Source organism: Streptomyces luteolifulvus, assembly GCF_008806595.1.
Lineage (GTDB): Bacteria > Actinomycetota > Actinomycetes > Streptomycetales > Streptomycetaceae > Streptomyces > Streptomyces luteolifulvus.
The window spans coordinates 1-54492 of record NZ_VZRB01000023.1; the positions used below are offsets into that span (position 1 = coordinate 1).

Below are 54492 nucleotides of genomic sequence, written 5' to 3' on the forward strand. Positions count from 1 at the left end.
CTGCCATTCGGCTCACCCGAAGAAGCCCTCGACTGTGCCTGCGGCCTCTACCTCAACGACCCCACCGCCTGGACCACACCACCCTCCACGAACTAACGCGGAGCAGCACTAGGGCCTGTCGTTTGGATCAGGCCGGCCGTGAGGTACGGAGCCGTTCGGCCGACCCGAGCGGGGTCTGGTGCGTGCAGCTGCAAGGCGGAGGAGGGCGTCGACGCGGAGCGTCGGCAACCGACGACAACGCGGCAGATGTGCGTGCCAGACCCCGCGACGCCGGGCTGATCCAAACGACAGGCCCTAGACGACGGGCTTCCCGGAGAGCTCCACGCCCGCCTCCCGCAGCTCCTCCATCGCCCGGTCCGTGGTGTCCTCGGCCACCCCGGCCGTGAGGTCGAGGAGGACCGTCGTGCGGAAGCCCTCGCGGACGGCGTCCAGTGCGGTGGCGCGTACGCAGTGGTCGGTCGCTATGCCCACGATGTCCACCTCGTCGATCCCGCGGGCCCGCAGCCAGTCGCCCAGTGGGACCCCGTTCTCCTCCTGGCCCTCGAATCCGCTGTACGCCGCCGCGTACGCCCCTTTGTCGAAGACGGCGTCGATCGCGCCGGAGGCGACGGCCGGGGTGAAGTTCGGGTGGAAGCCCACGCCCTCCGTGCCGGCCACGCAGTGCGCGGGCCAGGAGTGCACATAGTCGGGGTTGTCGGCGAAGTGTCCGCCCGGGGCGATGTGGTGGTCGCGGGTCGCCACCACATGCCGGTATCCGGCGGGCGCCTGCCCGATCAGCTCGGTGATGGCGGCGGCCACATCGGCACCCCCGGCCACCGCGAGGCTGCCTCCCTCGCAGAAGTCGTTCTGCACGTCTACGACGATCAAGGCGCGGCGCATGGTCGGTGTCCTTCGACTATGGGTTCGGGAGAGAGGAAGGGGTGCGGGCCCAGGCGGTGACAGTCGGTGAACTTCCGAGCCTATTGACTTCGGGCACGGTGCGGGAAGGGGTGTTTCGGAGCGCGTTTCCTGGCGCTTTTCCGTGCTGTATGCGGATGGGCACCTGCTTTAGCTACCCGAGCGTGACGGGACGTACTCCGTCGGAATGACCGGTTCCCCGCGCGACAGCTGGGTCGCCGACAACGGCAGGCCGGCGCGGGCGGCCGCGTGCCGCTCGCGGGGCACGTCGAGCGGTTCGCGGGCGACCACCTCGCCGCCCTTGACCAGCTCGATCAGGAGCTCCTGGCCGGCGAGCGCGGACGGAACGGGCCCGGTGCCGACGACCTCCGCCTCCGCCACCCCGTACTCGTCCAGCCGCCGCGCGGCCCACTTGCGGCCGCCGATGGACGTCTTGCCGCCGGTGGACTTCTTCGCCACGGGCAGCAGCGGTGCCCTCCGGTCGGCGGACTCGGCGCGCGCGACCAGCTTGTAGACCATCGAGCAGGTCGGGTGGCCGGAACCGGTCACCAGCTGGGTGCCGACGCCGTACGCGTCCACGGGCGCCGCGGCCAGTGAGGCGATCGCGTACTCGTCCAGGTCCGAAGTCACGACGATCTTCGTGTCGGCCGCGCCCAGCTCGTCCAGCTGCTGCCGCACCCGGTGCGCCACCAGCAGCAGGTCGCCGGAGTCGATCCGTACGGCACCCAGCTCGGGCCCGGCGATCTCGACGGCCGTGCGGACGGCCTCGGCGACGTCGTACGTGTCGACGAGCAGGGTCGTGCCCCGGCCCAGCGAGTCGACCTGGGCCCGGAAGGCGTCGCGCTCGCGGTCGTGCAGCAGGGTGAAGGCGTGCGCGCTCGTCCCGACCGTCGGGATGCCGTAGCGGAAGCCCGCCGCCAGATCGGAGGTGGTGGTGAAGCCGCCGATGTACGCGGCGCGCGCGGCGGCCACAGCGGCCAGCTCGTGGGTGCGCCGGGCGCCCATCTCGATCAGCGAGCGGTCGCCCGCGGCGGAGGCCATCCGGGAGGCCGCCGCGGCGATCGCCGAGTCGTGGTTGAGGACGGACAGGATCACGGTCTCCAGCAGCACGCACTCGGCGAAGGTGCCCTCCACACGCATGATCGGGGAGCCCGGGAAGTAGACCTCGCCCTCGGGGTAGCCCCAGATGTCACCGCCGAAGCGGTACGACGCCAGCCACTCCAGGGTGTCCTCGTCGACGATCTTCCGCTCGTGCAGGAAGCCGAGGACGTCCGCGTCGAAGCGGAAGTTCTCGACGGCGTCCAGCACCCGCCCGGTGCCCGCCACCACGCCGTAGCGGCGCCCGTCGGGCAGCCGGCGGGTGAAGACCTCGAAGACGCTGCGCCGCTCGGCGGTGCCCGCTTTCAGCGCGGCTTGCAGCATCGTGAGCTCGTACTGGTCGGTGAAGAGCGCCGTCGAGGGGACGTCCACCGGCAGCCCCAGGTCCGCTGTGTTCATGACGCGGATACTACCCCCATTTCGTCACTCTGACGATTTCAGGTCGAGTGCCTGTCTGCGGTGCCGGTTTGTGCGTCCACCCCCCTCGGGTGGCAGCATGGCACTGTGACGTCACCCGCTCCCCTTGAGATCGAACGCACCGAGTCGGCGGAGGAGGTCTTCGCCGTACCCGAGCCGGACGTCCCCTGGGTCACGATCGTGCACAACGACCCGGTCAATCTGATGAGCTATGTGACGTACGTCTTCCAGACGTACTTCGGCTACACCAAGGACAAGGCCACCAAGCTCATGCTCGACGTCCACCACAAGGGCCGGGCGGTCGTCTCCAGCGGTACCCGCGAGGAGATGGAACGCGACGTGCAGGCCATGCACGGCTACGGCTTGTGGGCCACCCTCCAGCAGGACCGGAAATGACCCGACCCAGCGCGCAGGACCGGAAGTAGCGAACTTTCTTCATGCCCGGACAATTCGAACCACTCCCCGGCGGCGGCGCGGCCGTCGCGCTCGACGACGTCGAGATCTCCATCATCCGGTCGCTGGCCGTCCAGCTTCTGCAGCTCATCGGTCCCGGTCCCGCCGAGGACGCGCCGGACGACCCGCTCGCCGAGCTGTTCGCCGAGGGCCCGAGCGAACCGCCCGCCGACCCGGTGCTGCGCCGGCTCTTCCCCGACGCCTACGGCGGTCCGGAGGAGGCCCCGGGACCCCAGGAGGCCGAGGAGTGGCGGGCCTACTCCGCCGAGTTCCGCCGCTACACCGAGAACGACCTGCGAGCGGGCAAGCGTGAGAACGCGCTCGCGGTGATCCGGTCCCTGGACGCGCTGTCGTCTGCGGGGGACACGGGGGCGGTGCTCAAGCTGTCGGCGCAGGAGTCGATGCAGTGGCTGAGCGCCCTCAACGACCTGCGTCTGGCCATCGGCTCCCGGCTGGAGATCACCGACGAGGACGACACCGAACTCCTCTACCGGCTCCCGGAGGAGGACCCGCGCAAGCCGATGGTGATGGCGTATCTGTGGCTGGGCGGGCTTCAGGAGACCCTCGTCGCCACGCTTATGCAATGACTTGCGCCGACTTGTGACGGTGTTGTGTTCGCTCAGCGGACGCTCAAATCCGGATAACGATCATGTCACCGCGACGGCCGGGAGTGCCCCGGTTCTGTCCGCTTCACCCCCTTCTTCTTGTGGCATGCGCCACTTCTCTCCCCGTCGATCAATGATGCGGCCGTGATAAATCTTCACGACCGCCCGGCGAACACCACCCATGTGCCAGCCGGGTGCGCCACCGAGCCGGCGATCGCCGGCCAGGCAGTGAGCGGGCTCCCGGAGCCCGCTCAACTCCATCAATCCGGGGGGATCGAGGCCCGATCCGAGGCCGACGAGAGGCCCGGATCGGCATGGAGAAAGGGCGCACCACCATATGACCTCCGCTCAGGTCGACACGGAGAAGACCTCCGAAGAGGGGTACGAGCGCGGACTCGGCAGCCGCCAGGTCCAGATGATCGCGATAGGCGGCGCCATCGGCGTCGGTCTCTTCCTGGGAGCCGGGGCGAACATCGCCAAGGCCGGCCCCAGCCTCATCCTGATGTACGCCCTCGCGGGCGCCATCGTCTTCTTCATCATGCGGGCGCTCGGCGAGCTCCTGCTCTACCGCCCGGTCTCGGGCTCCTTCGCGGAGTACTCCCGCGAGTTCCTCGGCCCGTTCTTCGGCTACTTCACGGGCTGGACGTACTGGCTGATGTGGGTCGTCACGGGCATGGCCGAGCTGACGGCCGCCGCGATCTACGTCAACTACTGGTTCCCGGCCGTCCCGCAGTGGGTGACCGCGCTGGTCTTCCTGGTCGTCCTCTTCGTGGCCAACCTGATCTCGGTGAAGCTCTTCGGCGAGATCGAGTTCTGGTTCTCGATGGTCAAGGTCACCGCACTGATCGGCATGATCGTCATCGGCCTGGGCGTGCTGACCTTCGGCTTCAGCTCCGCCGGTGACACCGCCGCCGTCTCCAACCTGTGGGCCTTCGACGGCTTCTTCCCCAAGGGCATCGGCTCGTCCCTGATGACCCTCCAGGGCGTCATGTTCGCCTACCTCGCCGTCGAGCTCGTCGGCGTCACCGCCGGTGAGTCCGAGGACCCGGAGAAGACCCTCCCCAAGGCGATCAACACCCTGCCCTGGCGCATCGCCCTGTTCTACGTCGGTGCCCTCACCGTCATCCTCTGCGTGGTGAAGTGGACCGAGTTCGCGGAGGGCGTCAGCCCCTTCGTGAAGGCCTTCGCGATGATCGGCATCCCCGCCGGCGCCGGCATCGTCAACTTCGTCGTCCTCACCGCGGCCCTGTCCTCGTGCAACTCCGGCATGTACTCGACGGGCCGCATGCTGCGCACCCTGGCCGACAGCGGTGAGGCCCCCGCGGTCTTCAAGAAGCTGTCCGCCACCAAGACGCCCGCGTTCGGCATCATGGTCTCGGTCCTCTTCATGGGCATCGGCGTGGTGCTGAACTACATCGTCCCGGAGAAGGCCTTCGGCTACGTCACCTCCGTGGCCACCGCGGCCGGCATCTGGACCTGGCTGATGATCCTGGTCAGCCATGTCCTCTACCGCCGAGCGGTCGTCGCGGGCCGCCTGCCCGCCTCGTCCTTCCCGGCGCCGGGCGGCGCGGTGTGCTCGTACATCGCCATCGCGTTCCTGCTCTTCGTCACGGGCCTCATCGCGTACGACGCCGACTCCCGCGTCTGCCTGTATGTGATGGCCGGCTGGGCCGCCGCCCTCGGTGTCGGCTGGGTGATCCTCAAGGGCCGCAACCCGCAGGTCACCGAGCGCCGCGAGCCGGAGCTCGAGAAGGTCGGCTGACCACCGTCCAGGACGTCCGGCCGCAGGGAGCTCTCGTGGCGCCCTCTGTGTGACCGCCGCTCAGGACGTCCGGCATCCGGGCCGTTCCGTACCACCCATCGGTACGGAACGGCCTTCTGCTTATCCTGACCCCCATGCTGACCATCACCCAGGCCCTGCACGACCAGATCGTCGCCCACGCACGCCAGGACCACCCCGACGAGGCGTGCGGAGTGGTCGCGGGCCCGGCGGGCTCGGGCCGCCCCGAGCGCTTCATCCCGATGCTGAACGCCGCCCGCTCGCCCACCTTCTACGAGTTCGACTCCCAGGACCTGCTCAAGCTCTACCGCGAGATGGACGACCGCGACGAGGAGCCGGTGGTCATCTACCACTCCCACACGGCGACCGAGGCCTACCCGTCCCGGACCGACATCTCGTACGCCAACGAGCCGGGCGCGCACTACGTCCTGGTGTCCACCGCGGACACCGACGGGGCCGGTGACTTCCAGTTCCGCTCGTTCCGCATCGTGGAGGGCGAGGTCACGGAGGAAGAGGTCAAGGTCGTGGAGGCCTACTGATCCCGCATTTCGGTCAGCGGCCTTCCACAATGCGAGATCACACTCCGGGATCCGGACCGGGAATCGATACGATGACCCCATGGTTGTGAACGACGTGAGCCCCAAGACGCCGAGCGTGCTGCTCGTGGCGCGGCTGCACGTCGACCTGTGCAGGCTGAACAGCGCCATCTGTTGACGTTCCCTGCCGCCGTACGGCCGTGAGCCGCGGCGCACCCCCAGCGCGAAAGCCTGGGTGCCTCCATCGCGCGCCCACCGACCACACCCTTCCCGACAGGAGCCCGCCACCATGGCCATCGAGGTCCGCATCCCCACCATCCTCCGCCAGCACACCGACGGTCAGAAGGCGGTGGAGGCCAAGGGGGACACCCTCGCCGAGCTCTTCGCCGACCTCGAGACCCGGCACGCCGGCATCCAGGCCCGTATCGTCGACGGCGGCGAGCTGCGCCGCTTCGTCAACGTCTACCTGAACGACGAGGACGTCCGCTTCCTCGACGGCATCAGCACCAAGGTCGCCGACGGCGACAACGTGACGATCCTGCCGGCCGTGGCCGGCGGCATGGCCTGACAGGCAGCCGCGCGCTCATGCGTTACGACTCCCCGCTGGCTGCGGTGGGCAACACCCCTCTGGTGCGCCTGCCGCGGCTCTCGCCGTCCGCCGACGTCCGTATCTGGGCGAAGCTGGAGGACCGCAACCCGACCGGCTCCGTCAAGGACCGTCCGGCCCTGTACATGATCGAGCAGGCGGAGAAGGACGGCCGTCTGACGCCCGGCTGCACCATCCTGGAGCCGACCTCCGGCAACACCGGCATCTCCCTGGCCATGGCGGCCAAGCTCAAGGGCTACCGCATCGTGTGCGTGATGCCCGAGAACACCTCGCAGGAGCGCCGCGACCTGCTCGGCATGTGGGGCGCCGAGATCATCTCGTCCCCGGCCGCGGGCGGCTCCAACACCGCCGTACGCGTCGCCAAGGAACTCGCCGCCGAGCACCCCGACTGGGTGATGCTCTACCAGTACGGCAACCCGGACAACGCCGGCGCCCACTACGCGACGACCGGCCCCGAGATCCTCGCCGACCTGCCGTCCATCACCCACTTCGTGGCCGGTCTCGGCACCACGGGCACCCTCATGGGCGTCGGCCGCTATCTGCGCGAGCACAAGCCGGACGTCAAGATCGTCGCCGCCGAGCCGCGCTACGACGACCTCGTCTACGGACTGCGCAACCTCGACGAAGGCTTCGTACCCGAGCTGTACGACGCCTCCGTCCTCACCACCCGCTTCTCGGTCGGCTCGGCCGACGCGGTCACCCGTACCCGCGAACTCCTCCAGCAGGAGGGCATCTTCGCGGGCGTCTCCACCGGCGCCGCGCTGCATGCGGCGATCGGCGTCGGCACCAAGGCCGTCAAGGCGGGCGAGAGCGCGGACATCGTGTTCGTCGTCGCCGACGGCGGCTGGAAGTACCTCTCGACGGGCGTCTACACGGCCGCCACCACGGAGGAAGCAATCGAGACCCTGCAGGGCCAGCTCTGGGCGTGAGGCCTACCCGGCGAGGTGACGGACCTGGTCCCACAGGATCGGGTCCACCACCCCCACCCGCCGACGGAAGTCCCCCACCGGGACCTCGCGCAGCTCGCCCGTCTCCAGGAAGCTGGGGCGGCCGCGGGCGTCCCCCACGGCGCCCGGCGGCAGCGGGATCACCCCGGTCCGCTCGTCGTGGTACCTGCTGGTGATCTTCGCAACGGTCGCCCGCCGCCCGCGCACCGAGAGGACCAGGCACGGCCGGTCCTTCGCCCCCGGGCCGTCCTCGTGGGGGACGTTCGCCCACCAGATCTCCGTAGGCCGCGGCAGCGCGGCCCGCCCGCTCCGTCCCGTCGCCCGCCCGGGCGACCGGCCCCGGCGACCCTCCGGCCGACGGCCGCGTCCCCAGCCGTCGATGAGCGTGGCGACCAGGGCGAGCAGTACCACCGCCGCGAGCGCAAGCCACCAGGACGTGTCCATGCGGACGACGTTACCGGCGCGCAATCCCCGCCGCGCGCCCTCTCACGCACCCTCGCGAGGATCCGCACCCTCGCCCACCCGTCTCGGGCTGCCCATACGCCGCGACCGAGCCGAACCGGAGAGGCTCGACATTCAGGCACGGAGTATGCCCTGGCGTTCCCGAGGTTTGCGGCCTTGCCCACCGCATCGGCCGCCTTCACCACATCGGGATTCCTGCCGAACTCAGCGCGCATGGCCTTGGCGAACTTGGTAGCGCTGACGACCTCCCCATCACCACCCAGCAGGCGTTCCAGTCGGGTAGCCCCAGGCCGTGTTTCCCTCGCCCCGATCTGGCGCAGCGCATCCTTCGCGCGCACTGCTTTCGCGCCGCGGGCCGAGCAGGACCATGCCGTTCCTCCACAGGCAGTGATCGCTCAACTGGCCAACGAGGACGTCCCCGGCGGAAGGGCGACAAAGGTTGACGTGGCAGGGGCACCTGCACTCCGCCGCGCCTACCGCTCCACCGTTGACGAGGAGAAGCCGAGTTCCGCCCCCGAAGCCGTAGAGCAGGCCGCCCTGCCGACGCAGCGGGTCGACTATGTGATCCCCGTGCCGGACGATCCCGGTCGCTGGATCAGCATCAACTTCTCCACACCGGGTGACGGCGATATCGACAGTGAATTCACAGGAGTGCTGGTCGAGTTGTTCGACGCGGTGGTCGGCACGTTCAGATGGAGTTATGAGTGAGCTGGCTCAACGTCAAGCACGCCATGGATCTCTCCCCTTGGATCCGCATCCCGCTCCCCGCGTTTGTCGACCTGGTGGAGATCGAGGAGGGCGAGGACCGGGAAACGGCACTGCGTGAGCTGACCCACGCCGACGCGAGCTACACCGTCGAGCCCCCCATCGTCGAGGACTTCGACTCCCCGCATCTGGGAACCGGCTTGCGGGTACTGCGCTACTACCAGGACGAAGACAGCAACGAGGTGCACGTCGGCCTCCGCTATGCAAGGCGCTACGAGAAGGGCACGGAAGCCGCGGACGTCCTGATCATCCTGGCCGATCCTGACGCCGGCCGGATCCTCCGAGCGCTCGACGATATCGACGAATTCGCCCGCGCCATCCGGATAAGCCCGGATGAAGAAGCAGATACCTGGAAGGCCTCATGATCCTGGCCGGTGGCACCTGGCCCGCCCGTCGGAGGGTGTGAAGGTGTGCGCGCAGCACAGCACCAAGACCAAGAAGGTCGTGGCGAGTGCCGGCCAGGCAGCGGCAAGCGGTGGCAGGTCCGCTACCGCGATCCGTCCGGGGCTCAGCGCCAAAAGAACTTCGAGCGCAAGCCGGACGCCGACCGTCGCGCGGCCGAAATAGGCGCCGACCTGTCCGGCGGCTCTACGCCTACCCGATCTTCGGCGACCGGCGGCTGACATCGATCCGGCCCGGTGAGCTGCAAGCCCTGCTGACCGACCTGGTCCGTGATCAGCTGATACCGGCGCCCCCTGCGCCGGGCTGAAGGCTGTGGAGGTCCCTCACACTGAGATCTCCCCGCTCACGGCAGTGCAGGCGCCCTGGGCGAGCTGCGGCGCACCGTAAAGGTCGAGCAGCAGGTACAGCGGGCTTACGCTGGCGTGGTGGTGTGCCCGCCCAGGACGAAGCGGTCGTACGGCACGGTGCTGGTTCCCCAGGCCGTCATCGACGCCGTCGCCCCTGATCAGACAGGGGAAGGGGCCGAAGACAGTGGCCGCGCGTCTCGGCGACACGGTTACGGTAGCTATGGAGACATACGGCCGCTTTTTCCCTGACGAGGACAAGGACACCCGCGAGGCGGTGGAGGAGTTTCTGTCCGAGGCAGCGTGATGTGCCCTCGTTGTGCCCTCGGATCTTGGCCGAACAGCTGAACACCAAGTAGCTCGGATGGTGGCGCCGGACAGGTGAGTTCGCCCACAACAGCCCTTGCCGGAGGAGCGACAGGACCTTTTGCGCCTTACGCTCGTCGAACCGCACGACCCCCGTCTCCCCTCTCGAAACGTTTTCCCGCCAGCGGAGGTTTCTGCTTTATGAAGCTCACCGTCGTCGGCTGCTCGGGGTCGTTCCCGTCCGCGGAATCGGCCTGCTCGAGCTACCTCGTCGAGGCCGACGGCTTCCGGCTGCTTCTCGACCTGGGCAACGGCGCCCTGGGCGAGCTGCAGCGCCACTGCGGTCTCTACGACCTCGACGCGATCTTCCTCAGCCATCTGCACACCGACCACTGCATCGACATGTGCGCGTACTTCGTCGCGCGCTACTACCGGCACGACGGCGGCCGCTGCGATCCGCTCCCCGTCTACGGACCCGAGGGCACGGAACACCGGCTGACCACCGCCTACGCCGACACCCCCACCGCCTCCTCCATGAGCGAGGTCTTCGACTTCCACACGGTCAAGCCGTCCACCTTCGACATCGGCCCGTTCACGGTCCACACCGAACGCGTGGCGCACCCCGTGGAGGCGTACGGCATCCGCGTCGAGCACGGCGGGAAGTCCCTGACGTACTCCGGCGACACGGGCCCCACCCCCGCGCTGGACGAACTCGCCCGCGACACCGACCTTTTCCTGTGCGAGGCCGCCTTCACCCACGGCAAGGAGAGCATCCCCGACCTGCACCTCAACGGCCGCGAGGCGGGTGAGTCGGCGGCCCGGGCAGGCGCCCGCCGCCTGGTGCTCACCCACATCCCCCCGTGGACCGACCCCCAGGTCAACCTCGCCGACGCGCGCGCCGTCTACGACGGGCCGGTGGAACTGGCGGCGCCCCGGCAGACGTACGAGATCTAGGACGTACGAGATCTAGAAACGTACGAGGCCCCGGAACCTCCTGGTCCCGGGGCCTTCGTCACGCCGTACGGCCGAGGCTCACGCCTTGGTGAGGTCCTCTATCTCCTCCTCGGGCTCGCGGCCCGGGGTGGGGAGGTTGAACTTGACGATCGCGAAGCGGAAGACCGTGTAGTAGATCGCCGCGAAGACCAGGCCGATCGGGATGATCATCCATGGCTTGGTGGCGAGGTTCCAGTTGAGGGCGTAGTCGATGAAGCCCGCGGAGAAGGTGAAGCCCGCGTGCACACCGAGCGCCCAGGTGATCGCCATGGACAGGGCGGTCAGGACCGCGTGGATCACGTACAGCAGCGGCGCGATGAACATGAACGCGAATTCGATCGGCTCGGTCACACCGGTCACGAACGAGGTCAGCGCCACCGAGACCATCATGCCCATCACGGCCTTGCGGCGCTCCGGGCGGGCGGAGTGCGCGATGGCGATCGCGGCGGCCGGGAGGCCGAACATCATGATGGGGAAGAAGCCGGACATGAACTGACCGGCCGTCGGGTCACCGGCGAAGAAGCGGTTGAGGTCACCGTGGACGAGCTCACCGGCCGAGTCCTTGAAGTCACCGATCTGGAACCAGGAGACGGTGTTCACGAACTGGTGCATGCCGACCGGGATCAGCGCGCGGTTGACGAGACCGAACAGGGCCGCGCCGAAGGCGCCGAGGCCGGTGATCCACTCGCCGAAGTTCGAGATGCCCTCGCCGATGGGCTCCCAGACCAGGCCGAAGAAGACGCCGACGAGCGTGCCGACGAAGGCCATGATGATCGGCACCAGCCGGCGGCCGTTGAAGAAGCCGAGCCAGTCCACCAGCTTGGTGCGATGGAAGCGCTGCCAGATCACCGCGCTCAGCAGACCCATGAGGATGCCGCCGAGGACACCGGGGTTGTTGTACGTGGCGGCCACGTCGGCACCGGCCTGGACCTTGGCCTCGGCGACCGGGAAGGCCTTCAGGACGTTGCTGTAGACCAGGAAACCGACCAGCGCGGCCAGCGCGGTCGAGCCGTCCGACTTCTTCGCAAAGCCGATCGCGACACCGATGCAGAACAGCATCGGCAGGTTGTCGAAGATCGCACCACCTGCGGTGGCGAAGACCGCCGTCACCTTGTCGGGCAGATGCAGCTTGTCGTGGATGTCCTGCTGGCCGAAACGGAGCAGAAGACCCGCCGCCGGCAGTACGGCGATCGGGAGCTGCAGGCTTCGGCCGACCTTCTGCAGGCCCTGGAACAGGCCTGATCCCCGCTTCTTCGCTGGGGGTGCGGTGGCGGTGGCGGAGCTCATACTTCCTCCATCAGGGTGGTGCGTGGTCTACACCACTCAGTGGTGTAGACCTGTTGTACACGATGGAGGTGGGATAAGGAACCCGTAAAACCCGTGAAGGTTTCGCTACGTGAAGTGACCGAAAAAGGTCAGACTTTTGTGACGTCCTCGACGTCTTCCTCGGGCTCACGGCCCGGTGTCCTCAGATCGAACTTTGTGATCGCGAAACGGAAAACCACGTAGTAGACCGCCGCGAAACACAGACCGATCGGCACGATCGCCCACGGCTTCGTCGCCAGATTCCAGTTGATGATGTAGTCGATCAGGCCGGCCGAGAAGCTGAAGCCGTCGTGGACCCCCAGCCCCCAGGTCACCGCCATCGACACACCCGTCAGCACCGCATGCACCACGTACAGCAACGGCGCGACGAACAGGAACGAGTACTCGATCGGCTCGGTGATGCCCGTGACGAACGACGTCAGGGCCACCGACAGCATCAGACCGCCGATCTCCTTGCGGCGGCTCGGCCGCGCACAATGGGTGATCGCGAGCGCCGCCGCCGGCAGCGCGAACATCATGATCGGGAAGAAGCCCGAGGTGAACAGCCCCGCATTCGGGTCGCCCGCCAGGAACATGTTGATGTCACCGTGCACCTCCGTGCCGTCCGGCTTCACATAGGTGCCGAACTGGAACCAGACGGGCACGTTCAGGAACTGGTGCAGACCGACCACCAGCAGGGCGCGGTTCGCGATCCCGAACACCCCCGCACCCCAGGCGCCCAGATCGCTCAGCCAGTCGCTGAAGTTCTCCAGCGCGTCACCGACCGGCGGCCAGACCCACAGACACAGCGCCGCGAACCCGATCGCCACGAACGCCATGATGATCGGCACCAGCCGGCGGCCGTTGAAGAAGCCGAGCCAGTCCACCAGCTTGGTGCGGTGGAAGCGGGCCCAGAAGAACGTGGCCAGCAGCCCCAGGACGATTCCGCCGAACACCCCCGGATTCTGGTACGTGAACGCGGTCACCGTTCCCTCGGTCACCTGACAGCCGGTCGCCACCGGCTTCGACCCCTCCGCACAGTCCTCCGGAAACTGGCGCAGCACATTGAAGTAGACGAGAAAGCCCACCACCGCCGCGAGCGCCGTCGACCCGTCGGCCTTCTTCGCCATCCCGATGGCCACGCCCACACAGAACAGCAGTGGCAGACCGAACGAGCCGTCCAGCAGTGCGCCGCCGGCGCCCGCCATCACCTTCGAGACGTCGGTCCAGCCAAGTCCCTCGTCCCCGAAGACATCGGGCTGGCCCAGCCGGTTGAGGATGCCCGCGGCCGGGAGCACGGCGATGGGCAGCTGGAGGCTGCGTCCCATCTTCTGCAGACCCTGGAACAGCCTGTGCCGGCGGGCCCGCGCGGGGCTGATGCCCTTGCCTGCGGAGGCGGCGCTGTCCGCGCTGTCGGCGCTGTCGGCACTCATCGGGGGCTCCTCCGGGCGGGACGCGCTTGGCTACCGCCCGCGGGTGGTGTAGACCAGTTGCGAGCGGTTCCGCTGTCGTGAACGCCATCCTTCGGCACCCACGACAGGACCGCTCGCAAAGATGGGCCAACTGTGGGTTACTGCGACAAAGCGGTTCGGATCAGGGAGAAAGAGCATGGCCACCAAGGCTGAGAAGATCGTTGCCGGGCTCGGCGGCATCGACAACATCGAAGAGATCGAAGGCTGCATCACCCGCCTCCGGACCGAGGTCGCCGACGCGAGCAAGGTCGACGAAGCCGCTCTCAAGGCCGCCGGAGCACACGGCGTCGTCAAGATGGGCACCGCGATCCAGGTCGTCATCGGCACCGACGCCGATCCCATCGCCGCGGAGATCGAAGACATGATGTGAGCAGGGTGAGCCTCGTGGGCTCACCCGCACGGGGCGTCGCCAGGAGCGTCGTCACGGACGCCGTCAGGGGCTCTTCCCGCCGGGTTACCACCACGGGGAGGAGCCCCTTCCCTCGGTGCGGCTAGGCTCGTCGCCATGTCTCGAATCGACGGCCGCACCCCCGAACAACTCCGCCCGATCACCATCGAGCGCGGCTGGAGCAAGCACGCCGAGGGCTCCGTCCTCGTCTCCTTCGGCGACACCAAGGTCTTCTGCACCGCCTCCGTCACCGAAGGCGTCCCGCGCTGGCGCAAGGGCAGCGGCGAGGGCTGGGTCACCGCCGAGTACTCCATGCTGCCCCGTGCCACCAACACCCGCGGCGACCGCGAATCCGTCCGCGGCAAGATCGGTGGCCGCACCCACGAGATCAGCCGGCTCATCGGCCGCTCCCTGCGCGCGGTCATCGACTACAAGGCACTCGGCGAGAACACCATCGTCCTGGACTGCGACGTGCTCCAGGCCGACGGAGGCACCCGCACCGCCGCGATCACCGGCGCCCATGTGGCCCTTGCCGACGCCGTCTCCTGGGCCCAGGGCAAGAAACTGATCAAGGCCGGCCGCCAGCCGCTGACCGGGAGCGTGTCGGCCGTGTCCGTCGGCATCGTCGGCGGAGTCCCCCTCCTCGACCTCTGCTACGAGGAGGACGTGCGCGCCGAGACCGACATGAACGTCGTCTGCACCGGCGACGGACGCTTCGTCGAGGTCCAGGGCACCGCCGAGGCCGAGCCCTTCGCCCGGGACGAGCTCAACTCCCTTCTCGACCTGGCCGTTTCCGGCTGTACGGAGCTCGCCGCGATCCAGCGCGCGGCACTTGATACCGTCCTCGCAAAGTAAAGGACGCCCCAAGAAAGGCGGACGGTGCGGGCAACCGCGCCACCCGCCTTCGCGTCAGTACGGGTACCAACGGGGGCCTCCGAGGCCTGCACCAAGGGGAGGAACACGAACATGGCCGCGAGCCGACGTGCACGTCGAGTCCGCCGCAGTACCGCGATAGCCGCCACCGTGGCAGCCGTCGCACTCACCGCCGGGCTCACCACCGGTTGCGACGCGGTCAACAAGGCCCTGGACTGCGTCCAGACCGCCGAGGCCATCGCCGACAGCGTCACCGACCTCCAGCAGGCCGTGGAGAACGCGTCGAACGACCCGACCCAGGTCGACGAATCCCTCGAATCGATCGAGCAGAACCTCGACGAGATCGGCAACAAGACGGACAACGCCGACCTGAACAAGGCGACGGAGGACATGCGCCGGGCCCTGAAGGAGGTCCACACCGCCATCAAGAACGGCGACGAGACCCCCGACATCAGCGGAGTAACGGACGCGGCGGGCGAACTGACGAAGGTTTGCACGCCGTAAGGCGACGACGGTTGGGCGGGGTCGGCTGCGCCGGGGCGGCTGTGAGGCCGAGCCGACGGGCTCGGCTCGCCGGGGTCGGTTTCGCGGGGCCTGATGTCGCGCCGGCCTTGCGGGGCCGGATGCCGTGTCGGCCTCGCGGGGCCGGACCGGTGAGGTCGGATTGGCGGGGCCGGACTGGTGACGTCGGGTCGGTGAGGTCGACGCGGTAGGGCCCGGCCAGTGTCGCCGGGTCGGCGGAGCCGGGTTGGCAAGGTCTCGGGTCGGGGCCCAGCCGGTGGGATCGGGTTGGCGGAGCCGCCGGGTGGCGAGGTTGGCTCAGTCGGGCCCGGCGGGCGGAGCCATGCCCGCGAGGCCGGGGCAGCGGCCCGGGACGACAGGCCGGGAGGGTGGGCCCATGACCGCGCCGCCGGAGTGGGCCGAGTGACCGACCCGGGATACTGAACCCTGGGCCGGGATACTGAACCCCATGACACGCCTGATCCTCGCCACCCGTAACGTCGGGAAGATCACCGAACTCAGGGCGATTCTCGCCGCCGCCGGCCTGCCTCACGACCTCGTCGGTGCGGACGCCTACCCGGATGTCCCCGACGTCAAGGAAACAGGTGTCACCTTCGCCGAGAACGCCCTCCTCAAGGCACATGGCCTCGCCCGGGCCACCGGCCTGCCCGCGATCGCCGACGACTCGGGTCTGTGCGTCGATGTCCTCAATGGCGCGCCCGGCATCTTCTCCGCCCGCTGGGCAGGCCAGCACGGCGACGACAAGGCCAACCTGGAGCTGCTCCTCGCGCAGCTCTCCGACATCGCCGACGAACACCGCGGCGCGCACTTCGCCTGCGCTGCGGCCCTGGCGCTGCCGGACGGCAGGGAGAGGGTGGTCGAGGGGCAACTGCGCGGCGTACTCCGCCACACCCCCACCGGCACGAACGGCTTCGGCTACGACCCGATCCTCCAGCCGGACGGCGAGGCCCGGACGTGCGCGGAGCTGACCCCGGACGAGAAGAACGCGATCAGCCATCGGGGCAAGGCGTTCCGGGCGCTCGTACCTGTGGTGCGGGAGCTGTTGGGTTGAGTTCAACACAAGGGTCCCTCACCTTTGAAACGATGGTGAGGGACCCCTCTTGCTTGTGCGCCCGGTCGGATTCGAACCGACAAACACGACCACCTAAAGATCGCCGCTCGGCCGTTGGCGTACGGGCGCCCGCGCTGGGGCTACTTTACTGGGCCGAGCCTTCCGCCGTCGGCCCCCTCTGCACCAGGTGCTCGTGACGGCGTGGCAGTTCGGGCACAACAACCGCAGGTTCTCGCGCCGGTCGTCGCTCCAGTCCCCGTTGATGTGGTCGACCTCGAGCGTCATGGGTCTGCCGAGCCACTCACCTCCGACGCCGCACTCGATGCACTCCTCGGGCACGCCGACTTCGCGCAGGGCGCGACGCAGGAGATGTGTCCTCGTCCGCTGCATGCCCTCGTGTTTGACCAGGATGTCCTCGGGCCGGCGGAGGGGGACCGTGCCCTGCTTACCCCGCTGATGTGCCTGCCCCAGGAAGTGGGAGAGGTCCAGGCCTTCCTGGGCCGCCCACGTGCGCAACGAGGCGCGCAGTCGCTAGTCGTAGGGCTCCAGCCTCAGCGCACGCAGGGCACCAGCGATTGACGTCGCCTGCTTGACCGCACGCCGCAGTTCGTCGGCCGTGGGTTTGACGGGTTCCTGCGTCGCCGGAGTCCGACGTGGCATGTGGGAGATGTCGATGCGGAAGTGGTCGAAGCGGCTGAAGAGATAGCGGCGGAGTTTGCCGTACGGCGAGGTGCCGAAGAACGTGATGACCTCGTCGATGTCGGCACACTGCGCTGCGGCTTCGCTCAACCGCTCACGGGTGTATTGCACGCTCATAGTGCGCCGCCCTTGGTGCGGCCCTTGCCCCGCCCCCGGTAACTGTCCGTCGTCGAGTGGCAGTTGGGGCACAGGAACCGCAGATTCTCAATCCGGTTGTTGCGCCAGTTGCCGTCCATGTGGTCTACCTCAAGGGGGAGAGGATGCCCTCGCCAGACCGCTTCCGTACCGCCACAGCGCGCACCGTTCCGGCAGCCCCGAGGCCGTCATCGCCCACTTGAGCCGATCGCTCGGGATACGACGGGCCCGATCGGTCGGCTGCTCCACGAGCAGCCCCTCCGGCGTCCGGGGACGCCAGGGCTTGCCGCGCTGTGTCGGCACCCGGAAGTGCGAGATGTCGATGCCGTACGCCCTGATCCGTCGGCTGATGTGCGTGTGGTGCCCGCCGACGACTTCAAGGCCGAGATGCCGAAGCACCTCGCACATGTTCGTCGAGGCCGAGACCGCCGCTTGGAGGATCTCCCTGTTCCACTTGACCCCCTCGCGCTCGAAGTGGGACGTGTTCACCCCCAGCCTCTTCATCCGCCCCATCACGTACCGCCGGGTGGAACTTCCCGGATCCACCCCCAACCTCCCCAACGCCTCCGACAACGTCCGCGCCCCCTGAGCCGCCTCCTCCAGCCGCTCCCTCGTGTATGCGCTGGTCCCCATCGCCGCCCCCTCCGGTCAAGATCACATGTTCGTGATCTCGTACGGAGTAACGAATCGCTTGTCGGACAGTCACGCCCGACATGTAAAGCGGCCTGTACCGGTCAACCCGGTACAGGCCGCTTCCGTCAGCAGTGCGTCTCTCAGATCCCCAGGTCCTTGATGATCTTCGCCACGTGACCCGTCGCCCGGACGTTGTACAGCGCCCGTTCGACCCTGCCCTCCGCGTCCACGATCACCGTGGAGCGGATGACGCCCATGTACGTCTTGCCATAGTTCATCTTTTCGCCGAACGCGCCGTACGCGTCGAGGACCTGCTTGTCGGGGTCGGCGAGCAGGGTGACCTTCAGGGACTCCTTCTCGCGGAACCTGGCGAGCTTCTCGGGCTTGTCGGGGGAGATGCCGATGACGTCGTAGCCCGCGCCGGCGAGGACTTCCAGGTTGTCCGTGAAGTCGCAGGCCTGCTTGGTGCAGCCGGGCGTCAGCGCCGCCGGGTAGAAGTAGACGATGACCTTGCGGCCCTTGAGGTCTGCCAGGGAGACCTCGTTGCCGTCGGCGTCGGGCAGGGTGAAGGCGGGGGCCACGTCCCCGGGCTGGAGTCGCTCGCTCATCGGTCTAGCGTAACGGGGGGTCCTGACAGTGCAGCGGCCCGTACAGCTGACAGACTGTCCGGAACAAGCATCAGCAGACTTCGGAGGCCGTACGGTGGCGGACACGTCGGACACGAGAACCCCGGCGCAGATCGAGGCGGACATCAAGCGCCGCCGCGAGGTGCTGGCCGAGACGCTCGACGAGATCGGGGTGCGGGTGCACCCGAAGACGATCGTGGGGGACGCCAGGGCCAAGGTCGTCTCCAACATCGATCACACGCTCGGCCGTGCCTACGTCGGAGTCAACCGGGCCGTGAGCGACGTCAAGGCCCAGTTCGTCGACGAGGACGGGGCGCCCCGGCTGGAGCGGGTCGTGCCCGTGGCGCTCCTGGTGGTCGGGGTCGTGGGGCTGCTCGCCCTGGGGACCCGGCGCCGCAGGGGCTGACCCGGCGGCGTACACAGGCGTCGAAGGCAGGTAGGTTCAGTGACGTGAGCGCCAAGAGAAACGACCCCAGCACCCAGCACGACAAGCTGCCCATCCGGATGCTGCACGACCGTGTACTAGTGCGGCAGGACACCAGTGAGGGCGAGCGGCGTTCGGGCGGCGGCATCCTGATTCCGGCCACCGCGGCGGTCGGCCGCCGGCTGGCATGGGCCGAGGTCGTCGCGGTGGGCCAGAACGTGCGGACGGTGGAGCCGGGCGACCGGGTCCTGTACGACCCGGAGGACCGCGCCGAGGTCGAGGTGCGGGGTATCGCGTACGTCCTGATGCGTGAGCGTGATCTGCACGCCGTGGCCGCGGACCGGTTCGAGGGGTCGGAGGACTCGACGGGCCTGTACCTGTAGGCCGGCGGCCGACGAGACAGGCAGAAGGGGCCGGCGACCATGGTCACCGGCCCCTTCGCCGTCCGTTCGGTTGCCTTCGATTTGTTACCTTCGAAGCAGCCCGCCCGACGAGACGCGCCGTACCGGGACAGCAGGAAAAGACGACGCACCCCCTGTCACGAAGTCCGTCCCGGAGGTGCCCGTCATGGCCTGGGTTCTGCTCGTCGTCGCCGGTCTGCTCGAGGTCGGCTGGTCGATCGGGATGAAGTACACCGACGGTTTCACCCGGCCCCTGCCCAGCCTCCTGACCGGCGCCGGGATCGTCGCCAGCATGCTGCTGCTGTCGTATGCGGCCAGGTCCCTGCCCATCGGTACCGCCTACGGTGTGTGGGTGGGGATCGGTGCGGCCGGGGCGGCGGTGCTCGGCATGGTGGTGCTGGGGGAGCCGGTGACCGCCGCCCGGATCTTCTTCGTGTGTCTGCTGCTGGTCGCCGTCGTGGGGCTGAAGGCAACCTCCGGTCACTGAGAGCCTGTGTCGCAGGCTCCGAGGGGCCGGGAGCCCGTCACGGTCTCCTGCCGCCGAAAATGCCTTCGGTGCCCGTGGTGGTTCCGCCGTCCGTTCCTGAGGTGGTGCCGCCATCCGTGCCGCCTGTGCTGGTCCCGCCGTCGGTCGTCCCGCCGGTGGTCTCTCCGCCCGTCGTGCCGCCCGTGGTGGTGCCGCCGTCGGTCGTGCCGCCCGTGGTCGGGCCTGTGGTGGTGCCGCCCGTCGTGGTGCCGCCCGTGGGGCCGGTGGTGGTGCCGCCGGTCTGGCCCTGGGTCTGACCGCGGGTGTCGCCTCCGGTGGCACCGCCGGCCGGGTCCTCCTCGTCCTCGTCCTCGTCGTCCGTGCCGGGTTCGGTTGCGGGGTCGGAGGGAGGCGTCTGGATCACGTCGGCGCCCGGCTGGAGCTGGAGGTCGAACTCGGTGACCGGCTTGCCCTTCAGGGCGTCCCTGGTGAACTGGGCCCAGATCTCCGCGGGGGCCCCGCCGCCGTTGATCCGGTCCAGGCCCATCGCGCCGTACAGCGGTTTGTGGGCGGCGGTGACGGGGTCCTGGCCCATGACGGAGACGACGGTGGCGAGTTCGGGCGTGTAGCCGGCGAACCAGGCCGCGGTGTCCTCCTCGGCGGTGCCGGTCTTGCCGGCGGCGGGGCGACCGGCGGCCTGGGCGGCGGTGGCGGTGCCTTTCTCGACGACGCTCTGCAGGATCGAGGTGGTGGTGTCGGCGGCCTCGCGGGGGACGGCCTGCCGGGCCGTGGACTTGGGCATGTCCAGCACGCTCTTGCCGTCCTTGGTGACCTTGGCGATCAAGGTGTACGTGGCGTGCTTGCCGTGGTTGGCGAGCGTCGCGTAGGCCTCGGCCATGTCGAGGACGCTCGCGGTGGCGGTGCCGAGCGCGATGGACGGGTACGGGTTGAGGTCCTTGGTGTTCCCGGGGATGCCCAGGTCGACCGCGGTCTGCCGGACCTTGTCGGGGCCGACGTCGACGGCCATCTGTGCGTACACCGAGTTGACGGACTTGTCGGTGGCGGTGCGTACGGTGATGTCGCCGTAGGACCAGCCGTCCTCGTTCTCGGGGTCGTAGGCGCCGCCGCTCCAGCCCTGGACGGGGCGTTGGTTGGTGCCGTCGTAGACCGTGTTCGGGGTGATGGTGCGGCCGTCCTGGGTCACGGACTCGTTCTGGACGGCCGAGGTGAAGACGAACGGCTTGAAGACGGAGCCGTTCTGGAAGTCGCCGCGGGTGGCGTTGTTCGTGTACTGCTTGACGTAGTCGATGCCGCCGTACATGGCGAGGACCTTGCCGGTCCTCGGGTCGACGGCGGCGCCGCCGGCGCGGACGTAGGTGTCGACCTTGCGGTTCTTCCTGTCGAGCTTGGACATCAGCCGGTCGTCGACGGCCTTGACGAAGGCCTGCTGCTTGCTCTTCTGCAGGGTGGTGGTGAAGCGGAAGCCGCCCGCGTCGAGCTCCTGCGAGGTGACGATCTTGTTGTCCTTCAGATACTCCTTGATCGCCTCGACGATGTAGCCGCGCTGCCCGGACATCCCGGTCGCGGCCCCGCTGGTCTCCCTCGGCATCGGGAACTTCAGGGCGGCCCGTTCGGACTCGCTCAGCCAGCCCTTGTCGACCATGCCGCTCAGGACGTACTGCCAGCGGTCCTTGGCGGCGGCCTTGTTCTCGGGGTGGGCGACGACGTCGTACTCGCTGGGCGCGTTGACGAGCGCGGCGAGGTAGGCGCCCTTGGCGGCGTCGAGTTCGGTGGCGTCGATGCCGTAGTAGGCCTGGGCGGCGGCCTGGATGCCGTAGGCGTTGCGGCCGAAGTAGCTGGTGTTGAGGTAGCCCTCGAGGATCTGGTCCTTGGACTCCGTGCGGTCCAGCTTGATCGCGATGAAGAACTCCTTCACCTTGCGGGTGACGGTCTGTTCCTGCGCCAGGTAGTAGTTCTTGACGTACTGCTGGGTGATGGTGGAGCCGGACTGCCTGCCCTTGCCGGTCGCGGTGTTCCAGCCGGCCCGGACCATCGCCTTGGGGTCGATGGCGGACTCGGTGTAGAAGTCGCGGTCCTCGGCGGCCAGTACGGCGTGCTGGGCGTCCTGGGAGATCTGGGCGAGCTCGACGTTCTCGCGGTTGACCTCGCCGTCGCGGGCGATCTCGGTGCCGTCCGCGTACAGGTAGAGGTTGGACTGCTTGGTGGCGAGCGCGTTGGCCGGCGGGATCTTGACCATCGAATAGCCGAGGAAGAACAGGCCGGCGAGCAGCACGACGAAGAGGATGAAGGTGCCGAGCACCATGCGCCAGGTCGGGATGAGCCGGCGCCACCCGGTACGCCTGGGCCGCTTCGGTTTCTTGTCCTCCGGTTCTGCGGCCGCTGCCGGCTGTTCCGGCCCCCCGCCCTGGTTCGTCTGCTGCGGCTGCGGCTCGTCGCTCATCTCGTGCACGGACTCCTGTTTCGCGTCGTACGTTCCCGTACGACCTTGTACGCCTTCTGCGCCCCCCATTGAAGACTCTCGCACCAAGCGTTCCGTTCCCGGTTTTCGGCACGCTTCCGGCCGGAAAAATGCTTGGCTTGCTGTACCGTTCGGCGGCTAAGCTCCTGCGCTTCGGTGTCGGTTCGGGCGAGGAGGGCCAGTGCGTGCGGGCTCGCTCCGGTTGTACGCGGCCGTCGCGGCGGGCGGGTTCAGGCGGTACGCGACGTACCGGGCGGCCACCGCGGCGGGGGTGTTCACCAACACGGTCTTCGGCCTGATCCTCGTGTACACGTACCTCGCGTTGTGGGACGAGAAGCCGCACCTCGGGGGGTACGACCAAGCGCAGGCGGTGACGTACGTCTGGCTGGGACAGGCCCTGTACTCGACGCTCGCCATCCAGGGCGGCGGCGCCGAGAAGGAGCTGATGGGACGGATCCGCACCGGTGAGATCGCCATCGACCTGTACCGTCCGGCCGACCTCCAACTGTGGTGGCTGGCGAGTGACTTGGGGCGGGCCGTGTTCCAGATGCTGGGGCGGGGCGTGGTGCCCTTTGTGTTCGGGGCGCTGTTCTTCCCGATGGCGCTGCCCAACGACGTCACCACCTGGGTGGCCTTCGTGGTCGCGGTCCTGCTCGGGATGGTCGTCAGCTTCGGCATCCGCCACCTGGCCGCCCTGAGCATGTTCTGGCTCATGGACGACAGGGGCGTCTCGCAGACCCTGATGGTCACCGGGATCTTCTGCTCCGGTATGACCCTGCCGCTGAACGCCTTCCCCGGCGCGTTCGGCGACATCGTCCGGGTGCTGCCCTGGGCCGCGCAGATCCAGATGCCGGCGGACGTGCTGATGGGCGAGGCCGCTCCGCTCGGCGCGTACGCCTTCCAGGCGGCGTGGGCGGTGGCGCTGCTGGCCGCCGGCCGGCTCGTGCAGTCGGTGGCGACCCGGCGGGTGGTGGTCCAGGGTGGGTGAGCGCTCACGGCTGGCAGAGGGCCTGCGGATCTACCGGCTGATCGCCGGGATGTGGATCCGGTCCCTCCTGACCTACCGCACCTCCTTCGTGCTCACGGCCTTCGGCAACCTGCTCGTGACCGGGCTGGACTTCGTCGCGATCCTGCTGATGTTCGCGCAGGTCGACGAGCTCGGCGGCTGGACGCTGCCCGAGGTCGCCTTCCTCTACGGTCTGGCCGCGACCGCGTTCGGGGTCGCCGACCTGGTGCTGGGCTCCATGGACGTCCTCGGCGCCCGGATCCGCGACGGCTCCTTCGACATCCTGCTCGTCCGCCCCGGCCCGGTGCTCGCCCAGGTCGCCGCGGACCACTTCGCGCTGCGCCGCCTGGGCCGGATCATCCAGGGCGTGCTGGTGCTGGGCTGGGGGCTGCTGACGGTCGACGTCGACTGGAGCGTGCCGAAGGCGCTGCTGTTGCCGGTGACGCTGATCAGCGGTGCCGCGATCTTCTCCGCGCTGTTCGTCGCGGGCGCGGCGTTCCAGTTCGTGGCGCAGGACGCCGCCGAGGCGCAGAACGCGTTCACCTACGGCGGGAACACGCTGCTGCAGTTCCCGCCGACCGTGTTCGGGCGGGACCTGGTGCGCGGGGCGACCTTTGTGCTGCCGCTGGCCTTCGTCAACTGGCTGCCGGCGAGCTATGTGCTGGACCGTCCCCTGCCGCTCGGACTGCCGGACCAAGTGGCGTTCGCCCCGCCGCTCGTTTCGGTGGCGTGCTGTGCGGCGGCCGGGCTGGCGTGGCGGGCGGGGCTCAGGTCGTATCGGAGTACGGGGAGTTGAGCATGACCGAGGGTGGCTTCATCGAGGTGGACCGCGTCGAGAAGGTCTTCGACGTGCGCAGGAAGACCGGATTCCTGCGGCGCGAGCGGCGGCAGGTACGGGCCGTCGACTCGGTCTCCTTCACCGTGGCCCGCGGCGAGATGGTCGGCTACATCGGCCCGAACGGCGCGGGCAAGTCGACGACCGTCAAGATGCTCACCGGCATCCTGGTGCCGAGCGGCGGCCGGCTGCGGGTGGCGGGCATCGACCCGTCCCGTGAGCGGACGCGGCTCGCGCACCGCATCGGCGTGGTCTTCGGGCAGCGGACCACCCTCTGGTGGGACCTGCCCCTCATCGACTCGTACCGGCTGATGCACCGCATGTACCGCATCCCGGACGCCCGTTACCGCGAGAACCTCGACCGGCTCGTCGAACTCCTCGACCTGGGCGCGCTGTTGGACGTCCCCGTGCGCCAGCTGTCGCTGGGACAGCGGATGCGGGGCGACATCGCGGCGGCGCTGCTGCACGATCCCGAGGTGCTGTACCTGGACGAGCCGACGATCGGGCTCGATGTGATCTCCAAGGCCAAGGTGCGGGGATTCCTGCGGGAGCTGAACGCCGAGCGCGGCACGACCGTGCTGCTGACCACGCACGACCTGCAGGACATCGAGCAGTTGTGCTCACGCGTGATGGTCATCGACCACGGGCGGATCATGTACGACGGTCCGCTCGCCGGGCTTCACGAGGTGGGGGAGAGCGAGCGGACCCTGGTGGTGGACCTGGAGCGGGAGCTGCCGCCGATCGACGCGGCCCCCGCGCGGGTGGTGAGGGTGGAGGGCCCGCGGCAGTGGCTGGCGTTCCCGGCGGCGGAGTCGGCGGCGGCGCTGGTGGCACGGGTGGCCGCGGAGTACCCGCTGGTGGACCTGTCGGTGCGGGAGCCCGACATCGAGGCGGTGATCGCGAAAATGTACGCGGATCAGGCGGAGCGAGTGGTCTCGTAGCCCTCGGGCGGGCAGAACTCGTAGGCTGCTGTCCATGACCGACGACCTTCCTGAGCTCCGAGCGTCCGACGCCGATCGTGAACGCGTCGCCGAGGTCCTGCGGGACGCCCTCGCGGAGGGCAGGCTCGACATGACGGAGTTCGAGGACCGGCTGGAAGCGACGTACAACGCGCGGACGTACGGGGAACTGGCGCCGATCACCCGGGATCTGCCGGCCGCGAACGCCCCCCGGCTGTCGATGACGAAGGAGCCCGCGGAGCGCGGGAGTTGGGCGGAGCGGATCGTCGGGGGCGAAGGGACCTCGACCGGGGCGGTCGGCGTGATGTCGGGGTTCCAGCGCCGGGGGCGCTGGACGGTGCCCAGGCGGTTCACCGCCTTCGCGTTCTGGGGCGGCGGCGAGATCGATCTGCGCGAGGCCAGCTTCGCGGACCGCGAGGTCGAGATCAACTGCGTCGCGATCATGGGCGGGGTGCAGATCATCGTGCCGCCGGGCGTGGAGGTCGACGTGCGCGGTATCGGGATCATGGGCGGCTTCGACCAGCGCGAGGCGGGCACTCCCGGCGATCCGGGGGCGCCCCGGGTGATCGTGAAGGGGTTCGCGTTCTGGGGCGGGGTCGCCGTGGAACGAAAGCTGCCGAAGGCGGAGCGGAAGCGCCTGAAGGAAGAGCGCCGCCGGGAACGCCTGGAGGGCGAAGACTCCCACGACCCACACGGAATCCACGGACCACAAGGACCACACGGGCCCCATGGCTCCCACGGGGAACTGAACTGAGCGGAAGCGGCTGACGGGGCTCCCTTCGGGCGTACGGTTTCCACCGGCCGCACGGGCCCCAGAGGATCCCACAAGCCTCATGAGCCCCAGAGCCCCACGAGCCCCCGCGCCGCTACAGCATCGCCGGTGCCGAGCCCGTCAAGTCGTCCAGCTCGAACACCTCGGCCATCCGGGCGTAGCCCTTGTCGCTGGGGTGGAGGTGGTCGCCCGAGTCGTAGTCGGGGCGGAACCTGCGCGGGTTGTACGGGTCCTGCAGCGCCTTGTCGAAGTCGGCCACGGCGTCGTAGACATGGCCCGCGCGGATCTCGGCGTTGATCCGCTGCCGTACGGACTCACGGGCGGCGGTGTAGCCGCGGTGGCCCTGGAACGGCATCAGGGTCGCGCCGACGACCTTGAGGCCGCGGGCGTGGGCCTGGCGGACCAGTGCGCGCAGTCCGTCGAGGATCGTGTCGGGGTCGGCGAGCTGCGGGTTGCGCAGGATGTCGTTGACGCCGAGATCGACGACGACGACCTTGACGTTCGTACGGCCGAGCACGTCACGTGAGAAACGGCCCAGGCCGCTCGGGTTGTCAGCGGGGCCGGCGCCCCTGCCCGAGCGGGGGCGGGGCAGGACGTATCCGTCGGCGAGGACCCGGTTGCCGCTGATGCCCTGGTTGACGACGCTGTAGCGGGGCACGTCCCGGCCGGCCGCGACCGCCCCCCGCAACCGCTCGGACAGGACGTCGGTCCACCGGCGGTTGGCGTTCACGGTGGAGGTGATGCCATCGGTGAGCGAGTCGCCGAGGACGACGACGGTGCCGTCCGCCTCGTTGCTGAACACGTCCAGCGCGGTCAGATAGCGCCAGGCCTCGGTCTGTTCGGTGTACGCAGCCGAGGTCACGTCCTCGGTGCGGTCGCCGTCGGCGACGTACGAGATCTGGCGGGCATGCGGGTGGTAGGTGACCGGGCCGGACGGGGCGGGGGAGTAGGTCGTCACCAGGACGTCACCGCCGCTGGGGACCCGGAGGGCGACCGCGTCGCTGAGCACCTGCCGCCCGGCCGGGATGACGACGGTGGGCCGGCCGCCGAAGGTGAGGCGCCGCATGGTGTCCGTCGTCGCGGCCGCGGAGCCGGAGCCCGCGGCGAGGGCGATGGAGGCGTGCGTGATCGTCAGCTCTGTACGGCCGTAGAGATTGGACACCGTGACACGGGCACCCGTACCGCCGGTGCTCGCGTGGACGACATTGCGCACCGAGCGGCCCGCCAGACCGGCCGCTTCCGTTCCGGGCTCGCCGCCGGCCGGGGACGCGGACCAGGAGCCGACCCAGACCCCGGTGGCGGCGGGGGCGGCGGAGTTGTGCGGGGTGCGCGGCCCGGCGAGGGTGCTCCTGCCGCTGCCGTCGTCGGCGGCGACTCCGAAGTACAGAGCGGCGGACAGCGCCACGATCACGGCGACGATCGCGGAAAGCAGGGCATAACCGTGACGCTTGGTCATGCGGTGCGTGTCTCCTCGGCGGATGGGAGCCCGAGGCTCCGATGTGATCACCTCATGATGCGTCATGAGGAAGGGGGATGCCCAACCAGACCCCCCATTGGGCCGCGCCGGAGTTCCCCCGTGGATTACCCCCACCGGACAGACGCCGGGAACTCCTGATCCGTTCCAGGAGTCGGTCAGGAAGGGACAATGTGTGCAGGAGATCACGAACGGGTGGAGCGGATGGAACGCACAGAACCTGCCGAGTCGGTCGGAATCCCCGCCGCGGCCGCCCGCGCCATGACGGCGTTCACCGCGGCCGACGAGGAGAAACAGCGCGGAGTGCGCCGGATGAAGCTCACCGCGCTCGGGCTGCTGCTGTTCGTGGCGGTCGTCTACGTCCTCGCCGAGTGGGCGTCGAACACGGGCGCGGGCCCCTGGGCGGGCTATGTCGCCGCGGCCGCCGAGGCCGGCATGGTCGGCGCGATGGCCGACTGGTTCGCGGTCACCGCCCTCTTCCGCCGCCCGCTCGGCCTGCCCATCCCGCACACCGCGATCATCCCCACCAAGAAGGACCAGCTCGGCGCCTCGCTCGGTGAGTTCGTCGGCGAGAACTTCCTCTCCGAGGACGTCGTACGGCAGCGGCTGCGCGCCGTCGGCATCGGCAGCCGGCTCGGCGCCTGGCTCGCCGTGCCGGACCACGCGGACCGCGTGACCTCGGAGCTGTCGGCCGCCCTGCGCGGAGCGCTGACGGTCCTGCGGGACTCCGACGTCCAGGCCGTGGTCGGCGAGGCCATCACCCGGCGCGCCGACGCGCAGGAGATCGCGCCCGGCATAGGAAAGATGCTGGAGAAGATCGTCGCCGACGGCGGTCACAAACGGGTCGTCGACCTGATCGTCACGCGCGCGCACGACTGGCTCGTCCTGCACGACGACCAGGTCATGGACGCGGTGCAGGGCGGCGCGCCCGGCTGGACCCCGAAGTTCGTCGACAGAAAGGTCGGCGAACGGGTCTACAAGGAGCTGCTGCGCTTCACCGCCGAGATGCGCGACATGCCCTCCCACCCCGCCCGCGGCGCCCTGGACCGGTTCCTCACCGACTTCGCCTCCGACCTCCAGTCCGACACCGACACCCGCACGCGGGTCGAGCGGCTCAAAGGCGAGGTGCTGGGCCGCGGCGAGGTCCAAGACCTGATCGCGTCCGCCTGGACCGCCGTACGATCCATGATCGTCTCGGCCGCCGAGGACGAGCGCAGCGAGCTGCGGCTGCGGGTACGGGCCTCGCTGCTGTCGCTGGGCGCCCGGATGGCGGCCGAACCGAAAATACAGGGCAAGGTCGACAGCTGGGTGGAGGGCGCCGCGGTCTACGTCGTCACCACCTACCGCAAGGAGATCACCTCCCTGATCTCGGACACGGTGGCGGGCTGGGACGCCGAGCACACGACCCGGAAGATCGAGGCGAACATCGGCCGTGACCTGCAGTTCATCCGGATCAACGGCACGGTGGTCGGCTCGCTGGTCGGGCTGCTGATCCACACGGTGTCGCGGGCGGTCGGGGGGTAACCCCACGACGGGGCCCAGGGGGCTCCCGGTCAGGCGCCGGTGGTCGACCCGGGCCGGACGATCATCAGGACCGTGGATCGCGGAGCCCTACCGGAATGCGGCGACGTGATCCCGAGCCCAGTCGGCGAAGGCGCGAGGCGCGCGGCCGAGAACACTCTCGACGTCAGGACTGACACGGCGCTCTTCAGCAGTGGGCCGGCCCAGGATCTCGAGCGTGGTCTCCACAACGGGCTCAGGCATGAACCGCAGCATCTGAGCATGCGCTTCGCCCCGGGTCTGCTCGACAAAGCGAACGGATTCGCCCAGCGCCTCACCGATCGCCGCGGCCCGCTGCCGCGGAGTGCTGAGCTCCGGACCGGTCAACTCGTAGATATGACCCTCGTGACGACCGTCGCGCAGTGCGGAAGCGGCAACCTCGGCGATATCGGCCGGATCGATGATCGGCAGCCCGACATCACCGAACGGCGAGAAGACGGTCCGCCGCTCCCGCACGGACTCGATCCAGGCAAACGCGTTGGAGTGAAACCCGCCGGGACGCAGAATCGTCCACTCCAGCCCCGATTCCCGTACGGCGTCCTCGATGGCCCGTGCCGTATCCCCGTGCGAGACGGACCGCGGCCGGGTCGCGACCCCCTGCGAGGACAGCAGGACGACCCGCCGTATCCCCCCGGCCTTGGCGACATCGAGGATGCCCCGCGGATTCAACTGATGCGCGCTGGGCCCCCCGTTCTGCAGAAACAGCCCGTCACCCCCGTCGAACACCCCCCGAAGGCTTTCGGTATCGGTCAGATCGGCCTGCAACGGCCGAACACTCCCGGGCACATCAGCGCCCGAAATCCCCCGGGACGTAGCCGTCACCTGCTCGCCCGCCGCCGCGAGCACCCGCACGAGCGCCCGGCCGACGTTGCCGGTCGCCCCCGTAACAACAATCACGATTAACTCCCCTGTATTTCCAGCGCGGTTGGCATTGCACGGGGACGCTAACACCGCCGATATAGTAGGTACCTACAGGAAAGTGGCTATCCCGAAGGGATGCACGCAGATGGCCGGCGACACAACCTGGACGCCACCCACCGCACCACCCACGGCCTCCGACGACCCCCAACTCGCCTGCCCCATCAGCCCGGTCGTGGACTTGGTCTTCAGCCGCTGGACCACACCGATCCTGTGGACCCTCCACGCATACGGCCGCCAGCGCTTCGTAGAACTGGAACGACGCATCACCAACATCACCCCAAAGGTGCTGACCCAGCGCCTGCGCCAACTGGAACGCGACGGCTTGATCATGCGCACGTATCACCCAGAGGTCCCCCCACGAGTCGAGTACGAGATCACCGAACTCGGCAACAGCCTCGCCCCACTCTTCGCCCACCTCGCGGAATGGTCCGCCACCAACTTGATGAAGGTCGAGGAGGCCCGGCAGGAATACGACACCGAGGCGGCGGCCCGGTAGCGCGCGGGCGGCACCGGAGTCGTAGGTACGAGTACTCATGCCCGGGCAGTGGACATGACCTAGCGTCGTCAGGTGCCCACGAACTCGACACCGCAGCCGGCCGACACGGGCGGGCGCGGCTGGTGCTGCTGTCTGCTCCCTGCCTGCCTGCCCATCGCCTGGCTCCTCGCCGCTGCTTTCTTGCCGGAGCGCGTGCTCTGGTATCCGATCTACTGGGGGGCCGTGCTCTGGAACGGCACGGACGGCCAGGGCGGCATCAACCACCTGTTCGGCTAGGGCCTGTCGTTTGGATCAGGTCGGCCGCCGCCGCGAGCATTTGCCAAAGCGCTTGTTGGGTAAACCACTTGGTCACTGGTTCGGCAGAGAGATCCGCCCGGTCAGCAGCACTTCGTGATTCGCGAAGAGCGCGTCGAGTTCGAAGCGTCTTCGGATGTGAGCCGTCCACGTCGTGCGCGGCAGATCGCCGGACTTCACCATCCGGGCACGGCTTGCCTGGGTGAGGATCCATCGGGCCTGATCTCCACTGTGGACACGGCCACCGAGGTCGCGAGCCAGCAACCACAGCTCCTCACCGTCGCTGTCACCGTCGTCGTCCACGACGGCGACGAGGCCGATGTCGCCAAGGCCGCGCTCGTCGCCGGACTGGGTGGTGTAGGCGACGGCAAGGCCTTCGAGCGGGAAGACGGTTACGCGGCTCGTCCCAGTCAACTCTGTAGGTCGCACGGGGATGCATCCGTTCTTGGGCGTGGGTACGGGGGTGGGCGGGCCGGCCCCGGGGGTGAGGCCGGCCCGCCCGTAGGGGATGGCTCAGCAGCAGGGACCGTCGCCGCAGCAGGCGGGCGGGTTGCAGTCGGCGGCGGTGCCCCACAGCCGCTCGTCGATCTCGAAGCCCGCCGCGCGGATCTTCTCGACGACTGCGGTCATCAGGCCGCGTGTACGGGTCTTGCTGTTCGGCTGGTGATGAAGGAAATAGCCGAACTGCTCCTGACACCAGGTGGCGTACCAGTCGGTGTGAAGGATGAGCGCGTGCCATCCGGGATCGACCTGCTGGGACGGGGCCATGCTGGCGCCGGAGCGGGTCGTGCCCATCACGTGGACCAGGGCGAGGGCCTGGTCGATGACCTGGTCGGCGACGCAGCGTTCCAGGCCGTATTCGTCTGCGCAGAAGGCAGCGAGCCTCTCGAACTCGGCGTCGGTGACGAGGGATCGGCCGGTGCGGGTTCCGGCGGCGAGGGCGGTTGTCATCGCGCGACCTCCGTCCGACTCTCGCCGCTCCTGGGCGGGGTCGGGCCGGGCGGCCGTTCGGGCAGGGTTGTGTGTAACACCAATTCACCTCACTGTTGGAGGACCTTGGGGCAGCCCTCTCCCCGACTGACAAGGCCTCTTGCGGACTCGGGGAGAGGGAGTTTGCGGAGCGTCCCGCGGCGTGGAACGGGCTCGAGCACAGTGGGAACGGCGAGAGTGAGAGATGTCGGCGCAGGGCCGGATGGCTGGCCTGGGACCGTTGAACTAGAGTGCCTACAGCCGCGTGCCGATAGCGATCCGATCGTTGCCGGCCAGCCGCGTCATCGCGCGAAGCACGATCTCCAGTCGGCGCTCGTCGAGGTACTCCACGGCTGCCAGGTAGCTCTGCCGGACACCGACGATCGACAGCACCAGTCCGAGAAACGCCCGCTCACCGTCGTCGAGACCGAGTGCGTAGAGGCGTCCAGCCATCCCTTCCCACCGGCACGTCATGACGCCGTCTTCCTTCGTCACGAGCGCCGTACGGACGTTGTCCCGGGCGAGGATCTGCTGTTCTTCGACAAGAGCCTGTACCGCGGTGCGATAGCGCAGCCCGGTTGCTGACCGTACGAGGAGCTCGCCAAGCGACGGGGCATCGGGCTCAGCGATCGACGTGTGGCAGGAAGTTGTGCTGCGCGTCATCCGAGGGCCTCCGCAGAAAGTCGTCCACCTGCTGCGAACGCGGCGGTGAGCGCTGGTGGGTCGGTGAGGTGGCTGGAGCCGTCCGGGGGCTCCAGCCAGAAGCACTCGTCGATCGCATAGAGAACAGGTGGGCAGGTGAGCGGCCAGCCGATCGGATGGACCATCAACTGAGGCACACTGTCCAGATCGTCACCGAGCTCTGGAGGTAGGAGCCACCAGGCCCGCTCGGCCGACGCATCCGCCAGGACTGGGCCGAGTCGCCGACTGCAGACGCATTTCATGGCCACGACGGACCGCAGCAGCGGGCCCTCGGCTACGCGCCAGTGCTCACCGCTTGCGATCGAGGCCGACTTCCCAGCGGCCCACCAGCGAAGCACATCAGCGGGGTTTCGAGCGCAGGACAGGAGCCAGTCCTGGCCTGCCTGCCGGATCGACCGGGCGAACTTTGCTGCCATGACCACGACGTTAGGCATTGCAATTGCGGGCCTGCGTGACGATTGCGCGTGATTGCGCACCCGGGCGCGGCCCTTGCGGCGGATTGCCTACGAGAGATTCAAAGAAGCCCTCGCCCGGCCAATCAGCCGACGTGCGGGCGCCCCGTACTCTGCGGACTCGGAGAGCCAGTCCCACGCACGCTCGTACAACTGGATGTCCTCCTCACCGGTGAGCCAGAGCTCCTCGCTGATTGTCTCGACGATGACCAGCCGGCGATCGTAGATCCAAAAGGCATGCGGGGCCGTACGACGCAACTGTGCGCCGAACGGGAGGATGCCGAGCTCAACCCGGCGCTGGCCCACCAGGTTGTACAGCCGGTCCAATTGCTCGGCCATCACGTCCACCGGGCACGAGCGGTGGTACAGCGCGGCCTCGCAGACGAGGAACCGGAAGGTCTTCGCGGGGTCGTACAGCGCCTCCTGGCGGCGCATCCGGACCTCGACGGCAGCCTCGGTGGTCGACGGAATGCCCCGGAACTCCGCGTTGGCATCGAAGATGACGCGGGCGTACTCCGGCGTCTGGAACAGCCCGGGAACGCGCGAAACCTCAAGCCCGCGAATCGACTTCGTGGACTCGGTCTGGCGGACGGCGATCTCCTGGCGTCCGCGGTGCCCGCCAGCCAGCTGGCGCCGCCAAGAGCGATGCCGCTGCTTCATCTCCAGCCCGGCCCGCAGCCCCTGGAGCTCCGCCTCAACCTCCGGTCGGCCGCAGGCTTGCGCCCACGCCGTCAGGTCGGCTGCGGTCGGCGTCTGTTTGCCGTTCTGGAGCCGGGAGATCTTCGAGGGCTGGCAGCCGAACTTGGCGGCAAGATCCTTGCCATCCAGACCGGCCTCGGTGCGCAGTTCGCGCAGCCGCGCGCCGAGGGCTTCTCTGGCGGTCTGGTAGTCCGTGCTCACATGGTGGAACGTACCCGCCTGGCGAACTCTTTGGTACGCACCGCATGGTGCCAGGCGGCGTCCCGGGCCTGGCAGGCGGCGAGGAGTTCGGCTGGGTCCTCGGTGACGTACACGCCCAGGGTGGTGTCAACGTCGTCGAACGCGAAACGGGCGAGGATCTTGGAGTCGAAGAGCCAGAAGTCGTAGTCCGGCAATCGCAGTTGCTGTGCTTGCGCGCGCGTGAGGTTGCGGATGTCCTCGCCGGCGGCGACGTTGCTAGGCGCACTGGCCAGGAGGAACTCCTGCCCCTGAGTGGGCGGTTCATCGACGAGACGTACACGTTCGAAACGCTTGCCCAGCGCGGTCTGCACCCGGACGTTCTCACGCCATGTGTTTTCTGGGCCGTGGGCGATGTCCTGGCCAGCGAGGAACTGGGTCCACTTGGGGCTGTTGCGGTCCGAGGCGTAGCCACGGCGCGTCTCCAGGCGCCATGCAGTGTGCTTGAAGTCGCGGAAAAGATGGGAGATCGAGGCGAATGGCTGGAGCTCGGGGGCGTCGCCCTTGGGCGCATAGCGAGTCAGTAAGCTGCGCGGGACGCGGACGAAGGTCTCGGACTCTTTGACGTCCCGCAGCTGAGTGAGGTGCTCCGGATCGGTCTCCCGTTCACCCTGCACAAGGATCTCGTCCGTACCCTCGATCTCGTACAGGGTGGGGCAGTCACCGTCGTCGCTGGTCGTGCCGAGGAACTTGAGCGTCATATGACCCTCCGTCTCTGGTTGCTGGAGATCCAGGATGCGTGTGGGGGCCCCGTGTGCACCCTAGGATTGCAGCAGATTGCGCATCCTGGGCAGCTGTCTGCGATTGCGCGCAAGCGTGTACGACCAGCGGCCTCTTGCGACTCACTGTTCCCGTGCAGCCCCCGAAGCGGGCCCTCGCCCTGGTCGTCGGCCTGAGCTCGCCTATAGCAGGCGTTAACCGACTCGCCGCGCGACTGTGTGGACCACATGGTGCCCGGACACGCCCGAGGCATCCCTGACCATGAGACGGTGATCCGTGTCGCATGTCTCGTGCCGATCCTTGAGGGGACCGAAGATGGCGCAGAGTGTGCCCAGCTTTGATGAGCTCATGGAGGCTGCACAGCGTTCTGCCGTGCACCTCGAAATGCGTGACCACTACGGCGTCGGTGATGAGGCCGACGACTTCAGCGACTGGCTGCGCACCGGTCGCAGGGACGCCGACCCTGCTTCGGAGTACTGGGCGCCGTGGGTGGACATGGTCTCCCGTGCGGTGGCCCGCGGGGTGGTGGTACGGCGTGCCCGCATCGTGTCCGAACCGGTCACCGACTACATCCGATACGAGCACGCCGGTACGGTCGTCAATGTCGTCGCCGGTGAGCAGGTGCGGTGGCTGTCTCGTCAGCGCGCGGTCGACCTGATGCTGCCGGGGGCCGACCTGTGGATCTTCGACGGTTCGCAGGTCCTCTTCAACCACTTCACAGCGGTTGGCAACTGGGGCGAGCCGCCCATGGAACTGCGGACTGAACCAGGCATCGTCGAGCAGTGCTCCGACGCATTCGAAGCAGTCTGGGAGCGCGCCATCCCGCATGACGAGTACGAGATTCACTGAACGGAAGGCAACACTGGCCAGCTGCCGAATCTCTCTACCGCGAGTGGCGGCAGCGTGTTCATACGAGCCTGCGCAAGCTGCAGGACACTTTCGTATCGATCGAGCTGCTCTCGGCGGAAGTGAACATCACACAGCCCACCGAGATCGCCCTGTACATCAAGGCCTTCGAGCGGTTGCGGAGAATGGCGGTCTATGGTGCCGAGGCACGCGCGCTGATCGTGAAGGCGGTCGAGGCGCTGCACTGACGCTCAGCCTGAATTGGAGGTTCCTCGTCAGATCGGCGTCAGACATTCATCGGTGGGGGAACGGACGACCTCTGCTAACTGCCTGTGCACAAGCGTTACGCTTCGTGGTTCCTCGGCCTGCCGATTCCTTTCCCCTTCACGCTGCGTATGAAGGAGAGCCAGGTCTGGTTGCCAACTCTGACGACAGGCCCATACGCATCCTTCGAGTCCCTGATCAGGGCGCCGTCATCGGCCAGCGCACATTCGACACACTCCCCGCCGGCACCGTTGCTGTATGACGACGTGAACCACACCAGACGGTTGCTCCCGCTGAGCTCTGCAATTCTCACTTTGCATATTCCTTCAAAACGGACTCGATCAACTGGGTCGAACGTTGAGGACTCAGGGCTGCGGCGCGCAGGCCGTCGAACGCCCTGGTGTACTCACGCACATGATGCTCGCCTTCCAGGTACATTGCATCGGTGATGCCGTCCCGGTACACGAGGTCCCGATCTTCTGGAGCGGGAAAGCCCAGCATGGTGAACGAGCCCGTGGCCGGGTAGGAGCCTGAGTCGAATGGGAGGACCTGGAGAGTCACGGTCGGCAACGCAGCGGACTCCATCACGCGTTCGATCTGTTCTCGCATCAGCGCACGGTCCCCGATGACATTGCGCAACGCTCCTTCGTTCAGGACGAACCAGGCGTCGGGGGCGTTCGGTCGACTCAGCATGGCCTGACGTTCCATGCGTACACGTACGGCTCTGTCGATGTCTTCGGCGGACATGTGTGCACCGGTCTTGTGGATCTCGGCAACGTACGCCTGCGTCTGCATGAGGCCAGGCACGAGCTCGCACTGGTACTGGCGGAAGGTGGACGCGTCCTGTTCCAGGCCGATGTAGATGTTGAACCACTCCGGAACTCCGGCGCCATGCTGCTGCCACCAACCACGTACCTTGGCTTGCCGGGCCAGCGACTTGAGGAACTCCCGCAGTTCGTCGTCGGTGCCGTAGAACCGGCAGAGGGCATCGATGTCCGACGGCTGGACGCGGCCGGTGCCCGTCTCCATACGGTTGACCTTGGAGCCGCTCCAGTCGAGCGCTTCGCCGACCTGGGCGCATGTGAGCGCGCTCTTCTCACGGAGCTTTTTCAGCTCGATCGACAGGCGGCGACGGCGTGCCGTGGGTGATCCGGCCATCTCAACCCCATTTCGGATAGCGGGCGTTCAGTCTCGCGCCAAGGGCTGTGCTTGCCAATCACTCGTAAGTGGGAATCCCGCCGTGCACATTGCACAACGGGATCCGCTCGAAGCACTCTGGGTGCCGAAAGCAACTCATTGTGAGAACCCGTGACGCTGTGCTGCCCAGGGCCTCAACTGCGACGAGAGGGGACTTCGTGACCCAGGAAACATGCGTGGCGCGTAAGCCGTGGGACCTTGCTTTCACGGCCGAACCCACTGAGGTGGCCGGTCTGCGCCGCGTCATGCGGCTGCATTTGAGCATCTGGGGATTGCACGACCTCATCGACGATGCCCAGCTCTGCGTGAGCGAGTTGGTGTCCAACGTCATCACGCACCTCGGCCCCGGAACCCCGGCCACGCTGTCGGTCTCGATGAACGGCGTTCATCTGCGGATCGAAGTCCATGATCCCGATACGCGTGCCCTGCCCACTCTCCTCGACGTGAACGCCGACTCAGAGGCCGGGCGGGGCATGGCCCTCGTCGATGCCGTTGCCGCCCGCTGGGGTGTTCAGCTCTGTCTCGACCGGAAGGTGACTTGGTGTGAGCTGGCAACGGGTCTTACATCGCCGAATGGACATGTGGAGGGCCCCGGCGTGCAGCGGGCACAAGACCTTTTGGAGTTTTACGGGGGTGCGAAGCCCCCGCTCAGGCTCGCCTCGGGACAGGTGGGGAGGGCAGTAGCCGAGGAGTCGGTAATTGAGGTCATCACGGACTTCCTTCACTGGCTTCGTGCGCATGGCTGCGACGTGGACGAGGTCTTGGATCGTGCTCAAACCCGTTACGAAGCTGGACTGGATGGCTACGGCGACGGATTATCTTGCTGTTCGAGGACCTGACGGAAGAGGGTCTTGTGAGGGGTCCTCGTGTAGGAGCACCACTCATGATGCCGGCCACAAACTCACCACCGCCGATTTCGACCTCTCGCGAAGCGCATTGACGGGGTCGCCCAGACTCACGGGGCCGAGCCTCTCAACTAACCCATTTAGCTTGCGGTGATGGCCGCATACGACCAAACGTCCGCCGGAAGTTCCTGATCCAAACGCCACGTGATCGCCATCGGCTTGCTGCCCGTGTGGTCCTCGTAGGTCGCAGGTCCCAGAAGCATCCACGGCTGGGACTTGCCGATGTCCGTGTTCTTGTACCGGCGCATGAACAGGAGGACGTGGCTGCCCTGTTGGCTGTGGTGCTGGTATCGGAGCCCAGTTGGAGAGTTGTCGGCGGTCGCGTTCTGGGACTCCCAGTGGAAGAGCGTTGGGCTCAGGGCATAGTCCTTGTAGCGCACGGTGGGGGAGAAGTCCTTCTCGTTCTTCTCCAGGGTGATCAGGAGGGCATCGGTCCGGATCTCCTCGACCCACTGGACGCCCTGAGCGAAGGACCGAGGCATCTGGCCGCCCAAGCGGGCCACGCCCAGTGCCGCCAGGATTTCTGAACGGTTGTAGGAGCTGTGGACCTTCAGAGGGATGTGGCTATGGCTGTCCGGAAGGGGGATCGGGAAGTGGTCGGCCTGTTCCATCACGTAGGACAGCACCTGCCGCAGCTCGTCACGGAGCACGGGTTGGTCGCGCAGTGACTCCAGGCCTTCCCAGTAGCTAGTGAAGCCGCCCGCGTTGTCCCACAGGTTGAAGAAGAGCATGCGGGCATACGTCTGGTCGGTTGGACTCAGCGCTTCGTAGGACGGAGCGTCATCGGCGAGGAGGCGCAGATATGCCTCGGCCCGGTCGGGGTCGTCGACGTGAAGGAAAGCGTGGACGCGCTTGAGTAGCGCCGCCTCTCCTGAGGGCGCTACGTCCTTGAGGACACCTGCCTTCCGCAGCACGGTCGTCCACGAGTTGTCGCTCTTGTAGAGCTCCTTAATCTCCCGTCGGCTTTCATGGAGGTACTCGGCGAGTTGCTCCGTGCTGTACGCCCTGACCTCGTTGACCAGCGTCTTGACCGTGGCGCCCAACTGAGTGCGGATGTTGTCGAGCACGAGGTCCTTGGACTTGCCTTCCAGGATGATCTGGCATCCGGAGGGGAGCTGCGGGAAGTCATGCTCGATGTGGTCGACGAGTCGGTTCCGCGACAGATTCGTCAGCGCCCGGAACTGCTCTTCGAAGCGGAACTCTGCTCTGTGCTGGCCGATGAAATCAAGGACGGTGAGCACCGGCTTCGTCTGCGTGCGGCGCAGCCCTCGGCCAAGCTGCTGAAGGAAGATCGTGGCGCTGTTGGTGGGACGCAGCAGGAGCAGAGTGTCGACGTCAGGGATGTCGAGGCCCTCGTTGAACAGGTCGACGGAGAAGATGACTTGGAGCTTGCCATCGCCCAGGTCGGCGAGCGCCTGTGTGCGCACTCCGGACGGCGAGTCGCTGTCCAGAGCGACGGTTTTGAAGCCGGCCTTGCGGAAGAAGTCGGCCATGAAGTGAGCATGGGACTTGGTGACACAGAAGCCCAGGGCGCGCATGGCGCCGGGCTGGGAGACCTTGTCTCGGATCTGCTTGACGACGATGCGTGCTCGGGCGTGGTTGCCCGTATAGAGGTTTCCGAGATCTTGATCGGCGTATGTGCCCTTGCTCCAGCCGAGATTCGTCAGATCCGTGCCGTCCGGGATGCCGAAGTAGTGGAAGGGGCACAGCAGGTCGTTTTCGAGCGCCTCCCAGAGGCGCAGCTCGGCTGCGATGCGACCTTCGAAGAACTCGTCCTGCACATTCAGCCCGTCCATCCGCTCGGGGGTGGCGGTGAGTCCAAGCAGTTCCTTCGGCTTGAAGTGGTCGATGACCCGCCGATACGTGGCCGCGGTGGCGTGATGGAACTCGTCAATGACGATGATGTCGAAGTGGTCTGGGGCGAGCTGCTCCAGGCGCCGGACATTGAGGGACTGGACGCTCGCGAAGACCTGCTCCCACGCCTGCGGCTCCTGGCCGCTGTGGAGCAGTTCTCCGAAGGAGGCGTTGTCCAGGACCTCCTGGTACGTGCGTAGGGACTGCCGGAGAATCTCCTTGCGATGGGCAACGAACAGCAGCCTCGGCTGCTCGGTGTCGTAGGCCCCGGACAGATTGCGGTAGTCCAGGGCTGCCATCACGGTCTTACCGGTGCCGGTGGCTGCGACGAGGAGGTTGCGGTTCCGCCCTCGGATCTCGCGCTCGACACGGAGGCGTTCGAGCATGTCCTGTTGGTGCGGGAAGGGGCGTACTTCAAGACCCGAGAGATTGATCTTCAGGTCGGTCGTCGAGGTGTGGCCACTTGCCTGAGCCAAGGCCTGATCGAGGCGTTCGCCGTGGTTGTCGGGGTCGTACGACTCGAAGGCTATGTCGTTCCAGTACGCGTCGAAGGTCGCCTCGAACTTGTTAAGGACAGCCGGCGTGGCGATCGATGACAGCCTGACGTTCCACTCCAGGCCGTCGAGGAGCGCAGCCTTCGACAGGTTGGAGCTTCCGACGTACGCGGTGTCGAAGCCGCTCTTCCTGCGAAACAGCCATGCCTTCGCATGCAGCCGTGTGGATCGAAGCTCGTAGTTGACCTTGACCTCAGCACCGAAATCGCGGACGAGACGGTCGAGGGCGTGGCGGTCAGTGGCGCCGATATAGGTCGTCGTGATGACACGGATCGGTACGCCGCGTTCCTTCGCGGCGCGTAGGGAGTCCTCCAGGACGCGAATGCCGTACCACTTCACGAAAGCGCAGAGCAGATCAATGCGGTCTGCGGTGGCGAGCTCCGCTCTCAACTCTGCGCCCAGACTGGGGTCTTCGGGGGAGTTCGTGATCAGTGAGGTCTCGGAGAGTGGCGTGAGGGGGCGCACCGCAAAGACGCCAGGAGCTTCCTGCTCGGCGAGGGCGAGGAGCTGTCGGGGACCGTCGACGATTGTGCTCGCCGCCTCGGCATCCTGCTCATCAGGCGTCGCGGCAGCCAAAGATTGGAGGATGCGGTTGGCGACGGTGACCTGCCGGTCATGCGGCAGCTGATTCAGGCGCCGCTCGACGGCCTCACTGATGTGTCGAGCCAGTACACGAGGGGAAGATTCGGCGCTGACCTCGGCATCGATGGCCTTCCAGCCTGCGGCCTCGAGCTGCTCAAGCTCATCGTGCATGCCATGGGTGATCAGCTTCTCGTAGATGCCCGCGACCGGCTCCCCGAGGTCCCCCCGCTGCGCCACGACTGCCCCCTTGATCACCTATTTCGAGATGATTCAGTTCTAACAGCAGCCACTGACAATCGAAGGCATTCCAGGGAAAGCGGATCGTTTCCGAAACCAACCCTCCGCCTTCCCTGGAACCGGCGCCCCCGCCCCCTACACCCCGTGGCACCCCTCATAACCCCGCCCCGCCCCACACCAGCAATCAACCCCCCGCTGCGGCGGCCAAGCCACCGCTCGCCCCCGTGCCGCCAGGGTCGTCGCGTACTGCGGGAGCAGCGCCGCGTCGTCCGGGGACGCGCCCTCCGATGCCGCGAAGGCCTCGTAGGAAGGGACCGTGCCTGAGACGATGCCCAGGTTCGGTGTGCCGGAGGCCGCCAGTTCCCGGAGCGCAGCCTCTATCACCGCCAGGTGCTCCTCATGCGACGGGTACTCCGACGCCAGCGAGGGATACGCACCCACCAGTTCCGTCAGTTCGCTCGCCGGCCAGTGCAGGACCGCCACCGGGAACGGGCGGGACAGCTCCTGCCGGTATGCGCCCAGCTCCGCTCGCAGGCGGGAGATCTCCGCCTCCAGTTCCGCCGGGTTGTCCGAGCCCAGGGACCAGATCCGCTTCGGGTCGTGGAGTTCGTCCAGCGAAATCGGGGACGAATGCGGCGACGCATGCAGCGTGTCCGCCAGCGTGTCCCACTCGTCGTGGTCCACGCCCAGCATGCGACGTACCCGGTGGCGGCCGAACAGCAGCGGGTGCGTCGAGTGCGGCGGCTCCGCGGCGTTCGTCAGCAGCAGCCGTACCCCCTCCGAGAACGTCTCCTGCGCCTGCTCCAGCTCGTCGTGCGCCTCCAGCGCCTCCGCCACGATCACCCACGGTGCCGGGTCCCGTGGGGAGGCCGCGCGGACGCCCTCGATGATTGCTCTGGCCTCCGCCTCATGGTCGTACTCCCAGAGGTTCGAGGCCTTCAGGGCCCGCACCAAGTAGGGGTCCTCAAGCCCATCCGGCCAGGACAGCAGGTGGTCGTAGAGCGCGGTCGCGGCGGGGCGGTCGTCGGCCAGTTCCAGGTGGGCGGCGGCCTGCAGCAGCAGGGCTTCCGCGTCCTCGGGATACAGGCCGGCGGTCCGCTCCAGGCGTGCCGCTTCGGAGGTGTGGTCGACGTTCTCGGCAGGCGTGTCGGGGCGCATGGGGGACACCGTACTGCCGACCCATGACAAAGGAGAGATACGCGCAGGCCAGCGGGGACGGGAGGCGAGTCACTCGCTTCGGGGCATCGGGTGAGCCTGCTGGGCCTACGGCGTAGGACTTGCATAGTCGGTTCCCCGCACATGGCCGGTCCCTCCGACGCCGCTGCAGGCTTCCAGCCCGGCCGCGTTGTCGTTGCTGAAGGGCGCCGACAGGCAGTTCCGGGCGCCGGGGCGCCCTCGCGGCGTCTGAGGCTGGTGACTTGGAGGCTGGGCCCTTATCGTGCGGGCGGCTCCGGACCGGGAGGTGTACGTATGCGGCTGCACGTCGTGCACCACGGCATCCGGCGGCGCCGTGCCCGCCGCCGGCTCGTCCTGTGGACCGGCGGAGAGGTCCTCGTCACCGTCGGGGTGCTGCTCCTGCTCCTCGTCGTCCATCAGCTGTGGTGGACCAACCGGGAGGCCAGGGCAGGCGCCGAACGGAAGGTGGAGGCGCTGGAACGGGAGTGGGGCGCGGGCGCCGCCGACATCCACAGCGGCATCCGTAGCGGCGACGGCGACAGCGACGGCGACGACAGCGGTGACGACAGCGACGACTATGGCGACAACGACGGCACCCGTGACAGCCACGAGGCCCACGACGACCGGGACGCCCGTACGTCCTCGTCCCCACCCCGCTGGTCCCAGGCCTACGCCATCCTCACCATCCCCCGCCTCCACCTCCGCGTCCCCGTCGCCGAGGGCATCGGCAAGCCGAGCGTCCTCGACAAGGGGTACGTCGGCCACTACCCCGGCACCCAACAGCCGGGCCGCGCCGGGAACTTCGCGCTCGCCGGGCACCGGAACACCCAGGGGGAGCCCTTCCGGTACATCAACCGCCTCGCGCGCGGCGACACCGTTCAGGTCGAGACCAAGAGCGCGGTCTACACGTACGCCGTCGACAGGACGCTGCCGCAGACCTCGGCCCGCGACGCCGGGGTGCTCCGGCCCGTCCCCCGCTCCACCGTCAGGCCCTCCTACGGCTACCGGGACCCCGGCTACTACCTCACCCTCACCACCTGCACACCGGAGTACACCTCCCGCTACCGGCTCGTGGTCTGGGGGCGGTTGGTCTCCATGCGGCCGCGATGACGCCCCGGGGAGCGGGCAGCCGTACATGTTCACCAGCCGGTCGTCGCCGTCGTGGCCGCCTTCAACTACCGCCGGGCGAAGGTGATGCTGGCCGTCGCCGCGGAGTCGGCGGTGCCGGTGGGGGACGGCGCGGGGATTCCCGGGCTCGGTGCGGTCAACAGGCTCGCGCCGTTCATGTCCTTCTTCACGCTCGTCACCGTGGCGGTGGTGCCGCCGGCCGCCGCGCTGTACGTGGTGACCAGTACGGCGTGGAGCGCGGCGGAGCGGGCTGTGCTGTACCGCTGAGCTGAGCGGCAGGGCGTCGGTCCAGTCCGTGAACGGGGTCTTGCGGACTGGACGCCGGCCTTGGAGGATCGGCCAGTCCTCCGATGGCTGCACCCGTCGGTCGACGATCCCGCGATCGAGGGAGATTGTGATCATGAAGCTGCTGCGAGTCGGTACGGCGGGATCGGAGCGGCCCGCGCTGCTCGACGCCGATGGGACCCTGCGGGAGCTGTCCGGCATCGTCCCGGACATCGACGGACCGCTGCTCGCCGATGACACCGCGCTCGCCCGGATCCGTGCGGCGGCCGATTCCGGGGAGTTGCCCGTGCTGGACGTGGCGGCCGGGCTGCGGATCGGGCCGCCGCTGGGCCGTATCGGCAAGATCGTGTGCATCGGGCTGAACTACCACGATCACGCGCGCGAGACGGGCGCCGAGCCGCCCGCCGAGCCGGTGATCTTCTTCAAGGCGCCGGACACGGTGGTCGGGCCCCATGACACGGTGCTGATCCCTCGCGGGTCGGTGAAGACCGACTGGGAGGTCGAGCTCGCGGTCGTCATCGGGCGCACGGCCCGGTATCTGGAGTCGGCCGAGGACGGGCTCGCGCATGTCGCGGGGTACGCGGTGGCGCACGATGTGTCCGAGCGGGAGTTCCAGATCGAGCGGGGCGGGACCTGGGACAAGGGGAAGAACTGCGAGACGTTCAATCCGCTGGGGCCCTGGCTCGTGACGGCGGAGGACGTTGCCGATCCGCAGGATCTCCCGCTGAAGCTGTGGGTCAACGGCGAGTTGAAGCAGGACGGGACCACGGCGGAGCAGATCTTTCCCGTGGGGGAAGTCGTGTGGTACGTCAGTCAGTTCATGACCTTGTATCCCGGGGATGTGATCAATACGGGGACGCCGGCGGGGGTGGCGTTGGGGCGGCCCGAGCCCAAGCCGTTTCTCCGGGCGGGGGATGTGGTGGAGCTGGAGATTGAGGGGCTTGGGCGGCAGCGGCAAGTGATGAAAAACGCCTGAGGGGTCGGGAGCTGCGGTGTTCGGCGGCTGCGGGTCTGGCGTGGCTTGTCGCGCAGTTCCCCGCGCCCCCAGGTGGGTTCACTCACGTCTCCGACAAGTTCAGGAATTGCTCCAGGGCCTCCACCACGAATCTGTGGTCCTGGAGTTGGGGGAGGCCGCTCACGGTGACGGCGCCGATGACGCCCACCCCCTCCACCGTGATGGGGAAGGAGCCGCCGTGGGCCGCGTACTCGTCCGGGTTCAGGCGTGACGAGTCCTCGAACGTCGTGCCCTTGGCCCGGCAGCGGGCGCCCACCAGGTACGAGGCCGAGCCGTAGCGTTCCACGACCCGGCGCTTGCGGGCGATCCAGGCGTCGTTGTCGGGGGCCGAGCCCGGCAGTGCCGCATGGAAGAGCTGCTGGCCCGCGCGGTGGATGTCGATGGCGACGGGGGCCTGCCGCTCGCGGGCCAGGTCGACCAGGAGGGAGCCGAGAGCCCAGGCGTCGTCGTGGGTGAACCGGCGGAACACCAGGCGGCGTTCCTGTGCCTCCAGCTCCTCCACCGTGGGGGTGATCTCCGGGTGAAACTTCGGGGTGATTCCCTGGTTGTGCGTCACAGCGTCACCGCCACCTGGTCGTGGGCCGAACGGCGGGCCGCCTCCAGTACGTCGAGAGCCGCGGCCGCCTCCAGCGCGGTCACGGGGTTCTCGCCGGTGCCACGGAGGGCGGCGGCCACCGCGGCATAGTAGGCCGGATAGTCGCCCGGAAGGGTCGGTACGGGGCTGCCGCCGCCGGTCAGCGGGGACTCTCCCCCACAGGGGTGACCCCCAGCGCCGATGTGGCCCCACATGGACTCGGGCTCCGCACCCCACCCTTCCGGGTCCCCGGGGCGCCTGCCCTCGCGCAGGTCCTCCTCCTGGGGGTCGAGGCCGTACTTGACGTAACCGGCCCGCGAGCCCAGTACCCGGAAGCGGGGGCCGAGTTGGGCCGCGGTCGCGGAGACGTAGAGGTGGGAGCGCACGCCGTTCGCGTGGGTGAGCGCGATGAACGTGTCGTCGTCGGTCTCCGCGCCCGGGCGGCGGACGACCGACTCGGCGTACACCGTGGTCACGGGGCCGAACAGGACGAGCGCCTGGTCGACGACATGGCTGCCGAGGTCGTACAGGAGACCTCCGATCTCTGCGGGGTCCCCGGACTCCCGCCAGCCGCCCTTCGGCTGCGGGCGCCAGCGCTCGAAGCGCGACTCGAAGCGCCATACGTCGCCCAGACCGCCCTCGGCCAGCAGTCCGCGCAGGGTCAGGAAGTCGTTGTCCCAGCGGCGGTTCTGGAAGACGGAGAGCAGCAGTCCGCGCTCCTCGGCCCTCGCGGCCAGCTCGCGTGCCTCGGCAGCTGTGCCGGCGACCGGCTTGTCCACGACCACGGGCAGGCCGGCCTTCAGGGCGGCGGTCGCGAGCGGGACGTGCGTCTTGTTCGGGGACGCCACGACGATCAGGTCCAGTTCGGCGGCCCGGTCGAACAGCTCGTCCGGGGCGGTGGCGACGCGTACGTCCGGGAACTCGGCGCGGGCCTGTGCCTGCCGCTCCGGGTTCGAGGTGACCACCGTGTCCAGGGCGAGGCCCTCGGTGGCGGCGACCAGCGGGGCATGGAAGACGGAGCCCGCGAGGCCGTAGCCGATGAGGCCCACGCGGAGGGGGGCGCCGGGGGTGCGGGTCGTACGAGTCGTGCCTGCGCTTGTGCCTGTATCTGTGCCTGTGCCTGTCATGCGCCCACTTTCGCAACGCTGTTGCCAAAGTGCAAGCGCGGGGGAGAATGGGCGGCGTGAACAGGACGAACGGCGCCGCCAATCTGCTCGCTCCGCGCAACCACAACGCCGCGCTGGTACTCGACCTGCTGCGCAGATCCGGTACGGAGGGCATCAGCCGCCTCGAACTCGCCGAGCGGACCGGGCTCACCCCGCAGGCGGTCAGCAAGATCACCGCGCGGCTGCGGGAGGACGGGCTGGTCGCGGAGGCGGGGCGGCGGGCGTCCACGGGGGGCAAGCCGCGCACCGTGCTGCGGCTGGTGCGGGATGCGGGGCATGCGGTGGGGCTGCATCTGGAGCGGGACGAGTCGACGGTGGTGCTGTGCGACTTGACCGGGGCGGTGGTGGCCGAGCGGCGGGCGCCGTTGGACTTCGGTGCGGGGGCCGATGTCGTGATCGAGGCGGCGGCGCGGGAGGTGGAGGCGTTGCCGGGCGGGCGTGGGGGTTCCGTGCTCGGGGTCGGGGTGGCGCTGCCTGGGCCGCTCGATCATCGGCGTGGTGTGTTGCAGCGGGTCACCGGATTTCCGCAGTGGGAGGGGTTTCCGTTGCGGGATGTGCTGGCGCGGCGGTTGGGGGTGCCGGTGGTGGTGGACAAGGACACGAATGCGGCTGCGTTGGGGCTGGCGGTGGGTGGGGAAGTGGGTGGGGGCTCCGGGTTCGGGTCCGGGGCCGAGTCCGGGGCCGGTGGGGGGTCCTTTGCTTATCTGCATCTTGGTACGGGGCTCGGGGCCGGGCTTGTGATCGACGGGGCCGTGCATCGGGGGGCGAGGACCGGGGCGGGGGAGTTCGGGCATCAGGTCATTCAGCTGGGCGGGGCGTTGTGCGGCTGTGGGGACCGTGGGTGCATCGAGGCGTTGTGTCTGGGGGCGGTGGCGCGGGGGGAGGTCGATGAGGCGGCTCGGGTGTTGGGGGTGGGGGCGGCGAATCTGGTGGGGCTGCTGGACATCGATCTCGTGCTGCTGGGTGGTCGTACGGTGGCGGCCGAGCCGGAGGTGTTTGTTCGCGGGGTTGGGGGTGTGCTGGGGGCTCGGGCTCGGCGTGAGGGGGTTCGGGAGGGTGCTGTACCGGTGCGGGTTGCCCCTGGCGGGGCGCGCGGGGTCGCGGAGGGCGCGGCCCAACTGCTGCTTGCGCCGCTGTTCGGGCGGGGTGAGGGGTGAGGCGAGCTCGGCTGTCGGCGGGGGGCTGGGGGGCGCTCACCGGCGCTGGCGGGGTGCCGCTGCGCCCACCCGTGCCGCCCCTAGCGGCACGACTGCCCGCAGCTGCGTGGGGCGTGGCTGCGACCTGGCCGCGCACCCAATCGAGGGGACTTCCGCCGGCCCACGGAGCGGCGCAGTCGGCCGCACGGGTCCGTCCGGCATGGTCATGTGTTCATGCGACTGTTCTTGCCCGTGTCTCTCTGCCTCGCCGGTGCCGTCGGTCTTGTGCCCGGAGCCGGTCCGGCGTTCGCGCAGGGTGAGCCGGAGTGTGCCGGTGGTGGGCGGGACTTTCCGCTCACCACGCGGATCCGTGGCGGCCCCCGCTCCTACGAGGCCGGCGGCGGCTTCGGAACCTGGTATCTCGACCTCACGAACACCACACGGCGCACCTGCTCCGGTGTTCACCCCGTCGTCGTCCTCGTCGACGAGAAGCGTGCCCTGAAGCCCGAGCAGCCCCGCCTGGAGTTCTTCGAGGGCAACGGCACGCGCCCGCACCCCGTCCGCCTGGAGACCACCGACGAGGACGAACTGGTCGGCGCCTTCGACGACGGCTTTCCCGGGTTCACCGTCGGCCCCGGCCGGACCGTCACCGTGAAGGTGCGGCTCGCGGTCACCTCGGACGCCGTACCCAACGAGATCACCGTCAACGCAGCCGTCGTACAGCGCCACGACGACGACGGAGACTGGATCGGCGAGTCGAACGCGTACCGCTTCGGCATCGACGCCGACCCCGTCCCGCCGGAGCCGACGCCCGAGCCGGAGCCGGGCCGGGAGCCGCACCCCGACGGCCCCGCCTCCGTCGCCCCGGGCGCCGGCGTGCCCTTCGCCGACGAACTTGCCGACACCGGACTCGGCCCGGCGGGCGGCGCTCTCGCCGCGGCCACAGCCGTGTTCCTCGCCACCCTCGGCGCACTGCTGGTCGCCCGCAGACGCCGCTGACGCACGCAAAACCGGCGGAGGTGATCGGAAGCAGGCCATTCCCTCAAGATCCGGCCCGCGCTTAGGCTGGGGCGCGCACCGCCTACATGCGTACGGCAGGAGATCTTGCACATGGCAGACCGCAGGCCCATCGAGTCCTGGCTCACCGACATGGACGGTGTGCTGATCCACGAGGGCGTACCGATCCCCGGCGCCGACGCCTTCCTCAAGAAACTGCGCGAGTCCGGGAAGCCGTTCCTCGTCCTCACCAACAACTCGATCTACACCCCGCGCGATCTGCACGCCCGCCTGCTGCGCATGGGGCTGGACGTGCCGGTCGAGTCCATCTGGACCTCGGCGCTGGCCACCGCCCAGTTCCTGGACGATCAGCGGCCCGCCGGCTCGGCGTATGTGATCGGCGAGGCGGGTCTGACGACCGCGCTGCACGACATCGGCTACATCCTCACCGACCACGAGCCCGACTACGTCGTCCTCGGCGAGACCCGCACCTACTCCTTCGAGGCGATGACGAAGGCGGTCCGGCTGATCAATGACGGCGCCCGTTTCATCTGCACCAACCCCGACGAGACCGGCCCCTCCACCGAGGGCCCCCTCCCGGCGACCGGGGCCGTCGCCGCGCTGATCACCAAGGCGACCGGCAAGCAGCCGTACTTCGCGGGCAAGCCGAACCCCCTGATGATGCGGACCGGGCTGAACGCGATCGGCGCCCACTCCGAGACCAGCGCCATGATCGGCGACCGTATGGACACCGATGTGCTGGCCGGCATGGAGGCCGGGATGCGGACGTTCCTGGTGCTCACCGGCCTGACCCGGCCCGAGCAGGTCGAGGACTTCCCGTACCGGCCGTCGCATGTCGTCGACTCGATCGCCGACCTCGTCGACCGCGTCTGAGCGCCACCTGAAACCCTTCCCCACCCGTATGGAGCATCCGGGTCCCGCTGAGGATGCGGGGCCCGGCCGTGCGGGGGAGGCTCCAGGTGTCTGGAGGTTCACGATGGGTTCAGTGAAAATCACTCTCTGTGCAGGACTCCTGGCCGCCGCAGCCTTCGCCCCCACGGCGTACGCCCCCACGGCGTACGCGCAGGACGGAGGCTTCTCGGTCAGCCCGTCGTCCCCGGTCCCCGGCAGCGATGTCTCGATGCGCGTCAGCGACTGCACGGAGAAGACCGGCACCGCCGTCTCCGCCGCCTTCGTCGCCGACATCCGGCTCACCGGGACCGACGGCACGCTCGTCGGCGAGAGCCGCATCCGCACCACGGTCAGCGCCGGCACGTTCGAGGTGAAGGTCCGCTGCGGTGGTGCCGACCGCAAGGGCACGTTCACCGTCGGGCACGGCACGGTCCATCCGTCGGCCCCCTCCACACCCGTCGCTCCCGTCCACGCCGGCGGTGGCGGCACCGCCCGTCACCAGCTCTCCGCCGCGGACGCCCGCTTGGACGGCCCCGGCACCGCCCACGCGGTGACCGGGTTGGTCCTCGCCGGCGCCGCCGCGGTGGCCGTCGCGCTCCGGAGCGCCCGCCGGAGCCGCGGGACGGGCTGACCGGCATGTCCGACCATGAACGCTCCGCCGGTTCCGGCCGGCTGGTGACCGGTGTGGCCTGGGCGGTCCTGCTGCTCGGGCTGTGGCTGTGGGGCCGTGAGGCGACCGACGTACGGCAGGGCTCGTCCGCGCCGGCCACCGGCGACATGGCCGCGGTCGGACGGCCGCCGGACGTGAAGCTGCCGCCCGCGCTCAAGCCGCTCGGGGACGCGCTGCCGCAGCGTGTCGACATCCCCGGCCTCGGCGTCCAGGCGCCGGTGGTGGCGCGTGGCCTGGACGGGCAGGGGGCCGTCGACCCGCCGCCCTTCGACCAGCCCGGCGTCGTCGGCTGGTACCGGGACGGGGCGAAACCCGGGGCCGCCGGGACCGCGCTGATGGTGGGGCATGTCGACACCGAGACACGGCCCGCCGTCTTCTACAAGATCAGCGTGCTCAAGCCCGGCCAGACGGTCCGCGTGGTCCGCGACGACGGCCAGGTCGCCGAGTTCACGGTCGACGATGTCGAGGTCGTCACCCGCGACCGCTTCGACGCCCAACAGGTGTACGGGCCCCGGCAGTCGGGGCGGGCCGAACTGCGGCTGATCACCTGCGGAGGCACCTTCGACCGCGCGACCCGCAGCTACACGGCGAACGTGATCGTGTCGGCGTACCTGACCGGAATCCGCGCCTGAGCGCTCCGCTCCACATGCCGGGGTGTGCCGTCGATCGTCTGGGGCACCGTCGTGGCTGGTCGCGCAGTTCCCCGCGCCCCTTCAGGGCGCCGCCGAACCGCGGTGGACTCGCTCGACCTGCTCGGCGGGTCGGGCTAGGCGTCGGTCGTCTGCGGCACCGTCGTGGCCGGTCGCGCAGTTCCCCGCGCCCCTTCAGGGCGCCGCCGAACCGCGGTGGACTCGCTCGACCTGCTTGGCGGGTCTCACCTGGCCCGGTCGACGACCCGCTCCCCCTTGGGCCGCCGACCGGGCTGGTCCTCAACCGCGGGCGCACGGGATGCGGGAGTAACCCGGCGACCGGCGCGGGAGGCCTGAAACCACGGTGGGACAGAACTGGCCGGGGGCTGGGGCCGTCCGACACGACTGTAGAACGTACAAGCGCCTGGGCCTAGGGCCGTTCCGCATGATCCGCCGGACCTGCCCTGTCCCTCCCCGGACCTGCCCTATCCCTCCCCGCCCTCCCCGCGCAGTTCCGCGTCGTCCTCGGTCCGCTCGACGACCGCGCGCGCCACCCGGTCCAGCGGCAGCCGGCGCCGCCGCGCGTACCGCCTGAGCGCCATGAACGCGTCGTCGGCGCTCGTGTTCCAGCGCTCGGCGAGCATGCCCTTCGCCTGCTCGATGCGCACCCGGCTGGACAACGCCTCCTGCAACTGCCCGGCCAGGGTGCGGTACTTGGTGAACACACGGTGGTTCTGCAGCCCCATCGCGGCGGCATCGGCGAGGGCCTGCGCCATCCGCACCTCCGGCGCCGCGCCGCACGCGTCGTCCTCGGGCAGGGTCGGCACGAACACGTTGAGCGCGCCCAGCATGGTCTCGCGGCGGCGCAGCGGGACCGCGAAGGTCGCCGCGATGCCGTACCGCAGCGCCCGCTCGGTGAAGTCGGGCCAGCGGGAGTCCGCGTGAGCCACCCGGATGGAGACCGGCGGCACCGCCTTCCCCGAGCCGTAGCAGTCCAGACAGGGCCCGCCGCCGTGCTGGGCCTCCAGCAGTTCGAGCCCGACCTCCCGGTGCCCGCTGCTTCCGGCCAGCGAGACGGCCCGTCCGCCGTCGATCAGCATGAAACCGGCCGCCCGCGCGTTCAGCAGCTCCACACAGTGGTCGCAGACCCGTTGCAGATGGTCCGCGGCCTCGAAGCCGTCGGTGAGGGTGTCCGCCGCCTCCACCAGTGCCGCAGCCAGCCGGGCCTCCCGGGTGGTGTGGTGCATGACCGCGCACTCCCTTTCCGGTGACGAGCGCCGCGCCCCGTCCCAGGTACGCGCTACGCGCCTACCCCGACCTTGAAGGCTGTAACAGGTGTCCGACAAGCCCCGGACGATCTCGTGGGCATCACAACACGTATGTCAGGATTGAGACTTGGACCGTTACACCCAAGGGGGAGTTGGATGTACGGCAGCAGGGGGGACGCGTTCTCCGCGCATGCGCGAGTGTCGGCGGCGGTGCTTGGGGCGGCACTGCTGATCGCGGGATGCTCCGGGGGCTCCGGAGGTGACGACGATCCGGACGTCGGCGCCCGGATCACCCAACAGCCCAAGGAAGCCGACCCGTTCTGGGTGAACCCGGACGGCAACGCGGCCCGGCAGGTGGCGGCCTTTGTGAAGGCCGGCAAGAAGGACGACGCCCGGCAGATCCGCAAGATCGCCGAACAGCCGACCGGCGAGTGGATCGGCCCGGAGAACCCCGAGCAGGAAGCCCGCGGCTTCACCGAGGCCGCCGACCGGGCCGGCCGTACCGCGCTCCTGGTCCTCTACAACATCCCGCACCGCGACTGCGGCCAGTACTCCCAGGGCGGCGCCGCCGACGGCGACGCCTACCGCACCTGGATCGACGGCGTGGCCGCCGGCATCGGGGACCGGGGCGCGACGGTGATCCTGGAGCCGGACGCCGTACTGCACCTGGTGGACGGCTGCACTCCGGCCGAGTTCCACGACGAGCGCTACGACCTCCTGAAGGGCGCCGTCACCAAGCTCAAGTCCCTGAAGAACACCAAGGTCTACATCGACGCGGGCAACGCCGGCTGGGGCCATCCCGACCAGATCTTCGAGCCGCTCCGCCGGGCGGGCATCGACCAGGCCGACGGCTTCGCGGTCAACGTCTCCAACTTCTACTCCACCGAGGACTCCCTCGCGTACGGCAAGCAGCTGTCCGCGAAGGTCGGCGCCAAGCACTTCGTCATCGACACCAGCCGCAACGGCAACGGCCCGTACACCGAGGGCGACCCCGACGAGCGCTGGTGCAACCCCCCGGGCCGCGCACTGGGAGAAACCCCGACAACGAAGACGGCGGACACCGTTGTGGACGCATACCTCTGGGTCAAACGCCCGGGAGAGTCGGACGGCGAGTGCAAGGGCGGCCCGAAGGCGGGGGAATGGTGGCCCACCTACGCTCTGAAGCTGGCGGAGGAGTCACCCACCTAGGAGCGCAGGGAAGCCGAACGGACAGCTACGGCACGCGAACCCACTGCGCCTTGCTCGGCGTCCCTTTCCCATCAACCACGAACAGCATGTACCACCCCGCCTGAACGAGGTTCCTGTTCTTCGGCACCGTCACCGTCACCTTGTCCCCGGCCCCCTTGAAGTCCAGCTCGACAGAGCGCTGATCCACATCCGTGACATGCGTGGACGCACTCGGCCGCACAAGCCGGACCTTCTTGATGGCCGAGGCCCCCTTCGAGGTGAACGTCCCCGACCCACCCCGCTCGATGGTCTGCGGCCCGCCCGACAGCGAGGGCCGCTGCCGCCCGTACAGATACGGCGGCGAGTAGATCTCGACACGCTGCTCGAACTTCCCCGGCTTCGTGTTCGCCTTGTCGCCGTACAGCGAGTCCGAGCCGAAGAACATCACGCGCCCGTCGGGCAGCAGGATCGACCCGGAGTGGTAGTTGCGGCCCACCAGAGGATCGGCGACCCGGTCGAACCTGTTCGTGTCCGGGTGGTAGATCCGCGCCTGGAGGATGTCCGAGTCGCCGCGCCCGCGGTAGTCCTCCGAGCCGCCCGACACCAGCACGGAGTCGTCGGGCAGGACCGAGGCCTGCGGATAGCGTGTGCCCTTCTCCAGGCGGGGCCCGTCGACGAACCTCGGGTGTGCGGCCTTCAGGTCGATGATCCGAGTCCGCTTGCTGGACAGCTTGGACTCGCCGACCCCGCCGCCGCCGATCACCATGTACTTCTCGTCCTGCGCCGGCGCCAGCAGCACCGTCCCGGACGTCTCCATCCTGTCGGCGTCGCTCAGCCCGGGCAGCTTGGTGAACCTGTTGCTGTCCACGTCCCAGACGCCGGGGTCACGGCCGACGTCGTCGGGTCCGTAGCCCGCGTTGGAACCCGAGTAGAAGATCTTGCCGTTCTGCATCAGGAACAGTGCGGGATAGGTCGGGAACTGACGGATCTTCGGCGTGTACGTCCACTTCCTGGTCGCCGGGTCGAAGAGCTCGTTCTTGCCCGGGACCAGCTGGCCGATGTCGTCGAGCCCGGAGACGCTGAGGATCTTCCCGTCGCTCAGGGTGGTGAGTGTCGAATACCAGCGCGCCTCCTTCATCGGGTCGACCTTGATGTACCTCTCGGCGACCGGGTCGAACTCGAAGGCGTCCCGGATTCCCTGGAAGTCCTTCTTGTCGAGGGCGAGCTTCTGCGCGATGCCGTAGGTGTTGCGGGCGTCGACGCCGGTCAGTCCCTGGACCCGGTAGTTGTCCTGGGTGCCGGTCTCGTATCGGGAGCCGCTCCTTTGCGCTTCGACGTAGATACGGCCGAGGCCGGGGTCGTTGCGCAGGAACCTGCCGGTCTGCTGGTCGAACACCTTCTTCGCGCGCGGGACGAGCACCGGGTCCTTCGAGACGAATGTTCTGCCGTTCTCCCTGCCGGTGAATCCGGTGCCCGCGGGCAGGGTGATCGGTCTGTCCGGGTTCTCGTTGTGGACGATCATCAGGCCGCCGGCCTTGGTGACGTCGCCCTTCAGCTTCTCGTACCGCTTGGTGCCGCCCGCGATCAGCAGCTTGCCGTCGGCGAGCTGGGTGTGGCCGGTGCAGAACAGGTCGCTGGGTGTCGGGACCTTCTTGATCGTGCCCCTGACGGGGTCCCAGATCCGGGTGTCGAACCTCTTCGCGTCGAAGTTGTCCTGGTTGTTGCCCGAACCGGCGACGAGCAGCACCT

57 protein-coding genes, 1 tRNA gene, 4 pseudogenes and 1 riboswitch (1 of these 63 only partly in view) are annotated in these 54492 nt (G+C 68.6%); of the genes and pseudogenes, 36 read left to right on the plus strand and 26 right to left on the minus strand.

Features of this window, described 5'->3' with window-relative positions:
* Positions 1-294: 294 nt before the first annotated feature.
* Both F7R91_RS27945 and F7R91_RS27950 read right to left on the minus strand, forming a co-directional pair.
* Positions 295-879 carry an isochorismatase family protein gene (locus F7R91_RS27945; protein ID WP_150952725.1) on the minus strand — a complete coding sequence of 195 codons (585 nt, stop codon included), beginning with the start codon at positions 877-879 and terminating at the stop codon, positions 295-297.
* 168 nt (positions 880-1047) lie between these two features.
* Positions 1048-2394, minus strand: coding sequence for a nicotinate phosphoribosyltransferase (locus F7R91_RS27950; RefSeq protein ID WP_150952728.1), 1347 nt, complete (start codon positions 2392-2394; stop codon positions 1048-1050).
* Positions 2395-2499: 105 nt separating this feature from the next.
* Here F7R91_RS27950 and clpS point away from each other — a divergent pair, with 105 nt between their 5' ends.
* The 7 genes from clpS (at position 2500) to F7R91_RS27980 (ending at position 7322) form a co-directional block, all read left to right on the plus strand.
* A complete protein-coding gene (gene clpS, locus F7R91_RS27955; RefSeq protein ID WP_150952731.1) occupies positions 2500-2808 on the plus strand; it encodes an ATP-dependent Clp protease adapter ClpS in 309 nt (102 codons plus the stop codon).
* 41 nt (positions 2809-2849) lie between these two features.
* The gene (locus F7R91_RS27960) at positions 2850-3452 is read left to right on the plus strand and encodes a DUF2017 domain-containing protein (protein WP_150952735.1); all 603 of its coding nucleotides are present in this window, start codon (positions 2850-2852) and stop codon (positions 3450-3452) included.
* A 355-nt stretch (positions 3453-3807) separates the two neighbouring features.
* Positions 3808-5232, plus strand: a complete 1425-nt coding sequence (locus F7R91_RS27965) for an amino acid permease (protein WP_150952738.1) — start codon at positions 3808-3810, stop codon at positions 5230-5232.
* Between the two features lie 134 nt (positions 5233-5366).
* On the plus strand, positions 5367-5789 hold the full coding sequence (locus F7R91_RS27970) for a Mov34/MPN/PAD-1 family protein (RefSeq protein ID WP_150952740.1): 423 nt from the start codon (positions 5367-5369) through the stop codon (positions 5787-5789).
* A 79-nt stretch (positions 5790-5868) separates the two neighbouring features.
* Entirely contained in the window at positions 5869-5964 is a 96-nt protein-coding gene (locus F7R91_RS44085) for a putative leader peptide (RefSeq protein ID WP_331000638.1), read from the plus strand.
* A gap of 111 nt (positions 5965-6075) precedes the next feature.
* Positions 6076-6354, plus strand: coding sequence for a MoaD/ThiS family protein (locus F7R91_RS27975; RefSeq protein ID WP_150952743.1), 279 nt, complete (start codon positions 6076-6078; stop codon positions 6352-6354).
* Positions 6355-6371: 17 nt separating this feature from the next.
* Positions 6372-7322, plus strand: coding sequence for a PLP-dependent cysteine synthase family protein (locus F7R91_RS27980; protein ID WP_150952746.1), 951 nt, complete (start codon positions 6372-6374; stop codon positions 7320-7322).
* 3 nt (positions 7323-7325) lie between these two features.
* Here F7R91_RS27980 and F7R91_RS27985 read toward each other — a convergent pair whose 3' ends face one another.
* Entirely contained in the window at positions 7326-7784 is a 459-nt protein-coding gene (locus F7R91_RS27985; RefSeq protein ID WP_150952749.1) for a type II toxin-antitoxin system PemK/MazF family toxin, read from the minus strand.
* 174 nt (positions 7785-7958) lie between these two features.
* Between F7R91_RS27985 and F7R91_RS27990 the strand changes: the two genes are divergently transcribed.
* The 3 genes from F7R91_RS27990 to F7R91_RS28000 all read left to right on the plus strand — a co-directional run bounded on the left by F7R91_RS27990 (position 7959) and on the right by F7R91_RS28000 (position 10573).
* Complete coding sequence (locus F7R91_RS27990) at positions 7959-8510, plus strand: hypothetical protein (protein WP_150952752.1); 552 nt, start codon at positions 7959-7961, stop codon at positions 8508-8510.
* Positions 8507-8932: a hypothetical protein gene (locus F7R91_RS27995; protein ID WP_150952755.1), complete on the plus strand. Its 426-nt coding sequence runs from the start codon at positions 8507-8509 to the stop codon at positions 8930-8932. Before F7R91_RS27990 ends, F7R91_RS27995 begins: the two co-directional genes overlap by 4 nt.
* A gap of 888 nt (positions 8933-9820) precedes the next feature.
* The gene (locus F7R91_RS28000; protein WP_150952758.1) at positions 9821-10573 is read left to right on the plus strand and encodes an MBL fold metallo-hydrolase; all 753 of its coding nucleotides are present in this window, start codon (positions 9821-9823) and stop codon (positions 10571-10573) included.
* A gap of 78 nt (positions 10574-10651) precedes the next feature.
* Here F7R91_RS28000 and F7R91_RS28005 read toward each other — a convergent pair whose 3' ends face one another.
* Positions 10652-11899 carry a PTS transporter subunit EIIC gene (locus F7R91_RS28005; protein WP_150952760.1) on the minus strand — a complete coding sequence of 416 codons (1248 nt, stop codon included), beginning with the start codon at positions 11897-11899 and terminating at the stop codon, positions 10652-10654.
* A gap of 128 nt (positions 11900-12027) precedes the next feature.
* Positions 12028-13350 (minus strand): PTS transporter subunit EIIC, encoded by a 1323-nt coding sequence (locus F7R91_RS28010; RefSeq protein WP_150952763.1) that lies wholly within the window; start codon positions 13348-13350, stop codon positions 12028-12030.
* Between the two features lie 175 nt (positions 13351-13525).
* On the opposite strand from F7R91_RS28010, the gene F7R91_RS28015 reads away from it, so the two are divergent.
* The 4 genes from F7R91_RS28015 to rdgB all read left to right on the plus strand — a co-directional run bounded on the left by F7R91_RS28015 (position 13526) and on the right by rdgB (position 16223).
* Complete coding sequence (locus tag F7R91_RS28015) at positions 13526-13759, plus strand: glucose PTS transporter subunit EIIB (protein WP_150952765.1); 234 nt, start codon at positions 13526-13528, stop codon at positions 13757-13759.
* A 135-nt stretch (positions 13760-13894) separates the two neighbouring features.
* Positions 13895-14632 (plus strand): ribonuclease PH, encoded by a 738-nt coding sequence (gene rph / locus F7R91_RS28020; protein ID WP_150952768.1) that lies wholly within the window; start codon positions 13895-13897, stop codon positions 14630-14632.
* 111 nt (positions 14633-14743) lie between these two features.
* Positions 14744-15154, plus strand: coding sequence for a hypothetical protein (locus F7R91_RS28025; protein ID WP_150952771.1), 411 nt, complete (start codon positions 14744-14746; stop codon positions 15152-15154).
* Between the two features lie 466 nt (positions 15155-15620).
* Positions 15621-16223: an RdgB/HAM1 family non-canonical purine NTP pyrophosphatase gene (gene rdgB / locus F7R91_RS28030; protein WP_150952774.1), complete on the plus strand. Its 603-nt coding sequence runs from the start codon at positions 15621-15623 to the stop codon at positions 16221-16223.
* A gap of 56 nt (positions 16224-16279) precedes the next feature.
* Here the strand turns inward: rdgB and F7R91_RS28035 are convergent.
* The 4 genes and pseudogenes from F7R91_RS28035 to bcp all read right to left on the minus strand — a co-directional run bounded on the left by F7R91_RS28035 (position 16280) and on the right by bcp (position 18298).
* Positions 16280-16352: transfer RNA gene (locus F7R91_RS28035), tRNA-Leu, on the minus strand.
* Positions 16317-17033, minus strand: a pseudogene (locus tag F7R91_RS28040) (HNH endonuclease signature motif containing protein). Before F7R91_RS28040 ends, F7R91_RS28035 begins: the two are co-directional and overlap by 36 nt.
* Positions 17034-17035: 2 nt before the next feature.
* Positions 17036-17690, minus strand: a pseudogene (locus tag F7R91_RS28045) (HNH endonuclease signature motif containing protein).
* A gap of 140 nt (positions 17691-17830) precedes the next feature.
* A complete protein-coding gene (gene bcp / locus F7R91_RS28050; protein ID WP_150952777.1) occupies positions 17831-18298 on the minus strand; it encodes a thioredoxin-dependent thiol peroxidase in 468 nt (155 codons plus the stop codon).
* Between the two features lie 94 nt (positions 18299-18392).
* Here bcp and F7R91_RS28055 point away from each other — a divergent pair, with 94 nt between their 5' ends.
* From F7R91_RS28055 to F7R91_RS28065, 3 genes are all read left to right on the plus strand, one after another.
* Positions 18393-18722 carry a DUF3618 domain-containing protein gene (locus tag F7R91_RS28055; RefSeq protein ID WP_150952780.1) on the plus strand — a complete coding sequence of 110 codons (330 nt, stop codon included), beginning with the start codon at positions 18393-18395 and terminating at the stop codon, positions 18720-18722.
* 44 nt (positions 18723-18766) lie between these two features.
* Entirely contained in the window at positions 18767-19123 is a 357-nt protein-coding gene (locus F7R91_RS28060; RefSeq protein ID WP_150952783.1) for a GroES family chaperonin, read from the plus strand.
* Between the two features lie 78 nt (positions 19124-19201).
* A riboswitch (guanidine-III (ykkC-III) riboswitch) is annotated at positions 19202-19273 on the plus strand.
* A 34-nt stretch (positions 19274-19307) separates the two neighbouring features.
* The gene (locus F7R91_RS28065; RefSeq protein ID WP_150952786.1) at positions 19308-19628 is read left to right on the plus strand and encodes a DMT family transporter; all 321 of its coding nucleotides are present in this window, start codon (positions 19308-19310) and stop codon (positions 19626-19628) included.
* 37 nt (positions 19629-19665) lie between these two features.
* Here the strand turns inward: F7R91_RS28065 and F7R91_RS28070 are convergent, their stop codons facing one another.
* Positions 19666-22068 (minus strand): transglycosylase domain-containing protein, encoded by a 2403-nt coding sequence (locus tag F7R91_RS28070; RefSeq protein ID WP_150952789.1) that lies wholly within the window; start codon positions 22066-22068, stop codon positions 19666-19668.
* A 220-nt stretch (positions 22069-22288) separates the two neighbouring features.
* Here F7R91_RS28070 and F7R91_RS28075 point away from each other — a divergent pair, with 220 nt between their 5' ends.
* Genes F7R91_RS28075 through F7R91_RS28090 form a run of 4 tightly spaced genes read left to right on the plus strand, consistent with a single transcriptional unit; the run spans position 22289 to position 25640 of the window.
* Positions 22289-23074, plus strand: a complete 786-nt coding sequence (locus tag F7R91_RS28075; protein ID WP_150953053.1) for an ABC transporter permease — start codon at positions 22289-22291, stop codon at positions 23072-23074.
* Positions 23067-23888, plus strand: coding sequence for an ABC transporter permease (locus F7R91_RS28080; RefSeq protein ID WP_150952792.1), 822 nt, complete (start codon positions 23067-23069; stop codon positions 23886-23888). The genes F7R91_RS28075 and F7R91_RS28080 overlap by 8 nt, the downstream gene beginning before the upstream one ends.
* 2 nt (positions 23889-23890) lie before the next feature.
* Positions 23891-24868 carry an ABC transporter ATP-binding protein gene (locus F7R91_RS28085; protein ID WP_150952795.1) on the plus strand — a complete coding sequence of 326 codons (978 nt, stop codon included), beginning with the start codon at positions 23891-23893 and terminating at the stop codon, positions 24866-24868.
* 34 nt (positions 24869-24902) lie between these two features.
* Positions 24903-25640 carry a DUF1707 SHOCT-like domain-containing protein gene (locus F7R91_RS28090; RefSeq protein WP_150952798.1) on the plus strand — a complete coding sequence of 246 codons (738 nt, stop codon included), beginning with the start codon at positions 24903-24905 and terminating at the stop codon, positions 25638-25640.
* 112 nt (positions 25641-25752) lie between these two features.
* Here F7R91_RS28090 and F7R91_RS28095 read toward each other — a convergent pair whose 3' ends face one another.
* Positions 25753-27114, minus strand: a complete 1362-nt coding sequence (locus F7R91_RS28095) for an SGNH/GDSL hydrolase family protein (protein WP_150952801.1) — start codon at positions 27112-27114, stop codon at positions 25753-25755.
* A 222-nt stretch (positions 27115-27336) separates the two neighbouring features.
* On the opposite strand from F7R91_RS28095, the gene F7R91_RS28100 reads away from it, so the two are divergent.
* Positions 27337-28656, plus strand: a complete 1320-nt coding sequence (locus F7R91_RS28100; RefSeq protein WP_225320819.1) for a DUF445 domain-containing protein — start codon at positions 27337-27339, stop codon at positions 28654-28656.
* Positions 28657-28743: 87 nt separating this feature from the next.
* On the opposite strand, the gene F7R91_RS28105 is transcribed toward F7R91_RS28100, so the two are convergent.
* Complete coding sequence (locus F7R91_RS28105) at positions 28744-29589, minus strand: SDR family oxidoreductase (protein ID WP_150952807.1); 846 nt, start codon at positions 29587-29589, stop codon at positions 28744-28746.
* A 109-nt stretch (positions 29590-29698) separates the two neighbouring features.
* Here F7R91_RS28105 and F7R91_RS28110 point away from each other — a divergent pair, with 109 nt between their 5' ends.
* Entirely contained in the window at positions 29699-30109 is a 411-nt protein-coding gene (locus F7R91_RS28110; RefSeq protein ID WP_150952809.1) for a winged helix-turn-helix transcriptional regulator, read from the plus strand.
* Between the two features lie 72 nt (positions 30110-30181).
* On the plus strand, positions 30182-30385 hold the full coding sequence (locus F7R91_RS28115) for a hypothetical protein (RefSeq protein ID WP_150952811.1): 204 nt from the start codon (positions 30182-30184) through the stop codon (positions 30383-30385).
* Between the two features lie 72 nt (positions 30386-30457).
* Here F7R91_RS28115 and F7R91_RS28120 read toward each other — a convergent pair whose 3' ends face one another.
* From F7R91_RS28120 to F7R91_RS28145, 6 genes are all read right to left on the minus strand, one after another.
* Complete coding sequence (locus F7R91_RS28120; protein ID WP_225320820.1) at positions 30458-30817, minus strand: hypothetical protein; 360 nt, start codon at positions 30815-30817, stop codon at positions 30458-30460.
* Between the two features lie 99 nt (positions 30818-30916).
* Positions 30917-31354: a glycine-rich domain-containing protein gene (locus F7R91_RS28125; RefSeq protein WP_191971660.1), complete on the minus strand. Its 438-nt coding sequence runs from the start codon at positions 31352-31354 to the stop codon at positions 30917-30919.
* A 273-nt stretch (positions 31355-31627) separates the two neighbouring features.
* Positions 31628-32035, minus strand: coding sequence for a hypothetical protein (locus F7R91_RS28130; protein ID WP_150952817.1), 408 nt, complete (start codon positions 32033-32035; stop codon positions 31628-31630).
* Entirely contained in the window at positions 32032-32490 is a 459-nt protein-coding gene (locus tag F7R91_RS28135) for a hypothetical protein (RefSeq protein WP_150952820.1), read from the minus strand. Before F7R91_RS28135 ends, F7R91_RS28130 begins: the two co-directional genes overlap by 4 nt.
* 87 nt (positions 32491-32577) lie before the next feature.
* Positions 32578-33426 carry a helix-turn-helix domain-containing protein gene (locus tag F7R91_RS28140; protein ID WP_150952823.1) on the minus strand — a complete coding sequence of 283 codons (849 nt, stop codon included), beginning with the start codon at positions 33424-33426 and terminating at the stop codon, positions 32578-32580.
* The gene (locus tag F7R91_RS28145; protein WP_150952826.1) at positions 33423-34163 is read right to left on the minus strand and encodes a DUF6879 family protein; all 741 of its coding nucleotides are present in this window, start codon (positions 34161-34163) and stop codon (positions 33423-33425) included. The genes F7R91_RS28140 and F7R91_RS28145 overlap by 4 nt, the downstream gene beginning before the upstream one ends.
* A 334-nt stretch (positions 34164-34497) precedes the next feature.
* Here F7R91_RS28145 and F7R91_RS28150 point away from each other — a divergent pair, with 334 nt between their 5' ends.
* Both F7R91_RS28150 and F7R91_RS28155 read left to right on the plus strand, forming a co-directional pair.
* Positions 34498-35031 (plus strand): DUF6879 family protein, encoded by a 534-nt coding sequence (locus F7R91_RS28150; protein WP_150952828.1) that lies wholly within the window; start codon positions 34498-34500, stop codon positions 35029-35031.
* A gap of 83 nt (positions 35032-35114) precedes the next feature.
* Positions 35115-35276: pseudogene (locus tag F7R91_RS28155) on the plus strand (transcriptional regulator); the annotation flags it as partial.
* A 95-nt stretch (positions 35277-35371) separates the two neighbouring features.
* Here the strand turns inward: F7R91_RS28155 and F7R91_RS28160 are convergent.
* Positions 35372-35605 (minus strand): DUF397 domain-containing protein, encoded by a 234-nt coding sequence (locus F7R91_RS28160; protein WP_150952831.1) that lies wholly within the window; start codon positions 35603-35605, stop codon positions 35372-35374.
* Positions 35602-36450 carry a helix-turn-helix domain-containing protein gene (locus F7R91_RS28165; RefSeq protein ID WP_191971661.1) on the minus strand — a complete coding sequence of 283 codons (849 nt, stop codon included), beginning with the start codon at positions 36448-36450 and terminating at the stop codon, positions 35602-35604. The genes F7R91_RS28160 and F7R91_RS28165 overlap by 4 nt, the downstream gene beginning before the upstream one ends.
* 197 nt (positions 36451-36647) lie before the next feature.
* Between F7R91_RS28165 and F7R91_RS28170 the strand changes: the two genes are divergently transcribed.
* Positions 36648-37328: an ATP-binding protein gene (locus F7R91_RS28170; protein WP_150952836.1), complete on the plus strand. Its 681-nt coding sequence runs from the start codon at positions 36648-36650 to the stop codon at positions 37326-37328.
* Positions 37329-37474: 146 nt separating this feature from the next.
* Here F7R91_RS28170 and F7R91_RS28180 read toward each other — a convergent pair whose 3' ends face one another.
* A complete protein-coding gene (locus tag F7R91_RS28180) occupies positions 37475-40555 on the minus strand; it encodes a DUF3427 domain-containing protein (RefSeq protein ID WP_191971666.1) in 3081 nt (1026 codons plus the stop codon).
* A 201-nt stretch (positions 40556-40756) separates the two neighbouring features.
* Positions 40757-41779, minus strand: a complete 1023-nt coding sequence (locus tag F7R91_RS28185; protein ID WP_150952839.1) for a hypothetical protein — start codon at positions 41777-41779, stop codon at positions 40757-40759.
* 312 nt (positions 41780-42091) lie between these two features.
* Here F7R91_RS28185 and F7R91_RS28190 point away from each other — a divergent pair, with 312 nt between their 5' ends.
* The 3 genes and pseudogenes from F7R91_RS28190 to F7R91_RS28200 all read left to right on the plus strand — a co-directional run bounded on the left by F7R91_RS28190 (position 42092) and on the right by F7R91_RS28200 (position 44186).
* Complete coding sequence (locus F7R91_RS28190) at positions 42092-42907, plus strand: class E sortase (protein ID WP_150952842.1); 816 nt, start codon at positions 42092-42094, stop codon at positions 42905-42907.
* 39 nt (positions 42908-42946) lie between these two features.
* A pseudogene (locus F7R91_RS28195) lies at positions 42947-43192 on the plus strand (hypothetical protein); the annotation flags it as partial.
* 133 nt (positions 43193-43325) lie between these two features.
* The gene (locus F7R91_RS28200) at positions 43326-44186 is read left to right on the plus strand and encodes a fumarylacetoacetate hydrolase family protein (protein WP_150952845.1); all 861 of its coding nucleotides are present in this window, start codon (positions 43326-43328) and stop codon (positions 44184-44186) included.
* A gap of 82 nt (positions 44187-44268) precedes the next feature.
* On the opposite strand, the gene F7R91_RS28205 is transcribed toward F7R91_RS28200, so the two are convergent.
* Both F7R91_RS28205 and F7R91_RS28210 read right to left on the minus strand, forming a co-directional pair.
* Entirely contained in the window at positions 44269-44781 is a 513-nt protein-coding gene (locus F7R91_RS28205) for a heme-degrading domain-containing protein (protein WP_150952848.1), read from the minus strand.
* Complete coding sequence (locus F7R91_RS28210) at positions 44778-45926, minus strand: Gfo/Idh/MocA family protein (RefSeq protein ID WP_150952850.1); 1149 nt, start codon at positions 45924-45926, stop codon at positions 44778-44780. The genes F7R91_RS28205 and F7R91_RS28210 overlap by 4 nt, the downstream gene beginning before the upstream one ends.
* 47 nt (positions 45927-45973) lie before the next feature.
* Between F7R91_RS28210 and F7R91_RS28215 the strand changes: the two genes are divergently transcribed.
* The 5 genes from F7R91_RS28215 (at position 45974) to F7R91_RS28235 (ending at position 50311) form a co-directional block, all read left to right on the plus strand.
* Positions 45974-47122, plus strand: a complete 1149-nt coding sequence (locus F7R91_RS28215; RefSeq protein ID WP_150952853.1) for an ROK family transcriptional regulator — start codon at positions 45974-45976, stop codon at positions 47120-47122.
* Positions 47123-47335: 213 nt separating this feature from the next.
* Complete coding sequence (locus F7R91_RS28220; RefSeq protein ID WP_150952856.1) at positions 47336-48100, plus strand: hypothetical protein; 765 nt, start codon at positions 47336-47338, stop codon at positions 48098-48100.
* Between the two features lie 111 nt (positions 48101-48211).
* Positions 48212-48991: an HAD-IIA family hydrolase gene (locus tag F7R91_RS28225; protein WP_150952859.1), complete on the plus strand. Its 780-nt coding sequence runs from the start codon at positions 48212-48214 to the stop codon at positions 48989-48991.
* A gap of 103 nt (positions 48992-49094) precedes the next feature.
* A complete protein-coding gene (locus tag F7R91_RS28230) occupies positions 49095-49640 on the plus strand; it encodes a hypothetical protein (RefSeq protein ID WP_150952862.1) in 546 nt (181 codons plus the stop codon).
* A 5-nt stretch (positions 49641-49645) separates the two neighbouring features.
* Positions 49646-50311 (plus strand): class F sortase, encoded by a 666-nt coding sequence (locus F7R91_RS28235; RefSeq protein ID WP_150952865.1) that lies wholly within the window; start codon positions 49646-49648, stop codon positions 50309-50311.
* Positions 50312-50793: 482 nt separating this feature from the next.
* Here the strand turns inward: F7R91_RS28235 and F7R91_RS28240 are convergent, their stop codons facing one another.
* Positions 50794-51555 carry a GAF and ANTAR domain-containing protein gene (locus tag F7R91_RS28240; protein ID WP_150952868.1) on the minus strand — a complete coding sequence of 254 codons (762 nt, stop codon included), beginning with the start codon at positions 51553-51555 and terminating at the stop codon, positions 50794-50796.
* Positions 51556-51732: 177 nt separating this feature from the next.
* Between F7R91_RS28240 and F7R91_RS28245 the strand changes: the two genes are divergently transcribed.
* Positions 51733-52764: a glycoside hydrolase family 6 protein gene (locus tag F7R91_RS28245; protein WP_150952870.1), complete on the plus strand. Its 1032-nt coding sequence runs from the start codon at positions 51733-51735 to the stop codon at positions 52762-52764.
* Positions 52765-52789: 25 nt separating this feature from the next.
* On the opposite strand, the gene glxA is transcribed toward F7R91_RS28245, so the two are convergent.
* Positions 52790-54492, minus strand: the 3' portion of a protein-coding gene (glxA, locus tag F7R91_RS28250; RefSeq protein WP_150952873.1) for a radical copper oxidase GlxA. 235 nt of this gene lie beyond the right edge of the window; 1703 of the gene's 1938 nt are visible here — the last part of the coding sequence; its start codon lies off the right edge, out of view; its stop codon occupies positions 52790-52792.

Excerpts from the sequence above, each read along its gene's own strand:
- F7R91_RS28000 (WP_150952758.1), top strand. The coding sequence starts at position 9,821 with ATGAAGCTCACCGTCGTCGGCTGCTCGGGGTCGTTCCCGTCCGCGGAA.
- F7R91_RS28065 (WP_150952786.1), top strand. The coding sequence starts at position 19,308 with ATGGCCTGGGTTCTGCTCGTCGTCGCCGGTCTGCTCGAGGTCGGCTGG.
- F7R91_RS27965 (WP_150952738.1), top strand. The coding sequence starts at position 3,808 with ATGACCTCCGCTCAGGTCGACACGGAGAAGACCTCCGAAGAGGGGTAC.
- F7R91_RS28220 (WP_150952856.1), top strand. The coding sequence starts at position 47,336 with ATGCGACTGTTCTTGCCCGTGTCTCTCTGCCTCGCCGGTGCCGTCGGT.
- F7R91_RS28210 (WP_150952850.1), bottom strand. The coding sequence starts at position 45,926 with ATGACAGGCACAGGCACAGATACAGGCACAAGCGCAGGCACGACTCGT.
- F7R91_RS28190 (WP_150952842.1), top strand. The coding sequence starts at position 42,092 with ATGCGGCTGCACGTCGTGCACCACGGCATCCGGCGGCGCCGTGCCCGC.
- F7R91_RS28225 (WP_150952859.1), top strand. The coding sequence starts at position 48,212 with ATGGCAGACCGCAGGCCCATCGAGTCCTGGCTCACCGACATGGACGGT.
- F7R91_RS27950 (WP_150952728.1), bottom strand. The coding sequence starts at position 2,394 with ATGAACACAGCGGACCTGGGGCTGCCGGTGGACGTCCCCTCGACGGCG.
- F7R91_RS27960 (WP_150952735.1), top strand. The coding sequence starts at position 2,850 with ATGCCCGGACAATTCGAACCACTCCCCGGCGGCGGCGCGGCCGTCGCG.
- rdgB (WP_150952774.1), top strand. The coding sequence starts at position 15,621 with ATGACACGCCTGATCCTCGCCACCCGTAACGTCGGGAAGATCACCGAA.
- rph (WP_150952768.1), top strand. The coding sequence starts at position 13,895 with ATGTCTCGAATCGACGGCCGCACCCCCGAACAACTCCGCCCGATCACC.
- F7R91_RS28100 (WP_225320819.1), top strand. The coding sequence starts at position 27,337 with ATGGAACGCACAGAACCTGCCGAGTCGGTCGGAATCCCCGCCGCGGCC.
- bcp (WP_150952777.1), bottom strand. The coding sequence starts at position 18,298 with ATGAGCGAGCGACTCCAGCCCGGGGACGTGGCCCCCGCCTTCACCCTG.
- F7R91_RS28230 (WP_150952862.1), top strand. The coding sequence starts at position 49,095 with ATGGGTTCAGTGAAAATCACTCTCTGTGCAGGACTCCTGGCCGCCGCA.
- F7R91_RS44085 (WP_331000638.1), top strand. The coding sequence starts at position 5,869 with ATGGTTGTGAACGACGTGAGCCCCAAGACGCCGAGCGTGCTGCTCGTG.
- F7R91_RS28185 (WP_150952839.1), bottom strand. The coding sequence starts at position 41,779 with ATGCGCCCCGACACGCCTGCCGAGAACGTCGACCACACCTCCGAAGCG.
- F7R91_RS27985 (WP_150952749.1), bottom strand. The coding sequence starts at position 7,784 with ATGGACACGTCCTGGTGGCTTGCGCTCGCGGCGGTGGTACTGCTCGCC.
- F7R91_RS28010 (WP_150952763.1), bottom strand. The coding sequence starts at position 13,350 with ATGAGTGCCGACAGCGCCGACAGCGCGGACAGCGCCGCCTCCGCAGGC.
- F7R91_RS28180 (WP_191971666.1), bottom strand. The coding sequence starts at position 40,555 with ATGCACGATGAGCTTGAGCAGCTCGAGGCCGCAGGCTGGAAGGCCATC.
- F7R91_RS27980 (WP_150952746.1), top strand. The coding sequence starts at position 6,372 with ATGCGTTACGACTCCCCGCTGGCTGCGGTGGGCAACACCCCTCTGGTG.
- F7R91_RS27970 (WP_150952740.1), top strand. The coding sequence starts at position 5,367 with ATGCTGACCATCACCCAGGCCCTGCACGACCAGATCGTCGCCCACGCA.
- F7R91_RS28095 (WP_150952801.1), bottom strand. The coding sequence starts at position 27,114 with ATGACCAAGCGTCACGGTTATGCCCTGCTTTCCGCGATCGTCGCCGTG.
- F7R91_RS28085 (WP_150952795.1), top strand. The coding sequence starts at position 23,891 with ATGACCGAGGGTGGCTTCATCGAGGTGGACCGCGTCGAGAAGGTCTTC.
- F7R91_RS27945 (WP_150952725.1), bottom strand. The coding sequence starts at position 879 with ATGCGCCGCGCCTTGATCGTCGTAGACGTGCAGAACGACTTCTGCGAG.
- F7R91_RS28245 (WP_150952870.1), top strand. The coding sequence starts at position 51,733 with ATGTACGGCAGCAGGGGGGACGCGTTCTCCGCGCATGCGCGAGTGTCG.
- F7R91_RS28240 (WP_150952868.1), bottom strand. The coding sequence starts at position 51,555 with ATGCACCACACCACCCGGGAGGCCCGGCTGGCTGCGGCACTGGTGGAG.
- F7R91_RS28130 (WP_150952817.1), bottom strand. The coding sequence starts at position 32,035 with ATGACGCGCAGCACAACTTCCTGCCACACGTCGATCGCTGAGCCCGAT.
- F7R91_RS28135 (WP_150952820.1), bottom strand. The coding sequence starts at position 32,490 with ATGGCAGCAAAGTTCGCCCGGTCGATCCGGCAGGCAGGCCAGGACTGG.
- F7R91_RS28150 (WP_150952828.1), top strand. The coding sequence starts at position 34,498 with ATGGCGCAGAGTGTGCCCAGCTTTGATGAGCTCATGGAGGCTGCACAG.
- F7R91_RS28015 (WP_150952765.1), top strand. The coding sequence starts at position 13,526 with ATGGCCACCAAGGCTGAGAAGATCGTTGCCGGGCTCGGCGGCATCGAC.
- F7R91_RS28005 (WP_150952760.1), bottom strand. The coding sequence starts at position 11,899 with ATGAGCTCCGCCACCGCCACCGCACCCCCAGCGAAGAAGCGGGGATCA.
- F7R91_RS28165 (WP_191971661.1), bottom strand. The coding sequence starts at position 36,450 with ATGGCCGGATCACCCACGGCACGCCGTCGCCGCCTGTCGATCGAGCTG.
- F7R91_RS27975 (WP_150952743.1), top strand. The coding sequence starts at position 6,076 with ATGGCCATCGAGGTCCGCATCCCCACCATCCTCCGCCAGCACACCGAC.
- F7R91_RS28070 (WP_150952789.1), bottom strand. The coding sequence starts at position 22,068 with ATGAGCGACGAGCCGCAGCCGCAGCAGACGAACCAGGGCGGGGGGCCG.
- F7R91_RS28215 (WP_150952853.1), top strand. The coding sequence starts at position 45,974 with ATGGGCGGCGTGAACAGGACGAACGGCGCCGCCAATCTGCTCGCTCCG.
- F7R91_RS28200 (WP_150952845.1), top strand. The coding sequence starts at position 43,326 with ATGAAGCTGCTGCGAGTCGGTACGGCGGGATCGGAGCGGCCCGCGCTG.
- F7R91_RS28125 (WP_191971660.1), bottom strand. The coding sequence starts at position 31,354 with ATGACAACCGCCCTCGCCGCCGGAACCCGCACCGGCCGATCCCTCGTC.
- F7R91_RS28090 (WP_150952798.1), top strand. The coding sequence starts at position 24,903 with ATGACCGACGACCTTCCTGAGCTCCGAGCGTCCGACGCCGATCGTGAA.
- F7R91_RS28145 (WP_150952826.1), bottom strand. The coding sequence starts at position 34,163 with ATGACGCTCAAGTTCCTCGGCACGACCAGCGACGACGGTGACTGCCCC.
- F7R91_RS28235 (WP_150952865.1), top strand. The coding sequence starts at position 49,646 with ATGTCCGACCATGAACGCTCCGCCGGTTCCGGCCGGCTGGTGACCGGT.
- F7R91_RS28025 (WP_150952771.1), top strand. The coding sequence starts at position 14,744 with ATGGCCGCGAGCCGACGTGCACGTCGAGTCCGCCGCAGTACCGCGATA.
- F7R91_RS28110 (WP_150952809.1), top strand. The coding sequence starts at position 29,699 with ATGGCCGGCGACACAACCTGGACGCCACCCACCGCACCACCCACGGCC.